The organism is Ruegeria sp. YKSF070 (assembly GCF_059612725.1).
Genome location: NZ_JBXWRD010000034.1, coordinates 1 through 51,545, shown reverse-complemented (window position 1 = coordinate 51,545; position 51,545 = coordinate 1). Strand labels below are relative to the sequence as shown.

At 65.7% G+C, this 51,545-nt stretch carries 35 protein-coding genes; 7 read left to right on the top strand and 28 right to left on the bottom strand.

Annotation, left to right across the window (positions count from 1 at the left end; genetic code table 11):
• From AC2FL1_RS16195 to AC2FL1_RS16155, 9 genes are all read right to left on the bottom strand, one after another.
• Positions 1 to 1,069 (bottom strand): alpha-hydroxy acid oxidase (locus AC2FL1_RS16195; RefSeq protein WP_496877656.1); only part of this gene is annotated, 1,069 nt, incomplete at its 3' end.
• Positions 1,070 to 1,109: 40 nt separating this feature from the next.
• A complete protein-coding gene (locus tag AC2FL1_RS16190; protein ID WP_011046353.1) occupies positions 1,110 to 1,514 on the bottom strand; it encodes a universal stress protein in 405 nt (134 codons plus the stop codon).
• 3 nt (positions 1,515 to 1,517) lie between these two features.
• Positions 1,518 to 2,516, bottom strand: coding sequence for a zinc-dependent alcohol dehydrogenase (locus AC2FL1_RS16185; protein ID WP_496877655.1), 999 nt, complete (start codon positions 2,514 to 2,516; stop codon positions 1,518 to 1,520).
• Positions 2,513 to 3,274: an SDR family NAD(P)-dependent oxidoreductase gene (locus AC2FL1_RS16180; protein ID WP_496829469.1), complete on the bottom strand. Its 762-nt coding sequence runs from the start codon at positions 3,272 to 3,274 to the stop codon at positions 2,513 to 2,515. Before AC2FL1_RS16180 ends, AC2FL1_RS16185 begins: the two co-directional genes overlap by 4 nt.
• Positions 3,267 to 4,574, bottom strand: coding sequence for a histidinol dehydrogenase (gene hisD / locus AC2FL1_RS16175; RefSeq protein WP_496877654.1), 1,308 nt, complete (start codon positions 4,572 to 4,574; stop codon positions 3,267 to 3,269). Before hisD ends, AC2FL1_RS16180 begins: the two co-directional genes overlap by 8 nt.
• Before the next feature lie 12 nt (positions 4,575 to 4,586).
• Complete coding sequence (locus AC2FL1_RS16170) at positions 4,587 to 5,915, bottom strand: TRAP transporter large permease (protein WP_496829472.1); 1,329 nt, start codon at positions 5,913 to 5,915, stop codon at positions 4,587 to 4,589.
• Between the two features lie 10 nt (positions 5,916 to 5,925).
• Positions 5,926 to 6,468, bottom strand: coding sequence for a TRAP transporter small permease (locus tag AC2FL1_RS16165; RefSeq protein WP_496877653.1), 543 nt, complete (start codon positions 6,466 to 6,468; stop codon positions 5,926 to 5,928).
• A 79-nt stretch (positions 6,469 to 6,547) separates the two neighbouring features.
• On the bottom strand, positions 6,548 to 7,693 hold the full coding sequence (locus AC2FL1_RS16160) for a TRAP transporter substrate-binding protein (protein ID WP_234142823.1): 1,146 nt from the start codon (positions 7,691 to 7,693) through the stop codon (positions 6,548 to 6,550).
• A gap of 23 nt (positions 7,694 to 7,716) precedes the next feature.
• On the bottom strand, positions 7,717 to 7,905 hold the full coding sequence (locus tag AC2FL1_RS16155) for a hypothetical protein (protein WP_496829476.1): 189 nt from the start codon (positions 7,903 to 7,905) through the stop codon (positions 7,717 to 7,719).
• A 153-nt stretch (positions 7,906 to 8,058) separates the two neighbouring features.
• Between AC2FL1_RS16155 and AC2FL1_RS16150 the strand changes: the two genes are divergently transcribed.
• On the top strand, positions 8,059 to 9,087 hold the full coding sequence (locus tag AC2FL1_RS16150; RefSeq protein WP_496877652.1) for a LacI family DNA-binding transcriptional regulator: 1,029 nt from the start codon (positions 8,059 to 8,061) through the stop codon (positions 9,085 to 9,087).
• 9 nt (positions 9,088 to 9,096) lie between these two features.
• Here the strand turns inward: AC2FL1_RS16150 and AC2FL1_RS16145 are convergent, their stop codons facing one another.
• Positions 9,097 to 12,315 carry a reductive dehalogenase gene (locus AC2FL1_RS16145; protein WP_496877651.1) on the bottom strand — a complete coding sequence of 1,073 codons (3,219 nt, stop codon included), beginning with the start codon at positions 12,313 to 12,315 and terminating at the stop codon, positions 9,097 to 9,099.
• A gap of 75 nt (positions 12,316 to 12,390) precedes the next feature.
• On the opposite strand from AC2FL1_RS16145, the gene AC2FL1_RS16140 reads away from it, so the two are divergent.
• Positions 12,391 to 13,302: a LysR family transcriptional regulator gene (locus AC2FL1_RS16140; protein ID WP_496877650.1), complete on the top strand. Its 912-nt coding sequence runs from the start codon at positions 12,391 to 12,393 to the stop codon at positions 13,300 to 13,302.
• On the opposite strand, the gene AC2FL1_RS16135 is transcribed toward AC2FL1_RS16140, so the two are convergent.
• From AC2FL1_RS16135 to AC2FL1_RS16120, 4 genes are read right to left on the bottom strand one after another with little or no spacing between them, the layout of a single operon-like run.
• Positions 13,296 to 14,573 carry an NAD(P)/FAD-dependent oxidoreductase gene (locus AC2FL1_RS16135; RefSeq protein WP_496877649.1) on the bottom strand — a complete coding sequence of 426 codons (1,278 nt, stop codon included), beginning with the start codon at positions 14,571 to 14,573 and terminating at the stop codon, positions 13,296 to 13,298. The two genes, AC2FL1_RS16140 and AC2FL1_RS16135, sit on opposite strands and share 7 nt — an antisense overlap.
• A gap of 43 nt (positions 14,574 to 14,616) precedes the next feature.
• On the bottom strand, positions 14,617 to 15,654 hold the full coding sequence (locus AC2FL1_RS16130) for an ACP S-malonyltransferase (RefSeq protein ID WP_496877648.1): 1,038 nt from the start codon (positions 15,652 to 15,654) through the stop codon (positions 14,617 to 14,619).
• Positions 15,651 to 17,843: a dehydrogenase E1 component subunit alpha/beta gene (locus tag AC2FL1_RS16125; protein WP_496877647.1), complete on the bottom strand. Its 2,193-nt coding sequence runs from the start codon at positions 17,841 to 17,843 to the stop codon at positions 15,651 to 15,653. The genes AC2FL1_RS16130 and AC2FL1_RS16125 overlap by 4 nt, the downstream gene beginning before the upstream one ends.
• A gap of 39 nt (positions 17,844 to 17,882) precedes the next feature.
• Positions 17,883 to 19,046: a pyridoxal phosphate-dependent aminotransferase gene (locus tag AC2FL1_RS16120; RefSeq protein ID WP_496877646.1), complete on the bottom strand. Its 1,164-nt coding sequence runs from the start codon at positions 19,044 to 19,046 to the stop codon at positions 17,883 to 17,885.
• Between the two features lie 96 nt (positions 19,047 to 19,142).
• On the opposite strand from AC2FL1_RS16120, the gene AC2FL1_RS16115 reads away from it, so the two are divergent.
• Positions 19,143 to 20,024, top strand: coding sequence for a LysR substrate-binding domain-containing protein (locus AC2FL1_RS16115; RefSeq protein WP_496877657.1), 882 nt, complete (start codon positions 19,143 to 19,145; stop codon positions 20,022 to 20,024).
• A 182-nt stretch (positions 20,025 to 20,206) separates the two neighbouring features.
• On the opposite strand, the gene AC2FL1_RS16110 is transcribed toward AC2FL1_RS16115, so the two are convergent.
• The 6 genes from AC2FL1_RS16110 to AC2FL1_RS16085 form a co-directional block, all read right to left on the bottom strand.
• Positions 20,207 to 21,364 carry an acyl-CoA dehydrogenase family protein gene (locus tag AC2FL1_RS16110; protein ID WP_496877645.1) on the bottom strand — a complete coding sequence of 386 codons (1,158 nt, stop codon included), beginning with the start codon at positions 21,362 to 21,364 and terminating at the stop codon, positions 20,207 to 20,209.
• Between the two features lie 104 nt (positions 21,365 to 21,468).
• Entirely contained in the window at positions 21,469 to 22,260 is a 792-nt protein-coding gene (locus tag AC2FL1_RS16105) for a TIGR03084 family metal-binding protein (protein ID WP_496877644.1), read from the bottom strand.
• A gap of 2 nt (positions 22,261 to 22,262) precedes the next feature.
• Positions 22,263 to 23,393 (bottom strand): NAD(P)H-dependent flavin oxidoreductase, encoded by a 1,131-nt coding sequence (locus AC2FL1_RS16100; protein ID WP_496877643.1) that lies wholly within the window; start codon positions 23,391 to 23,393, stop codon positions 22,263 to 22,265.
• Positions 23,390 to 25,372 carry an acetyl/propionyl/methylcrotonyl-CoA carboxylase subunit alpha gene (locus AC2FL1_RS16095; RefSeq protein ID WP_496877642.1) on the bottom strand — a complete coding sequence of 661 codons (1,983 nt, stop codon included), beginning with the start codon at positions 25,370 to 25,372 and terminating at the stop codon, positions 23,390 to 23,392. Before AC2FL1_RS16095 ends, AC2FL1_RS16100 begins: the two co-directional genes overlap by 4 nt.
• A complete protein-coding gene (locus tag AC2FL1_RS16090) occupies positions 25,372 to 26,991 on the bottom strand; it encodes an acyl-CoA carboxylase subunit beta (RefSeq protein WP_496877641.1) in 1,620 nt (539 codons plus the stop codon). The genes AC2FL1_RS16095 and AC2FL1_RS16090 overlap by 1 nt, the downstream gene beginning before the upstream one ends.
• Before the next feature lie 12 nt (positions 26,992 to 27,003).
• Positions 27,004 to 28,767 carry an acyclic terpene utilization AtuA family protein gene (locus AC2FL1_RS16085; protein WP_496877640.1) on the bottom strand — a complete coding sequence of 588 codons (1,764 nt, stop codon included), beginning with the start codon at positions 28,765 to 28,767 and terminating at the stop codon, positions 27,004 to 27,006.
• 113 nt (positions 28,768 to 28,880) lie between these two features.
• Between AC2FL1_RS16085 and AC2FL1_RS16080 the strand changes: the two genes are divergently transcribed.
• Complete coding sequence (locus AC2FL1_RS16080) at positions 28,881 to 29,510, top strand: TetR/AcrR family transcriptional regulator (protein ID WP_496829502.1); 630 nt, start codon at positions 28,881 to 28,883, stop codon at positions 29,508 to 29,510.
• The gene (locus AC2FL1_RS16075; RefSeq protein ID WP_496877639.1) at positions 29,507 to 30,664 is read left to right on the top strand and encodes an acyl-CoA dehydrogenase family protein; all 1,158 of its coding nucleotides are present in this window, start codon (positions 29,507 to 29,509) and stop codon (positions 30,662 to 30,664) included. The genes AC2FL1_RS16080 and AC2FL1_RS16075 overlap by 4 nt, the downstream gene beginning before the upstream one ends.
• A gap of 95 nt (positions 30,665 to 30,759) precedes the next feature.
• On the opposite strand, the gene AC2FL1_RS16070 is transcribed toward AC2FL1_RS16075, so the two are convergent.
• Complete coding sequence (locus AC2FL1_RS16070; protein ID WP_496877638.1) at positions 30,760 to 33,708, bottom strand: cyclic nucleotide-binding domain-containing protein; 2,949 nt, start codon at positions 33,706 to 33,708, stop codon at positions 30,760 to 30,762.
• 262 nt (positions 33,709 to 33,970) lie between these two features.
• Between AC2FL1_RS16070 and AC2FL1_RS16065 the strand changes: the two genes are divergently transcribed.
• Positions 33,971 to 34,360, top strand: coding sequence for a DUF3307 domain-containing protein (locus AC2FL1_RS16065; protein WP_496877637.1), 390 nt, complete (start codon positions 33,971 to 33,973; stop codon positions 34,358 to 34,360).
• 89 nt (positions 34,361 to 34,449) lie between these two features.
• Here the strand turns inward: AC2FL1_RS16065 and AC2FL1_RS16060 are convergent, their stop codons facing one another.
• The 4 genes from AC2FL1_RS16060 to AC2FL1_RS16045 form a co-directional block, all read right to left on the bottom strand.
• Positions 34,450 to 36,165: an adenylate/guanylate cyclase domain-containing protein gene (locus tag AC2FL1_RS16060; RefSeq protein ID WP_496877636.1), complete on the bottom strand. Its 1,716-nt coding sequence runs from the start codon at positions 36,163 to 36,165 to the stop codon at positions 34,450 to 34,452.
• An 83-nt stretch (positions 36,166 to 36,248) separates the two neighbouring features.
• Positions 36,249 to 41,105, bottom strand: coding sequence for a PKD domain-containing protein (locus tag AC2FL1_RS16055; RefSeq protein WP_496877635.1), 4,857 nt, complete (start codon positions 41,103 to 41,105; stop codon positions 36,249 to 36,251).
• Between the two features lie 48 nt (positions 41,106 to 41,153).
• Positions 41,154 to 43,433 carry a FecR domain-containing protein gene (locus tag AC2FL1_RS16050; protein WP_496829513.1) on the bottom strand — a complete coding sequence of 760 codons (2,280 nt, stop codon included), beginning with the start codon at positions 43,431 to 43,433 and terminating at the stop codon, positions 41,154 to 41,156.
• A gap of 239 nt (positions 43,434 to 43,672) precedes the next feature.
• Positions 43,673 to 44,131, bottom strand: coding sequence for an Lrp/AsnC family transcriptional regulator (locus tag AC2FL1_RS16045; RefSeq protein WP_496877634.1), 459 nt, complete (start codon positions 44,129 to 44,131; stop codon positions 43,673 to 43,675).
• Positions 44,132 to 44,280: 149 nt separating this feature from the next.
• Between AC2FL1_RS16045 and AC2FL1_RS16040 the strand changes: the two genes are divergently transcribed.
• Complete coding sequence (locus tag AC2FL1_RS16040; protein WP_496877633.1) at positions 44,281 to 47,694, top strand: indolepyruvate ferredoxin oxidoreductase family protein; 3,414 nt, start codon at positions 44,281 to 44,283, stop codon at positions 47,692 to 47,694.
• A gap of 221 nt (positions 47,695 to 47,915) precedes the next feature.
• Here the strand turns inward: AC2FL1_RS16040 and AC2FL1_RS16035 are convergent, their stop codons facing one another.
• Genes AC2FL1_RS16035 through AC2FL1_RS16025 form a run of 3 tightly spaced genes read right to left on the bottom strand, consistent with a single transcriptional unit; the run spans position 47,916 to position 51,426 of the window.
• Positions 47,916 to 49,220, bottom strand: coding sequence for an NAD(P)/FAD-dependent oxidoreductase (locus tag AC2FL1_RS16035; protein ID WP_496877632.1), 1,305 nt, complete (start codon positions 49,218 to 49,220; stop codon positions 47,916 to 47,918).
• Positions 49,217 to 49,891: a TetR/AcrR family transcriptional regulator gene (locus AC2FL1_RS16030; protein ID WP_496877631.1), complete on the bottom strand. Its 675-nt coding sequence runs from the start codon at positions 49,889 to 49,891 to the stop codon at positions 49,217 to 49,219. The genes AC2FL1_RS16035 and AC2FL1_RS16030 overlap by 4 nt, the downstream gene beginning before the upstream one ends.
• An 11-nt stretch (positions 49,892 to 49,902) precedes the next feature.
• Complete coding sequence (locus AC2FL1_RS16025) at positions 49,903 to 51,426, bottom strand: trimethylamine methyltransferase family protein (RefSeq protein ID WP_496877630.1); 1,524 nt, start codon at positions 51,424 to 51,426, stop codon at positions 49,903 to 49,905.
• Between the last annotated feature and the right edge of the window lie 119 nt (positions 51,427 to 51,545).

Here is a 51,545-nt window from a genome sequence, read left to right as displayed (position 1 = left end):
GCTGCGCCAGTGTCAGACTGACCTCTTGCGCCAGCACGTCCCACAGCTGGTGCAGCCCCGCCTCGCCCCCTGCCGCCATGGCATAAAGGAGCGGGCGGCCAAGGAACACGAAATCGGCCCCCATCGCATAGGCCTTGACCACATCCTCGCCGCTGCGGATGCCACTGTCGTAGAACAGCGGATAGCTGGGGCCGACCGCCTGCCGGATCGCGGCCAGCGCCTCGATCGCCGGGGGTGCTGCGTCCAGCTGACGGCAGCCATGGCTCGATACCTGGATCGCATCGGCGCCCAGCGCCTTGAGGCGCAGCGCATCCCCGGGATGCAGCACGCCCTTGACCACCAGCTTGCCGGGCCAGGCGGCGCGCAGGCGCTCGAATGTCGTCCAATCGGCGGCGGCGCGACTCTCGGTACGGTCGAAAACATAATCCCGCCCGTCGAAATTGGCCATCTGCGGCCGCCCCCGGATCAGCGTGGACAGGGACCAGCGCGGATGCAGCGCGAAATCGACGAATTGCCGGGGGCCGATGCGGAACGGCATCTTGAACCCGTGCCGCAGCTCGCGCGGGCGGCGGCCCACCTCGGGCACATCGACGGTCAGCACCAGCGTGCCGTAGCCGGCCGCACGGGCGCGTTCGACCAGTTTCATGGTGCCGCTGCCATCGCCGCTGAAATAGAGCTGGAACCAGGCCATGCCGCCCGAGATCTTGAGCAGGGTCTCCATGTCGGTCGAAGCCACGGTCGAGACGCCATGCGGCACCCGGTCCCGCGCCGCCAGCCGCGCCAGCATCAGATCGGCGCCGGGGGCGGACAGGTTGCACATGCCCATCGGGCTGATGCCAAAGGGGCGCACCGCCAGCTTGTCGAACAGCTGCACCCGCAGCTCGCGTCGGCTGACGTTGCGCAGCACCCGGGGCGTCAGGCGGATGTCCTGAATGGCCCGACGCGCCAGCATCGCGCCATGCTCCTCGCCGGCCGCGCCGTCGATATAGTCGAACACCATCCAGGGCAGGCGTTTGCGCGCCAGCCTGCGGGCGTCCTCGCTGGAATGAATGCCGGTCTGGCGCAGCATGATCTGAGCTCACTTTGTGGGGCGTCGGGCGGTACCCGCCCTAGCGCAGCACCATCACCGTGCAAGGTGCGTGGCGGACAACACGGGCGGCGGTGGTGCCCAGGAAATAGTCGCTGAGGCCGGGCCGGTGCGATCCCACGATGATCAGGTCGATGCCCATATCGGTGGCGTATTCGGTCAGCGCGCGGCTGGAATGACCGCTGAGCAACACCGGTTCGACCCCCGGCGCATCGGCCACGCGGGCGCGCAACCGCGCCTCAGCATCGGCGCGGGCCTTGGCCACCAGATCGGCGTCCAGATAGGCGCGGACCGCCGGGTTGGGCGGCTCGATCACGTGGACGGCGCGGATGCTGGCGCCCTCGGCGGCCAGCGCGCGGGCGGTTTCCAGCGCCCGCTCGCTGATCCCGTGTTCCAGCGACAGGGCAACAAGGATGCGGTGATACATGGCCTAACTCCTTTCCGGTTCGGTGTCGGGAACCAGCAGGACCTTTGGTGCAGCCACCCGACCCGCGCGGATATCGGCAAAGGCCTCGGCGCCCTGTTCCAGAGGGCGCGACTCGGTCCAGTCGAGCGGGCCGAGACGGCCGTCAAAGATCGCCTGCGCGGTCTGGCGGAAATCCTCGGCGGTATAGGTATAGGTCCCAATAAAGGTGATCTCTTGCAGGGTCATCCGCCGGATATCGAGGCCACCGGTATCCTCGCCCAGGCCGATATGGCCGATCACACCGCCGGGGCGGACATGGGCCGAGGCAGCGGCGCGGGTGGCGGCATAGCCCACCCCGTCGATCACCAGATCGTATTGCGACCCCTCTGGCGCAGCGTCGACCGCATGTTGGCCGCAACGGTCGCTCAGATAGGCGCGGCGGGCGGAGTTCGGTTCGACCACCGTCACCTGCGTCACGCCCTGCGCTGCAAGGCACAAAGCGGCGCCCAGCCCGATGGCCCCGCCACCCAGAACCAGCGCCGTGTCGCGCGCACCGGATAGCGCGGCCAGTGACAGGCGCACCGTGTGCCAGCCGCAGGCGATGGGTTCGGCCAGTGCCGCCTTGGCCAGCGGGACGGGGTCGGGAACGGTCACCAGATTGCCCTCGGGCATCGCCACATATTCGGCAAAGCCGCCCTCGCGCGGGGGCATCGAGATGATCTGGCGGGCGGGGCACAGGTTGTCGCGTCCCGTGCGGCAAGCCGGGCAGTCGCCGCAGGTGACCAGCGGGTTCACGGTGACCCGCTCACCATCGCGCGGGCCACCTACGATCACACCGGCCACCTCGTGCCCCAGGATGAGCGGCGCCGGACGGCGCGCGTCATGGCCCAGATAGGCATGCATGTCCGAGCCGCAGATACCCACCTGCGCAATGCGGATCAGCTGTTCGCCCGGCCCCGCCACCGGGTCGGGCATCTCGCGCAGCGCAAGCGCTTCGGGGCCCGTGTAAACCAGCGCCTTCATTTCGCGGTATATCCTCCATCCACCATCAACACCTGACCGGTGACATAGGCCGAGGCCTCGGAGCAAAGGAACAACAGCGGCCCATCCAGGTCCTCGGGTTCACCATTGCGGCCGAGACAAGTCTGCGCGGCGTTACGCGCCGCGCGCTCGGGGTCGGCAAAGACAGGCGCCGTCAGCTCGGTACGGAAAAAACCCGGCCCCAGCGCGTTGGCGGTGATCCCATGCGGAGACCAGGCCTCGGCCATGGCGCGGGTCATCTGCGCCACGCCGCCCTTCGACGCGCCATAGGCGATGCCGCCGGGAAAGGCGCGGGTCGTCTGGAGCGAAGCGAAATTGACGATCCGGCCCCAACCGCGTGCCTTCATCCCCGAGACCAGATACTGGCTGAGGAAAAAGGGCACCGACAGGTTCAGGGTCAGGGTGATGTCCCACCCCTCGGGCGTGACCTCATCGGCGGTTTGCCGGGTGTTGATACCGGCGGCGTGGATCAGAATGTCGGGCGGGCCAAAGGGCGCTGCGACCTGCTGCGCCAGCCCCTCCAACCCGTCGCGGTCCGACAGGTCATAGGGAAGGGCATGGGTTTCGCCCCCCGCCTCGGCTTGCCATTCGGCCAGCGCGTCGGCGCGGCGGGCCACGCCCACCACCCGCGCGCCGGCCTGCGCCAGCACCGTCGCCGCGCGTCGGCCAAGGCCGGAACTGGCGCCGGTGACACAGGCCACCCGGCCCCGCACCGAGAAGAGATAGCCAGAGTCAGCCATTGGCGGTCAGGTCAAAGGTCTCGTCGGGAAAATATTTGGCCAACCGCACATCGGCGGCGCGGGCATGGCCCTCCATCCCCTCCAGCCGGGCGATGCGCGCAGTGGCCTCGGCAACGGGTTTATAGCCCTCGCGGGTGCCGCGCTGCCAGGTGACGATCTTCATGTATTTGTGCACGCTGAGCCCGCCGGTATAGCTGGCGGCGCCACTTGTCGGTAGCACATGGTTTGTGCCCGCCGCCTTGTCGCCATAGCTGACGGTGCTTTCCTCGCCCAGAAACAGCGATCCATAACAGCTGAGCCGGTCGAGCCACCAATCCAGATCCTCGGCCATCACCGTCAGGTGCTCGGGCGCATAGCGGTCCGAGGTGGCGGCCATCTCCTCGCGGTCAGCGCACAGGATCACCTCGGCATAGTCGCGCCATGCGGCGGCGGCATTGTCGCGGTTCACCTCGGGCAGGTCGGCGATATAGGCCGGGATCATCTCGATCACCTTTTCCGCCAGCGCGCGATCATCGGTCACCAGCCAGACCGGCGAGTTGTAGCCATGCTCGGCCTGGCTCACAAGATCGGTGGTCACGATATGCGGATCAGCGGTCTTGTCGGCCAGGATCAGGCTGTCGGTTGGGCCCGCAATCATGTCGATGCCGACGCGCCCGAACAGCATGCGCTTGGCCTCGGCCACGAACTGGTTGCCGGGGCCGACCAGGATTTTCGCCTTGGGCAGACCAAACAGTCCAAAGGCCATGGACGCCACGCCCTGCACACCGCCGATTGCCATGATCGTATCGGCGCCACAGATATGGGCGGCATAGACGATGGCAGGCGCCACGCCGACACCGGGACGCGGCGGCGAGCAGGCCATGATATGTTTGCAGCCCGCCACCTTGGCCGTGGTCACCGTCATGATCGCACTGGCGATATGGCTATAGCGCCCGCCGGGCACATAGCAGCCCGCCGCATCCACCGGGATCGCCTTTTGCCCGGTGATCACGCCCGGCACCACCTCAAGCTCGACATCGGTCAGCGTCGCCTTCTGCGTCTCGGCAAAGCGGCGCACATTGTCATGGGCAAAGCGGATATCGGCCTTGAGCTTTTCCGGCACCAGCGCGCAGGCGGCCTCGATCTCTGCGGGCGACAGGATGATGCTGCCCTCGTAGCGGTCGAACTTGGCGGCATAATCCAGCGCGACCTGATCGCCGCCCGCCTCGATATCGGCGAGGATCGCGCGCACCGTCTCTTGCACATCCGAGGCATCGGATTTCGAGGTGAGCGAAGCTTTCTTGAGGTATTCGATGGTCATACCGGGGGCGTCCTATTTGTAGATATCGGGCAAGAGGGTGGTGGAGATGGCGGGCAGATAGGCGATGAGCAGCACCACCAGCAGCATGAACAGAACAAAGGGCACGGCGCGGGCGGCGATCTTGAGGATCGACTCGCCGGTGATGCCGGAGACCACGAAAAGGTTCAGCCCCAGCGGCGGCGTGATGAAGCCCACACCCAGCGCGGTGATCATCATGATGCAGAACTGGATCTCGTTCATGCCGATATTGTCGGCCAGCGGCTTCAGGATCGGGGCAAGGATCACGATATTGGGCGTCGTCTCCATGACGCAGCCCGCCGCGATCAGGATGCCGATCATGAGCAGGATCAACAGCCAGGGTTCGTCGGTCATGCCGGTGACGGCGGCGACAAATCCCTGCGGCACACCCATGATCGCCAGCGCCTCGGCCAGGGGGGCGGAAAAGGCGATGATCGGCAGGATCACCCCGTTCACCTTGGCCGAACTGACCAGCATCGCCGGGAAGTCGGACAGCGACAGGGTACGCAGGATGAAGCCCATCAGGATGGTGACGACAACAGCGGTGGCGCCCGCCTCGGTCGGCGTCAGCCGGCCCGAGAAGATGCCGTAAAAGATGATGCCCGGCACGATAAAGGCATACCAGCCCGATTTCAGCGCCCGGCCCAGATTGCCCAGGTATTCGGAGGCCGAGATATTGCCGCCGCCCTCCCAGCCGTTGATGCGGTTCATCACCACATTGGTGACTAGGATCGAGATCAGGATGCACAGGCCCGGAATGAGCGCGGCCAGAAACAAGGTCGAGGCCGAGATACCCAGTACGAGGCCGATGATGATATAGGCGATCGAAGGCGGAATCAGGATGCCGGTACAGGCCCCTGCCGCCACCAGCGCGCAGGCATAGGGCCGGGGATAGCCCGACTCGACCAGCCGGTCGATGGTCATCCGGCCCACGGCGGCTGCCCCCGCAGCATCCGAACCCGAGATGGCCGCAAACATGCCGCAGACCAGCACCGTGGCCGAGCCGAACCCGCCCTTGGCGAATTGCGTCAGCGCCTCGGCCACGTCCAGGAACTTGCGGGAAAGCCCTGTGCGCACCAGCACGTCGCCGGTCAGGATGAACAGCGGCACCGCTGTCAGGGCAAAGGCGTCTATACCGGTGAACAGGCTCTCGCCAACCGCGCTCAGCGGCATGTCCCCCGACATGATCAACATGGTGATCGCCGCCGCCCCGATGGCGGCCCAGACCGGCACCGCCAACGCGATGAGGCCCACGAACATGATCACCGGCAGGTAGAAATCCCAGCCCAGTTCAACCGTCTGGTTGAGGGTGTTCCAAAGCATGACCGTCCCCTCAATCGAACAGTTTGTCGCCCTCGTAGACGGGCGTGCCGTCACGAAGGCTGCGCAGATCGCGCAGGAAGGATTGCACCAGTCGCAGGATCATCAGCGAAAAGCCCACCGGCACCGCCATCAGGAACCACACCATCGAGATGCGCAGGCCGTGACTGACCGAACCGAACTTGGCCGAGACCAGCACCGTCTCGAACGACCAGTAAAGCGCGATCACCGCCACCACGAACATCACCAGATCGCCAAAGATATAGAGCAGCGCCTTGGCCCGGCGGCCCAGGTAATGCATCAGCACGTCGATACGGATATGGCCGCGCTCTTTCACCGCCGAGGCGGCGCCGATCCAGGCGAGATAGATGAAGGAATAGCGCACGATCTCCTCTCCCCAGATCGAGGAATAGGCGAAGATCTCGCGCCGCAGCACCTCGACGGCCATGGTGACGACAAGCATCACGTAGAAGACCAGCAGCGCCCAGCGCTCGGCATTCCGGTTCAGGGCATTCAGGATAAGGCTCACGCGTCCCTCCCTCCGGGCGAGGGGCATCCGTTGCCGGAGGCCCGGTTGATGGCGTCATGCGGGTAAGGAAAGGGCCGGCGCCGTCCCAGGCGCCGGCCGGTGCCGATCAGGCGTCGTGCACGTAGTAGCGGCCCATGGTGCCGGCGGCCTCTTCGAGGCGGGCAAAGGCGTCCATCGACCCGGCCAGTTCGGTCTTGAAGCTGTCCCATTCCGAGCGCTGATAGCCGCCGGTCGCCTGCCATTCGGCCAGCTGGTCGGCGGACAGCGAATGGAACTCGACCCCGGATTTGGTCAGTTCCGACATCGCATAGGCGCGTGCCGCGGGCACCTTGGCCAGGTTCTGCTGCGAGGTGACCTCGCCCGCGAACATGATGCCTTCCTGCACGTCTGCCGGAAGCCCGTTGAACCATTCCAGGTTCATCGAGAATACCTGGCTGTCGGGCACCGCCTGGGTAAAGGTCACATGGCTCAGGATATCCTTGAACCCAAAGACGTAAAGCGCGCCGACCGACGGGTCGAGCGCATCGGCCACACCCTGCTTGATCGCCGAGGGCGTCTCGCCCCAGGCCACCGGCGTCGGGTTGGCGCCGACCATCCGGTAATACTGTTGCAGCATCTTCGAGCCGGGCACGCGGAACTTTACGCCTGCCAGATCGCCCGGCGTGATCACCGCGTTGCCACCCTTGCGCACGGCCACGACGCGCGGGTCGATCACGATGTAGAACAGCGCCTTGAAGCCCGCGGCCTCGACCTTGGGATGCACTTCGGACTTCCAGGCATCTGACGACACGAGGTTGGTGAACCGCTGGTTCGAACCACAGAAATACGGCATGTTGATCAGGTCAACGGCGCTTGCAAAGGGGGCAAAATTCGACAGCGAGTGCTGCGCCGCCTGGATGGTGCCGCCCTGCACCTTTTGCACCAGCGCGCCACCGGCGCCCAGCTGGCCGCCCGGCGCCAGTTTCACATAGACCTTGCCGTTGGTGGCGTTCTGGATGTTCTCCTTGAGGTCCAGCTGCATGATCGGATAGCTGCGCGACGCGCCCAGCACATAGGCCGTCGCCACCGTCATCACATGCGATGCGGCGGCTTCACGTTCCTTCTCTTCCTTGGCGGTCTGCGCTGCGGCCTCGGTCGACCACAGGGTCCCTGCCGCACCGGCCACCATGGCGGCGGTAAAGCTGCCGCTGCCGGCCAGTTTCAGAAAGTTGCGGCGTGTCGCGGACGCAAGTCCGGTCCGGTCGTCTTTCATGTATTTCCTCCCATTTGGACAGATCAGGGCCGCTGGTTTGTCTTTCTCTTCGCTGCGGCTTCCCGTTGCAGAATGGCCACCACAAACGCGATTGCGGTGGCGAACAGAACCAGCATTTCACCAACATCCCCCAGCATCGGCCCGACCCCGACAGAGCCAAGTCCCACATTCAGGGCAAACAGGGCAAAGAGTGCGGCCGAGATCAAAAGCATCGGGTCCTCCGGATGGGCAAAAACACGATTCGCCTCCGCAATGTAAGCGCTTACATTTGACGATGCAAGCGCTTACACGCTATGCTGTCCTCGGCGACTGGGGTATCGGAGCATACTGCCCGCCTCTTTCAACCAAACACGGACCTGCACGTCATGACCGCGCCGAGCACACAGCCCACCCCGACCCTGGCCGATGTGGCCCGGCGGGCAGGTGTGTCGACGGCGACGGTCTCGCGCTGTCTGAACACGCCCGACCGGGTTATCGAAGAGACCCGCAACCGGGTGCTGGAGGCGGTGCGAGAGCTTGGCTATTCGCCCAATTTCGGCGCCCGCGCCCTGGCCGCGAAACGCACCAACACGATCGGCGCCGTGATCCCGACCATGGAAAACGCGATCTTTGCCCGCGGTCTGCAGGCCTTTCAGGAGGAACTGCGGCTCAAGGGGATCACGCTGCTGGTGGCCTCCTCCTCGTATCGCGCCGATCTGGAAGAAGAGCAGATCCGCACCCTGGTGGCGCGCGGCGCCGACGGGTTGTTCCTGATCGGCGCCCATCGCGATCCGGCGCTTTACGACTTTCTCAACCGGCGGGGCATCCCGACACTGGCTGCCTGGGTGCATGACCCGGACGCGCCGGTTCCCACGATCGGTTTCGACAATCACGCCGCAATGCTGGACCTGGCCCGCGAGGTCATCGCACGCGGCCACCGCCGGATCGGCGTGATCAGTGCCGAACAGGCCAGCAACGACCGCGCCCGCGCCCGGGTGGCCGCGATCCGCGCCGCCATGGCCGAGGCGGGGCTCGGCGCCGATACGCTCAGCCTGGTGGAAACCGCCTATGGCATCGACGAGGGGGCTGCCGCCTTCGACATCCTGATGCAGCGCACGCCCCGTCCCAGCGTGGTGATGTGCGGCAACGATGTGCTGGCGGTGGGTGCCATGGGTCGGGCCAAGGCAACGGGCTATGACGTGCCCGGCGATGTCTCGATCACCGGGTTCGACGATATCGAACTGGCCAAGGTATGCAGCCCGGGCCTGACCACGGTGCATGTACCGCATCGCCAGATGGGCACCCAAGCCGCACAGGCGCTGGTCGCAATGGTGGCCGAAGGCGCGCCGGGCAAAGGGCAACGGCTGGACACCTATGTGGTAATGCGCGGTTCGCTGGCGCCGCCGCGCGTCTAGGCCGCAAGGTCAGAGGTCGATTTCGACCACCCCACCCGGCTCTGCCGCGCGGGACTGGCACAGGATAATCGCACCCTCGCGCTGTTTCCCGGACAGCACGAAATCGCGATGTTCGACCCCGCCCGCAATCAGCCCGCATTTGCAGACGCCGCAGATCCCGTCCGAGCATTTGACGTCGATATGGATCCCGTTCTCGTTCAACACCTGCGCGGCATCCTTGTCCGCGGGCACCGCGATTTCGCGCCTTGTCCGGGCGAGTTTCAGGGTGAAGGGGTGGTTTTCATACGCAGGCTGTTCGGGAACCGAGAAATACTCCAGATGCCGGGCCTCTTCCGGGAAACCCTGCCGTTCGGCCGCCTGCATCACCCCATCCATATAGCGATCGGGACCGCAGGTATAAACGTGCCAGCCGGGCCGATACCCCGCCAGAACCGCATCCAGATTGGCGCGCGATCCCTCGTCCGAGACATGCAGATGCACGCGACCGGCCCAGGGCATGGCGCCGAGGTCCTCCAGATATCCCGCGCTGGTGCGACTGGGGATCGAATAATGCAGCTCGAAATCGGCCCCCAGCGCGTGCAACCGGTGCGCAAAGGCGATCATCGGCGTGATGCCGATGCCACCGCCCATCAGGAATGTGCGCGTCGCACTCTCCTCCAGTTCGAAATGGTTGATCGGTTTCGAGATGAACACCCGCCGACCCGGGGCAAAGATGCGATGCATCAGCCTTGAACCGCCCCGCCCCTCGTCCTCGCGCAGCACCCCGATCTGATAGATGCTGCGGTCCTCCGGGTCGCCCGACATCGAGTATTGCCGCAGGAATTCCGGCGCGACCAGAACGTCCAGATGCGCGCCTGCCGTCCACTCGGGAAGCGGCGCGCCATCGGGCGCCGAAAACTCGTATTTGGTGATCTCGCCCGTCATCTTCTCGGCCCGCGTCACCTCGACCCGGATCACCGGGGCGCTGTTCGCATCGGGCACGGTATAGCGATGCACCATCGACCGGTCGCCAGACGCCAGCCGCGCCCGGTATTCTTCGGCGCCGATCATCGCCTGATAGGCCGCGATCCCCGCCTCGCGGTCCATCGGAAACGGATAGGGCCAGGGGTGCGGCGCCAGCGGCGCGGGATAGACGGCCAGCGTCTGATCCTCGTATTTCAGGTCCAGATCCCGTTGCAGACCACGCCGGTTCACCGGCCCGGCGGTCGGGCGATAGGCGCCGTCGGGCTGCAACTCGATATCCCACCACCATTTCTTGACCTCGTTCAGCCCGCCATGGCCCAGCGCATCGTCCAGCCGCGCCAGGGCCGGGGCCGCCGCCGGAACCGTCATCGCCGCCCAGCGAAAGGGGCGTTCGGCGAACAACCCTTCCAGGTTCCACGGGCAGGTCTTCATGCAGCGCCCGCACATGGCGCCGCCCTGCGTGGTGATGCGATAGGTGGCGCATTTCTGGCTGTCGGATTTCCAGATCTCGTAGCCGTTGAACATCCGCTTGGGCCCGGCGGTGATCGCCCCCGAGGGGCATTCGCGTGCACATTTGTTGCAGGCCTCGCAGAACCGTTGCAGGCCGAAATCGATCGGCTTGTCGTGGCTCATCGGCATGTCGGTGGTCACCGCCCCCGATTTCAGGCGCGGCCCCAGGAACGGGTTCAGGATCACCTCGCCGATGCGGCTGACCTCGCCCAGGCCCGACAGCAGCAGCAGGGGCGGTTGCAATACCTCGCCATCCATCACGGTGTGGGCCTTGGCCTTGTAACCCAGGTTGCGGATCTGCTGCGCGATCACCCCCCCCAGCAGCGAGAAGCGCAGGTAAGCGCGCATGGATTGCGCCACCGCGATCCAGTCGTCACCGCTCGACCCTTCCATCGTCTCATAGCCCTGATCGACGATCATGCTGATCGCCTGATCATGCGGCGGGGTGATCGCTTCGCCGGTGGCGTCATGGCTGTACCACGCCCAGGTCGGGCAGCGGCTGAGGCCGACGGCGTCGATGCCCAGGAAGTAGCTCGCCGCCTTGAGGTTGGCGGCATTGCGGCGTGGGTCGATCGGCCGGGGCACATCCGCGCGGTCGCCATCCTGAAGCAGCACAAACGCCCCCAGCGCCCGCCGCTGGGCAAAGCTGGGCGCCGCCTTGCGCACGTAGTGACCGCCCTTGGCGCCCTCTTGCAGGGCCTTGCCCATATCGCCGAACTGGGCGCGGGCGAACATGTCGGCGCGCTTGGGCACACGGGCCACATTGGCTTCGTCTATGTAGGTGGTCGGCGTCTCGACCCGGTTCAGCCGCTCGAACGGGTGTGCCCCGTCCACATAGCGCCGCCGGGCATAGGGGTCGCGGTTCAGCGCGCTTTTGGCGAAGCCCTTGCCCAGCCACCAGGCCGGGCCCTGGGTGGCGGCCCAGGACTGCGCGGCCAGCGGCGCCAGCGGGCGGTCATGGGTCAGTTCCATCTCGGTGGTGACCGCGGCCAGTCCGAAACGGCGGCCCAGCCAGGGCGCGGCTAGGTGACCGCCCTCAAGCGTGACCACCCCTGCCGCCAGCGCCAGCCGCCCCAGATCGACATCGCTCGACATGGCCGTATGCGCTCGCGCGTCATAGCCCAAAAGGCGGATGTAATTGGCGATCACAACCGCGTTCTCGCTGGCGAGCAGACAGGCACGATGGTCTTGCGCGTCTCTTATCCACTCTGTTCCCGGCTCGTCCGCCTCGGGGTCGCGGTGATGTTCGTAGAGAAAGACAAGGGCGTGCCGGTGTCCATCGATCGGGCGTGGCGACGCCTCCATGCTCTCCTTGAGGTCGGCCATGATTACGTCAATACCCGAGGCCAGCGTCTTGGTCTGCCGGGTTCGCAGCGCCTCGGCCAGCCGATCGATATCAGGGTTGCGTCGGGGTGCCGGCAACAGCGCCTCGGCCGGCAATGGTCCGCAGCCAATCATCGAAGCGTCGTTGAAATAGCCAAACGCTTTCAGGTGGTTGGCGCGCTCCTGCGGATCGGCGGGGATCTCGGCGCGGGCCGGGTTGACCAGCCCGTCGCGGATCGCATCCAGCATCGCCTGAAACTCGCCCATCGCGTTGACGATGCTCTCGGGCCGCTCGGGCCGGTGAAAGCTGAGCGTGGGCATGTCGGGAACGCCAGCCAGATCCGCCACGCCGTCGCGCCGGGCCAGCCGCTCCAGAGGATAGGGACCCATATGCACGGGCCGGTCCCGGTCCGAGAAAAAGCGAATACCCATCCTGCGCCTCCTGACTGCCCTTTTGGCGTAGCGCGGAATGGACAGCAAAACCATTCATGTTTAGTCATAAATTACATGAGCAAATTCGATTTCACCGATCTCGACGGCAAGGTGCTGCGCTGCTTTCTTGTCATCCTCGAGGAAAGCTCGGTCTCGCGCGCCGCCGACCGGCTGGGGGTGACCCAATCGGCGGTCAGCCATACGCTAGCCAAGCTGCGCGCGGTGCTGGGCGATCCGCTGTTCGTGCGCTCGGGCCAGGGGTTGACGCCTACCGAACGGGCGCTGTCGCTACGCGAACCGGTGCAGCGGGTGCTGGATGGGATCAAATCGCTGACCGATGCCCGCCCCTTTGACCCGCTGGGCGAAGAGATGCATTTCGACATCGCCGCCAACGACCTGCAACGCGAGCTGATCTTTCCCGAACTGCTGCAACGCGCCCGCGCCGAAGGGGTACGGCTGAGACTTGGCTTCGTCCCCTCGGGCGTGCCCGATCCGGCCCTGTTGCGCAGCGACCGCTGCCAGTTGGTGCTGACGCCGCTGCCGCCGGACGGGCCCGACATCTATCAGCGGCACCTGTTCACCAGCCCGTTGCAGATCTACTATGACGCCAGTCATCGCAACCCGCCCGACAGCTGGCAGAGCTATTGTGCCGCCGAACATGTCGAGGTGCGGTTCAGCGACGGGCGCAGCGCCAATGTGGTGATGCGCGGCGTGGATCAAAGCCAGATACGCCCGCCCACGGTGGTGTTACCACATTTCGGCGCCATCCCCGCCTTTGTCAAAGGCAGTGACCTGATCTCGACCGATACCGCGCTGATGAAACTGGGGCCGCTGGCGACACTGGATTGCGCGCCGCTGCCCTTTGCCTGCGATCCGGTGTCGATCTACATGGTCTGGCACGAACGCTCGACCGCAGATCCGGCGCATCGCTGGCTGCGCGCCCGGGTCGAGGCTATTGCCGCCCGGCTGCAACGCAGTGCTCAGTAACCGCCGCGCGCCCGGATCAGATGCATCAGCGTGGCGCCGGTCTCGACATAGGCCTGTTGCAGGGCGGTCCAGCGCTCGGCATGGCGGTCGATGGCGGGGATCGGCAGATTGGTCTCGTCTCCGCTCAGCAGCGCCTCGGCCATGGCCTTGCCGAACAGGGTGCCCGGCCCGATGCCGCGCCCGGAATAGCCATGCGCCGCCAGCGCGCTTGGGCCGGGGCGGGTGATCTTGGGGATGTGATCGCCGGTCATCGCGATGCGCCCATGCCAACCTGTGACCAGCGGCTCCCCCGACAAGGCGGGATAGAGCTGCGCCAGCTTGCGCCGCACCCAGGCCCGGTGGATGCCGCTGGCCAGATGGTCCAGCGCCCCCATGCCGCCGATGATCATCCGCCCCGCCCGGTCCAGCCGGAACGAGGTCATGATCAGCCCGGTATCCCAGCACCCTTCGCCCCCCGGCAGGATGGCGGCCCGGATCTTCTCCGGCAGCGGATCGGTGGCATATTGGAAATAATGCACCGGAACATGGGCGGGCCTTCGGTCGGCAAGCCCCCGGTGATAGGCGTTGGTGGCCTGGATCAGGCTGCGCGCGCGGATGCTGCCGCCGGGGGTGCGCACCTGCCAGACCCCGTCCTTGTGGTCCACCTCCAGCGCCGGGCTTTGCCCGTGCAGCCGCGCGCCTGCCGCCTGCGCGGCGCGGGCCAGCCCGCAGGCATAGGCCAGCGGCTGGATGGTGCCCGCGCGCGGATCGAAAAGCGCGCCGTGAAAGGCGCCGGACCCGGTGCGGCGGGCTGTCTCCTCGGCCGAGAGCAGTTCGACAGGCGCCCCGCTGGCGGTCAGTTGGACATGGCGGCGTTTCAGATCGGCGAGGCCCGAGGGGGAATGCGCGCAATGCAGCGTGCCGCTCCGCACCGGCTCGCAGGCGATGCCGTGCCGGTCGATCAGATCGAACACCATTCCCGGCGCCCCGGCCAGCAGCGTGATCAGCCGGTCGCCCGCCGCGTCGCCCAGATGGGCGCGGATATCGTCAGGCGGCAACCACAGGCCCGCATTGGCCAGCCCCACATTGCGGCCCGATCCGCCATGGCCCGGCGCCTCGGCCTCGACCAGGCGCACATCGGCGCCTTGCTCCGCAGCGTGGAGCGCCGCCGACAAGCCGGTGAAACCGCCGCCGATTACCACCAGATCGGCGGTCACATCCCCCGCCAGCGGCGGCGTGGTGACCTGTTCGGCAGAGGTCAGATGCCAGAGATTGCGGGTTTTGTCCGACATGACCAGGTCTCGTCTGCAAGAGGGATATCTATGTCTTAGGCGCTCAGGCGGCGGTGACAAGCCCGCGTTGATCCTCGCGCCCCATCGCCATCAGCAGGGGCGCCTCGGCTTGCCGCGCCTGAAACGTCGCCTTGTCGCTCATGCCGCGCCAATCGGCCAGGACCAGCGATTGCGCCACTGCGCCGCCCAGCGTGGCGCCGGGGCCGGTGACGATAAAGAGGTCAGGGGCAAACTCGCGCGCGGCGGTCTGCACGGCGCGGGTGAAATCATAGGGTTCGCTCACCTGATGGCCCAGCGTATAGTCCCATAGCGCCGCAGTGTCGGTGGCGCCCGGCCACCAGATCTTGCCGCGCCCGTCGATCATCGGGTGGGTGGGTTGAGTGAACAGGTCGGCGCCCAGACGTTGCCGCCCCTCGGCGGCAACCGGCGCCTGCAAGCGGGTGTGAAAGGCGGCGTGATTGGCCAGCCGCAACGGGAAGCGTTCCTGCGCTACTGGCTGCGCCGCCTCGAAGGCTGACAGACCGGCCTCATTACCCGCGAGTACCAGCATGCCCCCCAGGTCAATGGACAGCGCCAAGTCATGCCCCGGCATCGAGTCGATCAGGGCCACATCCGCCAACAGCGCCGCCTTGCGCGCGGGATCGTCCGCCCAATCCTCGCCAGTGAAAGGATAAACCAACTGCCCGCCGATCAACCGTTCCTGCATCAGCGTGCCCATGGTGTTGACCACGCGAAAGCCATTCTCAGGGCTCAGCGCCCCGGCGGCGGCCAGCGCGATATACCAGCCCATCGAATTGCCGGTGACAGCCACCACCTCGATATCCTCGGCCAGCGCCTGCGCATCGGCCAGCGAGGCGGCATAGATCAGCGGCGAGGCCACATCGCCGCGCGAGTATTTGCCGACCGTATAACGCTCGGCCCCGTCCAGCGCGGTCACCGTCTCTTGCCCGGCCTCGGCGCGGATGGCGTCAAAGGCGCGAAACATGTCCATCCGGGCGCCGTGGTGGCGATGCAGATAGCCTAGTTCAGGCTTGTTATAGGTGCCCCGGCCGGGGCAGATCACGACAGCGGTACGGGTCATTTTACAGCTCCGGTCAGGGACAGCGCGGCGGCGACGATGCCGTCCCTGGACGGCAGCGGGGCGGCATAGGCCGGGCCGGTGGCAATGAAGCAATCCTCGGCCACCACGCGGGCGGTTGAGGTGGCGCGACTTTCTTCGCAGAAGAAAGTCATCAGCGCCTCGGATTGGCTGCCGGTGCGGCGGCATTCGTCGACGATCAGCACGTGTTTGCACGCGCGCGTAGCCGCGCGCAGCGCCTCGATGGGCAGCGGCGCCAGCCAACGCAGGTCGATGATCCTTGCCTTGACCCCCGCCGCCTCAATCTCGGGCAGCGCTTGTTGCGACAGGTAATGACCATTGCCATAGGTGACGATGGCCAGGTCGGTGCCGTCCCCATGCACCCCGACCTCTCCCAACGCGATACGCTGGTCAGGCGAGGGATACGTGGTCATCCAGCCCCCATCCTGCGCCCCGTGCAGATCGCGCATCGGATAGAGCGCGATGGGCTCAAGGAACACCACCACCCGCTGCTCCTCGCGCGCCAGGCGCACACATTCGCGCAGCATCTGTGCCGCATCTTCCCCCGTCGAGGGGCAGGCGATGATCACGCCGGGAATGTCGCGCAGCACCGCCAGCGAGTTGTCATTGTGGAAATGCCCGCCGAATCCTTTCTGGTATCCCAGCCCCGCGATGCGCAGCACCATCGGGTTGGTGAACTGCCCGTTCGAGAAAAACGGCAGAGTGGCCGCCTCGCCCCGGATCTGATCCTCAGCATTGTGCAGATAAGCCAGGAACTGGATCTCGGGGATCGGCAGGAACCCGTTATGCCCCATGCCGATGGCCAGCCCCAGGATGGATTGCTCGTCCAGAAGCGTGTCGATCATCCGGTCGGGGCCGAACCGTTGCTGCAATTTCTGGGTCACGCCATAGACGCCCCCCTTGCGGCCCACATCCTCGCCCATGCAGACGATTTCGCCATGTTCCAGCATCAGATCGGTCAGCGCCCAGTTGATCAGGCGGCTCATCGGCTGCGGCTCATCCATGGCGCGCATGTCACCGCCAAAGGTGGCGGCCCGCGCCTCGGCGCTGGGTCCGTTCGTCGGTTTGCAGTCCCGTTTCGGCGGGATCAGGCTGGCCGCCACCTCAGCCGCACTGGCAAGGTGCGGGCGGGTCGCGGCGTCGGCCGCGATGCGGTCGGTGCGGGCGCAGGTCTGTTCATAGATCGCCAGCGCCTCCTCCGGTGTCAGCGCGCCGTCCTCGGCGAGCAGCCGCACGCTGTGCAGCAGCGGGTCCATGGCCTCTTCCGCCTCGACCTCGGCGCGGGTCAGATAGGTGGTCGGCACATCCGCCCCCGCATGGCCATAAAGCCGCACGGTTTTGAGATGCAGGAACGCAGGCTTGCGCCGGGTACGGACATACTCGGCGGCCTCTTGCGCCACGACATAGGTCTCGTAGATATCCAGCCCGTTGGCCTGGAAATAGCGGATACCGGGCCGATGCTCCATCGAAGCCTGGATCCAGCCCTTGGGCGTCTTGGTCGAGATACCGATCCCGTTATCCTCGCAGACAAAGAGCAGCGGCAGCGGGATCGACTGCACGCTGGTCCAGCCCGCCGTGTTGATCGCGCCCTGCGCCGTGGAATGGTTGGCCGATGCATCCCCGAAGGAACACATGGCAATTCCGTCCTCGGGCAGCATGCGGTGTTCCGGCGGATGCCGCCGCGCCGCGCCCAAGCTATAGGCCGCGCCCACCGCCTTGGGCAGGTGGCTGGCGATGGTCGAGGTCTGCGGCGGGATCATCAGCGCCCTTGATCCCAGCACCTTGTGCCGCCCACCCGAGGTGGGATCTTCCTTCGAACAGGCAAAGCTGAGCAGCATGTCCCAGGCGATCTGCTCACCCGGCACCTGTTCGGCCCGCGCGATCTGAAACGCCGCATCGCGGTAATGCAGAAAGGCGATGTCGGTCGGGCGAAGGGCCTGCGCCACCGCCGCCATCCCCTCGTGCCCGGACGAGCCGATGGTATAGAACCCCTGCCCCGCTTTCTGCATCGCCCGGCTGGTCCGATCGAGCGCGCGGCTGAGCACCTGCGAGCGGAACAGTGACACCGCCTGCGCCTGCGACAGGCCCGGGCGCGGCGGTGCGCCCCGCGGCAGGTCACCCGCAGCCACGCGGCTGAGGAAGTTCTCATGTACGATCTGGGCGCGGTCCATGGCTCGGCCTTCTGTTATGCTTGGGGGCGATCCCCCTGGTTACAACGCTGCGACGGTGCGGGCGATACGGGCAAGCCCCTCTTCCAGACTCTGCCTCGCATAAGCGAAGGAGAGGCGCAAATGCCCCGGCATGCCAAAGGCCCGCCCCGGCACCAGCGCCACCCCGGCCGTGTCGAGCAAATGGTGGCAGAATTCATGATCAACCGGCATCCGCGCTGGTGTCTTGGGGAACACATAGAACGCGCCGTCCGGCAGCGCACACTCAAGCCCCGCCGCGTTCAACCCGGCAACCACCAGATCGCGCCGCGCCAGCATCTCGGCCCGGCGCTCGGCCAGCAGATCCTGTGGCCCGGTCAGCGCTGCCAGCGCCGCCGCCTGTGAGATGGAACAGGCGCCCGAGGTGATCTGCCCCTGCACCGCCACCATCGCCTTGATCAGCGGCGCCGGGCCGATACCCCAGCCGATCCGCCATCCGGTCATCGAATAGGCCTTGGACACCCCGTTCACGATCAGGGTGCGATTGGCCAGCTCCGGCACCGCCTGCACAAAGGGGGTGAAGGGCACATAGGACAAATGTTGGTAAATTTCGTCCGAGATCACCCAGACATGCGGGTGACGCTCCAGCACCGCGCCCAGCGCCTGCAATTCGGCCTCAGAATAGATCGCGCCGGTGGGGTTCGATGGCGTATTGAGCAACAGCCAGCGGGTGCGCTGGGTGATCGCAGCCTCCAGCTGTGCGGGCGTCAGCTTGAACCCCTGCGCGCCGGGACAGTCCAGCACCACCGGCACGCCGCCCGCCAACCGCACCATATCGGCATAGCTGGTCCAGAAGGGCGCGGTCGTGATCACCTCGTCGCCCGGGTCGAGCGTGGCAAGGAAAACACCCGCCAGCACCTGCTTGGCCCCCGTCGAAACGATCACATTGGCAGGCTCCACCCCGGCCTCGGCGGCAATCGCCGCGCGCAGCGCCGGGGTACCGGCGGTCGCCGGATAGCGGGTCTGCCCCGCCAGCGCCGCCCGATGCGCCGCCTTGATCACATGGGCTGGCGTCGGGAAATCCGGCTCTCCCGTGCTGAGCGCGACGATATCGGCGCCAGCAGCCCGCAACTGCGCCGCACGTTCCGAGATCTGCACGATCTCGGACAGCTCGATCCCGTTAAGACGCCCTGCGCGCCGAAAACCGGTATCGCTGGATATGTTCATCACCTTCCCCAATTTCAGGAGTTTCCCGCATTAGATCGCGCTGGATCATGCAAAAATCCAGTGATATTCCGGTCAAAAGGTATGAGGAAAAATCAAGTGATTGCCCCCCGCCGCTTTCTCCCCTCGATCTCCTCCCTACTTGCGCTGGAGGCCGTCGACCGGCTGGGCAGCGCCTCGGCCGCCGCCGAAGAACTGGCCCTGACCCAAAGCGCGATCAGCCGGCAGCTGAAAACGATGGAAGAGCAGTTGGGCGTCGAGCTGGTCCAACGCGACCGGGTACGGCTGCACCTGACTCCGGCGGCTCAGGAGTATGTCCAGACTGCGCGCGCGGCATTGACCCAGCTGGCACAGGCCTCTCTCAAGCTCAAGGCAAATCCTACCGGCGGCACGCTCAGCCTGTCGATCCTGCCCGCATTTGGCATGCACTGGCTGGCGCCCCGATTACAGGACTTCGCCCGACGCCACCCGGAGGTATCGGTCAATCTCAGCACCCGGCTAATACCCTTCGACTTTGCCAGCGAACCCTTCGATGCCGCCATTCATTTCGGTCGACGCGACTGGGCCGGGGTCGACTATCTCAAGATCATGCGTGAGGAGGTGTTGCCAGTTTGCGCCCCCGAGTTGCGGCAGAAGACGAGCGACCCCACCTGGCTGCGCAGCGCGCCGCTCCTGCATCTCGATACCCGACCGGATGCCTGGGAACGCTGGTTCGCGGTCCATGACCTTGCGGCGCCGGGGCTGCGCGGCATGCTGTTCGACCAGTTCTCGACCATGATCCCGGCAGTTGCAAACGGTCTGGGCGTGGCGCTGCTGCCCAGCTATCTGGTCACGGATGATCTGGCCCGGGGCCGGCTTGTCGCGGCCTGTGACGGGCCCGCCGTAAGCCTGGGGAGCTATTATCTTGTCTGGCCAAAGGAGCGCATGATCGCGCCGCCGCTCGCCTCGTTCCGGGCCTGGCTGCAAGAGGCATTTGCATAAAAGCAGGGGCGCTGCCCCTCTTGCCCTGCGGGCAATTCACCCCGGAGTATTTCCGACCAGAAAGAAGTGCAAATCCGGCTCTGGTTTCTTTCTGGTTACAAATACTCCAGGGAGTTTGAGGGACAGCGTCCCTCATCAAAGAATCGAGCGCGCCGCAGGCGCACGATTTGGTCGCGCCCTGTTCAGACGTCCATCGAGCGGGCGATGAGTTCCTTCATCACCTCGTTGGTGCCGCCATAGATCATCTGCACCCGTGCATCCGCGTAGAGCCGCGCGATCGGGTATTCCATCATGAACCCGTAGCCGCCGAAGAGTTGCAGGCATTCATGCATGATCTCATTCTGCACCTCGGACCCGTAATATTTCACCATCGAGGCCGTGGTGGCGTCGAGCTGCCCGGCCTCCAGCCGCGCGATGCAATCGTTGACAAAGCTGCGCAGCACCTCGGCCTTGGTCTTGCATTCCGCCAGCTTGAAACGGGTGTTCTGGAAATCCATCACCCGCTGGCCGAATGCCTTGCGCTCCTGAACGTATTTCACCGTCTCGGCGAGGGCAAAGTCGATGGCGCCCAGCGCCATGATGCCGATGGTCAACCGTTCCCAAGGCAGCTGTTTCATCAGCTGGTAGAACCCATGCCCTTCTTCGGGGCCGATCAGGTTGGTCATCGGCACCTTGACGTCTTCGAAGAACAGTTCGGCCGTATCGTTGGCCTTCATCCCCAATTTCTTGAGGTTGCGGCCCCGGCGGAACCCTTCGGCGCCCTCGGTTTCGAGTGCGATCAGTGACACGCCCTTGGAACCCAACGTCTTGTCGGTCTTGGCCACCACGATAATCAGATCGGCGGTCTGGCCGTTGGTGATGAAGATCTTGGAACCGTTGATCCGATAGGAATTGCCGTCCTTCTCGGCGGTGGTGCGCACCGCCTGCAGGTCCGATCCGGTGCCCGGTTCGGTCATCGCGATGGCGCCCACCATCTCGCCCGAGGCAAGTTTCGGCAGCCATTTGGCCTTTTGCTCCTCGCTGCCATAGGCGGTGATGTAATGGGTGACGATCGACTGGATGCCATAGCCCCAGCCCGCATCCCCGCGCGAGGTCTGTTCATAGATGGTGACCGCGTCAAAGCCCATGCCGCCGCCGACGCCGCCGAATTCCTCTGGAATGGCGCCCGCCATCAGCCCGGTCTCGCCTGCCTTGCGCCAGAAATCGCGGTCAACGACACCATTGTCGACCCAGGCTTCGATGTTGGGAACCAGTTCGTCATCAAGGAACCGGCCCGCCGCTTCGGCGAACATGCGGTGTTCGTCGGTGACCCAGGCGGCGGTGCTGCTGAAAAGGGACATGTCATTCTCCAATTTGAGTTTGCGCCAAAATTACGCGCGCACCCGATTCCCGCCAATCCGGGTGACGCGGCGTTTCGGCAGCGCTACGCTACGTCCTTTTCCACTCAGCCCGCGATGCGGTGGCGCGCGCCCTTGGCGGGCGGAGTTTCAGGCCCGCCCGCGAAACATTGCGCGATGGCCATCCACTCGGTGGCGACCGGGCCTTCGACCACCAGCGAGGTGTCGGCGATGTTGCGGGTCTGGGCCACCACTTGCGCGAATTCGACCGCCGGGCCGGCGATCCGGTTCGCGCCCGGTTCGCCGAATTCCCACAGCGCGCCCGAGGGGGCGGTCAGCTCCAGCCGGGGCATCACCTCGGGCTGCGGGCGGCCATGCACCTTGAACGACCAGCCGAAGGTATTCACCCCCAGCACCACGATGTTCTTGATCCTGTCGGTCTCGGTCCGGGTGGCGCCAAGGCAGTCGAACACTTCCTGCCCATGGGCCCAGGTCTCCATCTGCCGCGCGGTGATGGACGAGCGTGCCGACATCTCGGGACCGACCCATTGCAGCCGCTGCTTGGGGTCAAGCCCCGCCCAGCGTTCCGCCATATCCGTGTATTGCGCGGCCCAGGCGGCGCGCAGATCGGCGCCCCGCTCGGTGATCATCGCGTTTTCGGTGGCGCGAAAGCCGTTGCACCCGATGCCCGCCAGGGTCTCGGCGGCGCGGGCCTGAAAGGCAGCCGGGTCTGTCAGCGACAGATCCGCCATCCGGTTCCAGAAATGCAGGTGCACCAGCACGTCGTTCAGGGTCCAGCCCTTGAACTGGGTGGGGCGGTCCCAATCGGCGCCGCTCACCCCGTCCAGTACCGCGTCCAGCGCCCGGCATTCGGCCAGAAAATCGCCTGCCTGTTCCATTCCTAATCCTCCAGTGTCGCCATCAGCCGCTCGGTCGCGGCGAGGTAGTCGCGTTTGAATTCCTGCACCACCTCGGCAGCCGAGGTGGTCTGGGTCATCAGCCCGACCCCCTGCCCGACCCAATAGGTGGCCAGGTCGGCGGCGCCCGCATGGCCGCGCTGGGCCAGCGCCTCGATCCGGGCCAGCGCCGGTTCGGCCACCAGCGATTGCAGCGGCATCGGCAGCGGTGCGGGGCCTTCGGCCTCCCACGCATCGGTCCAGGCCGATTTCAGCTGGCGCGAGGTCTTGCCCGTGCGCGAGCGCGACCGCACCGTATCCGAGGATGAGGCCGCCAGCATCTTGTCCTTGACCACCTGGCTCGGTTCGCCCTCGGCGGTGGTCAGCCAGACCGAGCCGCACCAGGCACCCGCCGCGCCCATGGCCATCGCCGCCGCCATCTGTCGGCCGGTCACGATACCGCCTGCCGCCAGAACCGGCGTGTCGCCCGCGACCGAGACCACCTCGGGCACCAGCACCATGGTCGAGACCTCGCCGCAATGGCCTCCCGCTTCGCCCCCGGCGGCGACCAGAATGTCGACCCCCGCGGCGACTTGCCGCTGGGCATGCTGTTTCGATCCCACCAGCGCTGCCACCGGAACTCCCGCCGCACGGGCGCGATCCAGCATGATCTGCGGCGGCGTGCCCAGCGCGTTGGCAATCAGCCGGATCGGAAAGGAAAAGGCGACATCCAGCATCGCCTGCGCCCCCGCACTATCGAGATTGCGCGAGATATGCAGCAGCGCGCGGCGGCGCTCCTCCAGATCGTCCGCACCAACACCCGCCCGCTCCAACACCTGTTCGGCAAAGGCCAGGTGCTCGGCGGGCAGCCCCGCCAGCAGCTGATCATCGTTCGGCCCGCTGCCCCCCTGCCGCTGGATCGAGGTCGGCACGATCAGGTCCACACCATAGGGCTTGCCGCCACAATGGGCGTCGATCCATTCCAGCTCGGTCCTGAGCTGTTCGGGCGTATAGAGCACGGCACCGAACACGCCCATGCCGCCCGCCCGGCTGACGGCGGCCACCACGTTGCGGCAATGGCTGAAGGCAAAGAGCGGAAACTCGATCCCCAGTTTGCGGCACAGGTCGGAATTCATGCGCTCTCTTCCTCTTCGATCTCGAACATCACATCGCCGGCTGCCAGTTGCGCACCCGGCGCCACATATTGCCGGGCCACCCGACCCGCGAGCGGGGCAGTGATCTGGTGCTGCATCTTCATCGCCTCAAGCACCGCAAGTATTTGGCCCTTGACGACATCGGCCCCTTTGGTCACCGAAACGGACTGTAGCAGACCGGGCATCGGCGCGGTGACGCGGCCACCGCCCAGCGCCTCGGCATCGGGGGCGCCGGGACGCTGACGGCGCAGGCTCAATCGTTGCGCGCCAGATGCCATGTGCACCGTGTCACCCGACACATGCGAAAGCAGGTCATGGGTTTCACCACCCAGCCGCGCCCGCAGCCCATCTTCGCGCTGGTACAGCGCGATTTCGAACTGCGAGTCCGCAACGCCGATCCGCCAGCCGCCCGGAACCGCGCCCGCGGTGCAGTCAAAGACCTGCCCGCCGGTCTCGACCCGCAGGCTGCGCGGCAGAACCGGAGCGCTGGACCAGCCCAGAAGCTCGGGCGGGATCGGCCCGGCAGCCGCCAGCGCCGTGTCGCGGTCATGCTGCATCAGCACCGCCACCATCAGCGCCACCGCAAGCGGATCGGGCGCGCCCGGGCCATAGCCCTCGGGATAGCTGCGCGCCAACAGGCCGGTGGTGGCCAGGCCCTCAGCAAACTCGGGCAGTGCCAGCAGATCGGCCAGAAAGGCGCTGTTGGTCGCGGTGCCCAGCAGCACCGTATCGGTCACCGCGCGCGCAAGCCGGGCCAGAGCCACCGCGCGACTGGGGCCATGGGCGATGATCTTGGCCAGCATCGGGTCGTAATGGGGCGCGATCTGCTGCCCCTGAGCGATGCCCGCGTCGACGCGCAGGCCCGCCCCGTCCGCCGGGCGCCAGCGCAGCACAGGCCCGATGGCGGGCAGAAAGCCCGCCGCCGGATCCTCGGCATAAAGCCGGACCTCGATTGCGTGGCCGTCGATGCGCAGATCGTCCTGCGTCAGCGGCAGCGGGTCGCCCTGCGCCACTTGCAATTGCAGCGCCACCAGATCGAGGCCCGTGACCATCTCGGTCACCGGATGTTCGACCTGAAGCCGGGTGTTCATCTCGAGGAAATAGAAGCCGCCCGACGCGTCCAGCAGAAACTCGACCGTGCCGGCGCCGCGATAGTCCACCGCGCGGGCGGCGGCCACGGCTGCGGCGCCCATCGCATCGCGCAACTCAGGTGTCATCACCGGACAGGGCGCCTCTTCGATCACCTTCTGGTGCCGGCGCTGGACCGAGCAGTCCCGCTCGCCCAGATGGATCACCGCGCCATGGGCATCGCCAAAGACCTGAAACTCCACATGACGCGGCTCGACGATAGCGCGTTCCAGGATCAGCTCGTCCGAGCAGAAGGCGCCCAGCGCCTCGGCCCGGGCGCGGGCCAGCGCCTCGCTCAGGCCCCCCGGCCCCTCTACCAGCCGCATACCGCGCCCGCCCCCCCCGGCGGCGGCCTTGACCATCAGCGGATAGCCTATCTGTTCGGCCTCGCGCGTCAGCGTGGTATCGGATTGATCGTCCCCCTGATAGCCCGGCACGCAGGGCACCCCCGCGGCCAGCATCAGCCGCTTGGCCTCAGCCTTGTTGCCCATCGCCTCGATCGCCGCCGCGTCCGGCCCGACAAAGACCAGCCCCACCGCAGCGACAGCGCGGGCAAACCCGGCGTTTTCAGACAGGAAACCATAGCCGGGATGGATGGCCCCGGCGCCGCTTTGCCGGGCGGCATCAAGGATACGGTCGGCATTCAGATAGCTGTCGCCGACCGGGCCTTCGCCGATCCAGACAGCATGATCGGCCAGCGCCACATGCGGCGCACCGGCATCGGCGGTGGTGTAGACCGCCACAGCACGCAGCCCCATCTCGCGGGCGGTGCGGATGATCCGCACCGCGATTTCGCCCCGGTTGGCGATCAGCAGAGTGTCAAATCGCATCATCAGAACCTCGCCACCCCGTAAGAGCCGGGCTTGACCCGGCGTGCCCGCGCCTCGCGGCAGGTGAGCAGGCAGAAGCCCAGCACCCGCCGGGTGTCGCGCGGGTCGATCACCCCGTGATCCAGACAGCGCCCCGAGGTATAGAACGCATCGGACTGGCGGTCGAAATGCGCCGCGATCATCGCCGATTGCTTGGCCAGCCGCGCCTCGTCGAGGTCCTGTCCCTTGCGGGCGGCACCGGCGCGGGCGACCATCGCCATGGTGCCCGCCGCCTGCTCGCCCCCCATCACGCCTGTGGTGGCGTTGGGCCAGGCAAAAAGGAAATCGGGCTCGTAGGCATAACCGGACATGCCGTAATTGCCCGCCCCAAAGCTGGCGCCGACATAAAGCGTTATGCGCGGCACGTCGACCGACGTCACCGCTTGGATCATCTTGGCGCCATGCTTGATCATGCCGGCCTGCTCATAGGCGGTGCCGACCATATAACCGGTGGTGTTGTTGAGAAAGATCAGCGGCGTGTCGGATTGCCCGCAGAGCTGGATGAACTGCGCCGCCTTGGTGGCGCCATCGGGGTCGATGGGGCCGTTGTTGCCGATGATGCCCACCGCGATCCCGTGGATCGCCGCCTGCAGGCAGACGGTCGACACACCATAGCGCGGTTTGAAATCCTGGAAGACCCCGCCATCCACCACCCGCGCCGCCAGTTCGCGCATGTCATAGGGCACCCGGTAATCGACCGGCACCAGCCCGGCCAGATCCTCGGGGTCGAGCGGCGGCGCGATCTCGGCGGGCACGGGCCGTACGGGCAATGCCTTGTTCCAGTCAAGCGCGGCAACCACCTGACGCGCGATCTCGATCCCGTGGGCGTCATCCTCGGCCAGGTATTCCACCAGACCGCTGGTCTGGGCATGCATCTCGGACCCGCCCAGATCGCGGTCATTGGCGCGCTCGCCGGTGGCGGCATGCACCAGTGCCGCCCCCGCCAGCGCCGCCATGCCGTTCTTGCGCACGCCCACCACGTAGTCGGCCAGACCAGGCATATAGGCGCCCCCTGCGGTCGAGGGGCCATGCAGCACCGCGATATTGGGGATGCCCGCCGCCGACAGCCGCGCGAGGTTGCGAAACAGCTTGCCGCCATGGGCCCACAGCTCGACCCGGTATTCCATCAGATTGGCGCCCGCGCTTTCGACCAGATGCAGGAAGGGGAGCCGCTGTTTCAGCGCCACCTCCTGCGCGCTGAGAAAGGCGGCGGCGGTCATCTCGGTCATGGCACCGGCCTTGATGCCGCTGTCATCGACCACGACCATGCAGCGCACGCCCGACACAAAGCCGATACCGATGATGACCGAGGCCCCGGGAACAGAGGTTTCGGGATCGGCGCTGTCAACCATGTATCCCGCGAGGCTGTGCAGTTGCACAAAAGGCAGACCCGGGTCCAGCAGCCGCGCCAACCGGTCGCGCGGGGTGATCTGGCCGCGCGCCTCCATCCGGGCGCGCCGCTCCTCGCTGAGCGCCATGGGCCGCGCCTCGAGCGCGCGGAGCTGATCCACCAGCGCCAGCATATCGGTGCGGTTGCGCCGATAGCTGTCGCTGTCCTTATCGAGCTGGCTGATAAAACGCATGGTCCCTCCGCCCTAATCCGTTGTGATCAACCCGACCGGAACGGGCACCGGCAGGGACAGAAGCTCTTGGGCAAAGGCCTTGCCCTGCGCGTCGTTTCTGAGGCTGGCCACCCCGCCACCGCCCAGCGCCCCTGTCAGCACGATATTCATGGCATGACAGCCCGGCAGATAGAAACGTTGGATTTGGGCGGGAGATTTTTCGTCGAAAAATCTCATCACCGCTTGGGGCGAGAGGGCCGCCCAGATATAGGGCATGTAATCCGGGTGCCGGGCCAGCACGCCGATATTGGCGCTGTCGCCCTTGTCGCCGGAGCGCGCCCAGGCCAGCGCTTCAAGCGGCCGCGCCTCCAACTCAAAATCCATATCCGGCGGTGGCGGACAGGGGGCAGGTGTCACCTCAATCTCGCGCAGCGGCTGGTCGGGCGCGTCAACGGACAGGTCGGCCCCGTCCAGAACCACACTGGCGCGCACCGCATCAGCCGGGATCAGGCAGGAAAACAGCGCCACAACCGGCGAGGGCCGGGGCCGCCCCGCGCCAGTGAAAAAGTGCAACCCCGGCGGAGTCGCCAAGGCCGCGCCCACCAGTTCCTTGAGGAACAGCCCCACCGCGCGCGCATCGTCATGGCGCACCGCCGCCTTGAACGCGATCTCTTCGGGCGCATCCGGGGTCGGGCGCCCGCCAAAGGCCTCGAACGAGACCTCGCGATAGTCTGGCGTGCCCAGCGCTGCCAGCCGCGCCTTTGCCCGGTCAAGCCCGGCCCGGGCAAAGGCCTGCGCCTTGGCCCGTGCGTCGCGCCCGGTCATCTGGAACACCATGCCGCCGCGATAGCCATCGAACCAGGTGACCGAGACCTTGAGCCGCCCGGTCGGCGCCTGCCCGCGCGCACCGCTGACCCGCACCCGGTCCAGCCCCGCCTGCTCCAGCCTCACGCCCGAGAAATCGCAGACCACATCGGGCAACAGGTAGGCGCGTGGATCGCCGATCTCATACAGCATCTGTTCGCCCACCGTGGCCGGGGTCACCAGCCCGCTACTGCCCTCGGGCTTGGTCAGGACAAAACTGCCATCGGCGGCGACCTCGGCGATGGGATAGCCGATCCGCGCTAGATCGCCTGCAGCCTCCCAATCGGTGAAATTGCCCCCGGTCGCCTGTGGGCCACATTCCAGCAGATGCCCGGCCAGCGACCCCTCCGCCAGCCGGTCATGATCGGTCAGGTCCCAGCCAAAGTGGTGCACACAGGCCGCCAGTGTCAGGGCGCTGTCGGCACAGCGCCCGGTCAGCACGATATCCGCCCCTGCCCGCAACGCCGCCACCACAGGCGCCGCGCCTAGATATGCGTTCATCGAGGCGATCCGCTCAGGCGGTGGCATGGCGGCGCCGGTGAACATCTCGGTACACCTGGCAAACTCCGAGGCGCGCGCCAGCAGGTCATCGCCAGTGACCACCGCCACCCGCAGCGACAAGCCTGCCGCCGCGATCCGCTCTCTCAGTGCCTCTGCGCAGGCCTCGGGGTTCACACCGCCGGCATTCGACAACACCCGTACACCTTGCTTGGCAATGGCCTTCAGGTTCGGCCCCATCGCCTCGGTCACGAAATCGGTGGCATAGCCCTGATCCGCGTCCTTCAGCCGCGCGCGGGCCATGATCGACATGGTGATCTCGGCCAGGTAGTCATAGACCAGCACATCGACCCCGGCCGCAAGAAGCTGTGCCGTCGCATGCGGCGCCTCACCCCAGAAACCGCAGGCCCCGCCGATCCTCAACGCTGCTGTCACGCGACGTTCTCTCCCATGGCTCCCGGCAGCCACTTTACAGACCGCCCGTTCTGTTTTTAAGCTGCCTCCCGAGGCCCCCGCGGTCAATCGAAATAAGTGTGACGTGACGGCAGATGCCCGAGACCCTGAAACAGACCCAACAAGACCGGCGATCCAGATCGACCCAGGCCAAGGTAATCCGGGCCACCATCACTTGTCTGGACAGGCTGGGCTATGCCGAGACCACCTTTGCCCGCATTCAGGAACGGGCGGGCGTGTCGCGCGGTGCGATCACCCATCACTTTCCCACCCGGCAGGCGCTGGTCGCGGCCACCGCGATGGAATTGCTGGCGCGCGCGCTCGACCCGGTCGAACGCCGCGCCGCGCAGGCCGCCAGCCCCGAACCGGTGCGCGATCTGATCACCCGGGCCTGGGGCCAGGTGGTGAACGCCGCCGGGGGCCGCGCCATGGTCGAGATACTGGTGGCCTGCCGCACCGATGCCGAGCTTTATCGCCTGCTCGAAACCCGCCTGCATGACTGGGACCGGCAAAGCCGCGCCTCGGTCGCGCGCGCCTATGTCGGGGCGGATCAGGCGCCGGACGATGCCGAACTCTTGTGGAGCATGACACGCAACTTCCTGCGCGGTCTGGTCCTGCACGAACGTTTCGTCACCGACCCCGCCTATCTGGCGCGGATGGTGGACCGGTTCGCCGGGATGATGGAAAGCCAGTTGACCCCCCTGCCCGCAAAGGACGCGCCATGACCTGCCCCTCCCCCTTCATGACGCCCGAGCGTCAGGCCTTTCGCGACACGCTTGCCGCGTTTTTCGCCACCGAGGTCACCCCGCATGTGGAGGAGTGGGAGGCCGCGCAGGCCGTGCCTTGGGAACTACACCAGAAACTGGGCGAACTGGGCGTGTTCGGTTTTGGTATCCCCGAGGAATATGGCGGGCTGGGCTTCGACGATGCGTTCATGCGCTGCGACTACGCCGAACTGGCCTTCGGCTGCGGCGCCTCGGGAGTGGCCGCGGCGGTCGGCGGTCGGATGATCTCGCTGGGCCCGATGGTCCGGTTCGCTCCCGAAGCATTCCGGCAAACCGTCCTGCCCCGGATCGTCAGGGGCGAGATGAACTCGGCGCTCGCGATCACCGAACCGGGGGGTGGCTCGGACGTGGCCAATCTGAACACGCGGGCGGAGCGGGCGGCGGGTGGCTGGGTGCTGAACGGTGCCAAGGCCTATATCACCGGGGGGATGGACGCGCAGTGGTTCGTCGTTGGCGCCCGCACCGGCGGGCCGGGCCTGGCGGGCATCTCGCTGTTCCTGATCGAGGCGGATACGCCCGGATTTTCGCGCACCCCGCTGGGCGGCAAGATGGGCTGGCATTGTTCGACGCAGGCCATGCTGCATTTCGACGATTGCCACGTGCCCGAGGAGGCGCTGATCGGCCCCGAAAACAAGGGCTTCCTGGCGATCATGAACAATTTCAACCACGAACGGCTGGCGATGGTGGCCGGTAGCCTCGGCATGATGCGGGTCTGCTATCGTTCCGCGCTTGACTGGGCGCGTGAGCGTCGGACCTTTGGCAAGCGGTTGATCGAGCATCAGGTGATCGCTCATAAATTCGCCGAAATCTCGGCACGGATCGATATGACCGAGGCCTATCTGGAACGGATTTGCTGGGCGATGAACCAGGGGCTGATGCCTGCGGCCGAGATCGCCAAGGCCAAGGTGCAGGCGACCAAGGCGCTGGAATTCGTGGCCTCGGAAGGGATGCAGATCTTCGGCGGCGCCGGGTATCTGACCGGAAACCCGGTCGAGCGGGTCTGGCGCGAGGTCAAGGTGATGGCGATCGGCGGTGGTTCGGAAGAAATCCTGCGCGATCTTGCGGTTCGTCAAATGGGCCTTGCCGGTCAGTAGGGGCACGGAATTTTGCAAAAATTCCGTTCTGGAAAACGAAGTTTTCCAAGCCGTTTTCCGAGCCGGAAAACGGCCCCTGCCGCATGGGCACCGTGTCAGTTCGACACGTAGCCCGCCACCACCTGCAACAGTTTGAACGCGGTCGCGGCATCGTTTTCTACCACTGCCAGGAACTCTTCCTCCCCGATGCGCAGACAGGTGATATCCGTTGCGGCAACCATGCTCAGCGCGCGCGGTTCCTTGCGGATCAGACCCAGCTCGCCCACCAGTCGTCCCGGCCCGACGGTCACGATCAGCTGATCCTCCTGCCCGTCGCGCGGCAGGTATAGCCCGGCCTCGCCTTCGATGATCATATAGGCACCATCGGTGGGCTGGTCGTCCTTCAGGAACACCACCTCGCCCGCCTTGGCCGAGTACCAGCGCGCGCCAAAGGCAAGCAGCCGCAACTGCCGCCGGTCGAGACCGGAAAACAGCGGCGTTTGTTCCAGCGTGCGGACCTTTCTGCTGAGATCGGCCGAGGCGACGCTGTCCTCTTCTTCCTGCTTTTTCGGCACTTCTTCGGTCACGATCCGGCCTTGCTGGACCTCGACATAAAAGTCGAAAACGTCCGGATTTTCGAACGCATCGTTAAGATAGATCAGTGTCGTCTCGGGCAGCAACGCGCGCAGATTGCGATACACCGCAATCTGTGTCTGCATGTCATAGCTGGCCAGCGCCCGGTCGAGAAGCAGGATATCGGGTCTCTTGATCGTTGCACGGGTAAAGGCCAGCGGCTCCGCGAAGATCGCTGGCACGTTCTGTCCACCCAGCGTGACCGGCAGATCATAGATAAGCTGGATCACCTGCGGCCGCACGCCGTGTTCGTCCAACACCTCGGTGATCAGCTTTCGCAACTCGTCCGAACGCGCACCGCCAACCTCGCTCACCTTGCCGAACAAAGCGTTTTCCAGCACGTTCAGACCAGGTGCAAAGGCGTCGGGGTCGAGCGGGGCAAAAACATCGTCCAGACTGCGCATCAACTCGGTCGAATGGCTCTTGCGCAGTTCCAGAATGCGCGCCTTGATCTCATCGGAGAAGGCCGGGCCGATCTGGTCTGCCGAGATCCGGAATGGCACCGCGAGCAGGCTGGCCAGTTGCGCATCCTCCAGCGCCCGAGCGCCGTCGTCGCGGGTCTTCTCGACCAGTTCCAATGCGGTCTCGTAGGTGCGCACATCCAGGTTCAGCTTGCGGAACAGCGGGTGGTCGGTGCCGTCCAGCCCGAAGATCTGACGCAACATGTCGATGACGTCCTGCGTCAAACGCACCAACGGTTCGTCCAGCCCGATCTCACGAATCTGGGCCAAGAAATCGGTCTGACCGGCCAGAACCTCAGGGGTGAACGGAGCGCGTGGCGTGGCGAAGAGAAGGTTTTCCGCCACCGGCAGTGCCGGGTTGTATTGGTCTGGATCAAAGAAATGCGCCTGCCCGGCAAGGCCCGAGCGCTCTGCCGCCTCCTGAATGACCGGCCGTAACGCCACCAGCCGCGCCGCCAGTTCGGGGTGATCGGCCTCGGCAAAGACCTGCTCGGCACCGCGACGGTAGAGCGCCGCACCTGAACCCAGCCCCTCGACCAGCTTCAGCCACCAGTCCCTCAGCGCACGGGCATCATCGAAGCCAGCGAGGCCAGGCTCCAGCCAGTCGCTGTGATAGGGATCGGCGCTGTTGCCTGCACGCAAGGTTTCGGCGTGAAAGCCCGGCTCGCCGCTGTCACCCTGAGGGCGCACCCGGACCGGCATCGTCACGTTTTCCCCGAACGTGCCCTGGAACAGCACCGGGCGCGAGGTTGCATGGCCGATCCTTGAGGCCACCACCATCTGGTGCAGATCCGACAGTCCGACCTCGCCGATCCGTACCTGTCCGCTGGCGGGCAATACCTCGCGGGTGAGCAGTTCCGAAAGCGCCCGGCGATCTTCTTCGCTGCTGGCGGCGATACCGATCACCTTGCCGCCCGGCAGTGTCAGGTCAAGATCGTCCAGCACCAGATTGCCATCGGCATCGCGAACCGAAACCTTGTCGAGCACGATATCGCCAGTCAGGCGCGGACGCTCTTCGGGGAAGCCGGTGAACTTGTCCTCGTCGATCATACCCGGCGGCGCGAACCGATCCAGGATCACCTCCCAGCGCAGCGACATGTCCTGGGTCTGGTTGTAATAGGTCAGCAGTTCCTTCCAGGGGCTGGACAGATCCTTGTAGGCCGCCAATGCAGCCACCAACGCGCCCAGTGACACGCTGCCCTGCAAGACCAGATAGCCGCCGATCGAATAGAACAGGAACGGCGTCAGCTGTCCGATGAAGTTGTTCACGAACTTCATGAAGAACTTCTTTTGGTAGATATCGAAGCGGATGCTGAACAGCCGCCCCAGCTGATAGCTGATCATCGACATCCGCCAGGGCCAGCCGGCATTTGATCGCAACGTCGCCGCGCCGGCCGCGTTTTCGCCGATCTGCGCGGCGAGAACGCGCACCTCCTGGATGCGCTTCTTGTTGAGCAGGTTGATCTGGCGCTGCATGCGCGGGATCAGCCAGGCCTGAAGCGGGATCAGGGCTACGGCGGCCAGTCCGAACCAGGGGCTTTGCAGGAACAGGAAGGACAGGATGGTGATCATCTGCCCGGCCTGCAGCACCGGCTGGCTGATCGCATCTCCCATCAACCCGCCCATCGGCTCGCTTTCGGCGGTGATCATCGACACCAACTCGCCCTGACTGACGCGCTCGAAATAGGGCTGTGGAAACCGCAGCGCCCGAGTGATCAGCAGATAGCGGAACCGGCGCAGCATCCGCTCGGACATCACGCCTTTCATCGTGTTGATCCGCATCTTCATCAGCCCATGCGCGAGCACGGCAACCAGGAAGGCGGTGCACAGGATACCCAGATAGGTTACCTGATCGAAGGAGAAGCCCCAGACCTCGATGGTGGAACTGGCGGCGCCGATGGCGTCGTTGATGATGCGTTTGGGCAACTCCAGCGTAAGATAGAGCAGCGGGAACAGGGTCGATGTCACCATCAACAGGATCAGTTGATCGCGCCTGGAATACTTCCAGATGAAACGGAACAAAGTGCGTTCTATGACTCCGACCCCCAAATCGGCCTTAAACAAATCGGTCGCCACCCGAAGCCCGCGACCCGAACCAAGGCTATCGCGGCCCGATATGGGCTGGCAATCGCATTTACGTCCGGTCAATCGGCTTTCTGTGTGAACGAGTTCATTTTGCAGCCCGCTCCTACTGCGCTAAGGTAATATCGGGAACGCGGATGGAGGAGTGTTCTTGCCTGTGACTATCGGCTCGCTGCTGTTGGTGCTTGGCCTCTTTCAGGTCAAGCACATGTTTGCGGACTTCTTTCTGCAAACTCCCCGGATGTTGTCCGGGCGGTGCGAGTATTGGCATATGGGCCGGGCCCAGCATGCCGGGGTCCATGCGATAGGTTCGGTCTTGCTTTTTCTTGTTGTGGGCGCGCCGGTGGTGTTTGCCCTGGCGATTGCCGCGCTGGAATGGGTGGTGCATTTCAACATCGACTACGGCAAGGCCAGCTATTCGGACCGGAAGGCGCTGCACCCCAATCAGGCCAAATACTGGCATGCGATGGGGTTCGACCAGTTCCTGCATCAACTGACCTATCTGGCCATGGCATTGGCCTGGGTCGAATTCGCCCATTGAAGCGAAGAGACGTTTTCCGACACGGAAAACGGAACGGAAAATCACAGATTTTCCGGGTCGGAAATCCCTGATTTCCGACGGATCAGCGCCTAGCCTGCCTTGCGGAGCGCAGCAAAAGCGGGCACTGGCGCCGCATAGCCCTTGAGTACGATGGGCTCGAGCGGTTCATAGATGATATTCTCCAGAACCGCCGCATCGCGGGTCTCTCGGTCGATCAGCACCTGATCGGCCGCCGCCTTGGAACACAAACGCGCCGACAGGTTCACGGTCGATCCCAGTACGGTGAAATCCATCCGGTCGCGCGCGCCCATCGCCCCCATCACAACCTCTCCCGAGGCGACGCCGATCCCCACATGCAATCCATGCTCGGGGTTTTCCTCCAGCAGCCGGGCCATGGCCTCGGTGATGTCGACAGCGCAGGCCACGGCCCGCGCTTCCATCCCTTCGCCCTCGAACACCGCCACCAGCGCGTCACCGACGAACTTGTCCACGTCACCCTTGTAATGCTCGACAATATCCGTCTGCGCGTCAAAATAGCTGTTGAGCACCTCGATCACCGTCTCCGGCGGCACCCGTTCCGAAAACTCGGTATAGCCGCGAATATCGGTAAAGATCACCGAGACCCGCCGCCGCTGCCCACCGCGCGCCATGCCGGTGCGCTCGGCGCTCTGGATCGCGGACATTGTGCTGTGCGAGACGAATTTCATCAGTTCCACCCGCTCGCCCAGATGCGCGATCATCCGATTGAACCGCCCCGCCAGGTCACCAATCTCGTCACGTGAACGAACATCCTCGACCCGGGCCGAGAAATCGCCCTCGCCGACCTGTTGCGCCACCTGCCCGATTCTCAGGATCGGCCGGGTCAGCTGCCGCGCGAACAGCAGCGCCGCCGCTGCGGCAACCGCAAAACCCACCAGACCCACCGTCAGGATTTGCCGGGTGATCGCATTGACCACCGCATAGGCATTGTCCTCGCTCAACTCGGTGATCACCGCCCAGGGAAACCAATCGGGAAAGGCATAGGCCCCAAGCATCGCGGTCCCATCCGGGCGCACATAGGGTTCCAACGCATCCGCCCGCGCCCCCGCCACGATCAGCGGCAGGGTCGAGGCCACGATGCGGCGCTGGTCCAGCAACTCCTGAGTGCCGGTCAGGACACGGCGCCCCGCCTGGTCGACCACGGTGATCTCGCCGCGCTGGGCAAAGGGGTGCCGCCGCACCATGTCGCTCAGCAGCGCAAGGTCGATCCGGGCCGCCATGGTCACCTGCCGCCCGGCGATGCGCGTTTCCAGCGGCAGCGCCAACGTCGCCAGCCAATCGCCGGTCTCCTCAAGCCGGGTGATCACCGGGCGGCCATATTGCCCGGTGCCCGCGATCGCCTTGATCAGCTCGGACGAGGTTGCCAGCACCTCGACCGGGTTCAGCCCGGCCTGGCTCAACCGGGTGGCAAACCCCTCGTTAGTGACGATGATCGGCAGGTCCGAGCCTTCGATCGACAGTTGCAACGCCACCACCTGGCTGAGTTCCTGCAACCCCAGCGTTAGCAGCGAGATCTTCTGCGGCACACCCAGATCGCCGCTGTCGACCCCGTTGCGGATCACCGTCAGCGGCGTCAGCCAGCGGCCCTGAAAGGTATTGTCGAAGGTTGCGCGCAACTCGGCGGCGACCGTGGTCAAATCCTCGTTGGCGGCACTCTTCAACTCATCTCGGCTGAGTTGGGTCAGGTTCTGACCAACCAGCGCCAGCGGGCCGACGGCAAGCAGGACGGCAAAGACGAAGAATTTGAGGCGAAGGGGGAATCTCATGGCCAGAACGTAATACAAAACCTGTTAACCGTCGCGAGGAATCCGCACCCCGCCCAAGGCCATGGCCTCGGGCGGGGAGTGCCTTATTCGCGTGCGACGGCAGTCACGGTTGCGGTATCGCGCCCGATGCCGCAGACCAGCCCGGTGCTGTCCTGCGCCCGAACGGTCACGGTATAGCTGCCGGGATTGGCGAAGCGGTGACGCGTCACCGCGCCTGTCGCTTCGGTCCCGTCACCAAACGACCAGCTCAGCCGCAGCCCGTGGCCATCGGGATCGCTGGCCGCACCGGCATCGAACCGCACCACGTCATGGGCACCGCCCACGGGTACGGTCAGGTCAGGCCCGGCATCGACCTGCGGCGTGCCGTTGACGAGGATGCGGGCGCTGTCCGTGCCGACATCGCACCCCTCGGCACCGCTGTCATCGCGTACGCTCAGCTGCACCGTCAGATCGGCGGGCGCATCGAACGCCCGCTCGACCCGCGCCCCTTCCAGCGTGACACCATCCGAGAAGGTCCAGAGCCAGCTGGTCAGCAGACCATCCACATCGCCCGAGCCACCGGCGTCGAACACCACCACCTCGCCCGGACAGACCACCTGGTCAGGCCCGGCCAGCGCGGTGGGTTGGGCATTTACGCGGACATAGACCTCTTCCGTACGGCGGCTGCCGGGCAGGTCGCGGCCATCGTCCAGCATCACCCGCACCGGCATCAGGCCGGGGCGGTCGAAGCCGTGCTCGGTTTCTGCCCCCGCAGCCACGGTCCCGTCGCCGAATTCCCAGCCAACAGCGGTTTCACCGCCCGGTGTCACCGCCCAGGGCAGGTTCACGCCGGGACAGACCGCGCCGCGCGCGGTCAGGCCCGCCACGGGCGAGGGTGCCACCTCGATCTGCTGGCGACGGGTGATCTGGCTGTTGGCAACGCCCGCATCGTCTGTGACGGTCAGGCTCACCTCGTAGCTGCCCGGCGCCTCGTAGCGGTGCACCGCCTGAACTCCTTCGGCCCCGCCGCCATCGCCGAACGCCCAGGCGAAGCGGGCAATTGCCCCATCGCTGTCCGAGGATCCACCCGCGTCAAAGCGCACCGACTGACCGACCGAAACCCGCTGGGGCGCGTCGATCACCGGTTCGGGCGCGGCGTTGACGATGATCCGGCGCTGCACCTCCAACTCGCTACAGGCCTCGGTGCCGCCGCTCAGACGGCTGCGCAGCGTCACCAGGTAATCGCCCGGCTCGGCAAAGACATGTTCGATGTCACGACCCTCATAGGTGCTGCCGTCCGAGATCGACCAGTTGAAGCCCTCAGGTGTAGCCCCGCCCAGCTTGTCCAGCCCGGCCGAGAAACTGGCCGGCATCCCGGCGGCGGCGCGGCCCTGACCCAACACCTTCAACTCGGGCGCGGCAATCACCGTCACCTCGCTCACATCGGTGTCGAGCGGGCTGCATGCGCCGCGCGCGTCACCGGTGATGGTCAGGGTCACCGAATAAGTGCCTGGCGTGCGGAAGATATGCTGCGGCGTCGCCCCGCTGCCGCTGCCACCATCGCCAAAGGTCCAGGCAAAGGCATTGACCGCGCCATCCGCATCTGTCGAGCCCGAGCCATCGAACCGCACCTGCGCATTGGAACAGACCGTCATGTCGGGACCCGCGTCGGCGATCGGCCCTTCGCGCACCAGCGCGGCGATCCGGTCGACGGCAGTGCCGTGTTCGGTGCCGGTGCCGTTGCGCACCTTGAGCGTCACCGGATAGACGCCGGGCAGTTCATAGGTCTTGGTCGGGTTGATCAGGTCCGAACCGGACCCGTCGCCGAAATCCCATTCATACGCCAGCAGCCCGCCATCGGGATCGGCGCTGGCGGAGGCGTCGAACAGGATCGGTTCACCCGAACAGACATCGCGATTGCCCCCGGCATCGGCCACCGGCCGCGCCTGGATGGTGACGGCAGTGGCGTCGATGGCGCGCGCATTGGACAGGCCGGTGCCATCATCCACCCTCAGCGTGATCGGATAGATGCCGGCGCGCGGGAACACATGGGTAACCGTCTCACCATAGACCGGGAGTGAACCATCGCCGAAATCCCAGCGGTGGATCAGCGGGTCGCCATCGCCATCCTTCGAGCCGGAGCCGTCAAAGGTGACATGCAGCTGGTCGGTGACCACCGGCGCGCCGGCTTCGGCCACAGGCGGATGGTTGACACGGATCGTCACATCATCGGCGGCGGTGGCGTTCAGCACGCCGCTGTCATCGGCGACGACCAGTTGCGCGCTCCAGACACCCGGCGCGTCGAAGGCGCGCTCGACCCGTTGCGCCTCAAGCGGAGCGCCCAGATCCTCGAATTCCCAGCGAAAAGAGGTGAGCCGCCCGTCCGGGTCAAAGCTCTGACCCGCGTCGAACACAACCGTATCACCCGGCGCGATCAGCAGGTCGCGCCCGGCCACGGCCACAGGGGCGGCGTTGACGGTGATCAGCACCTCGGCCTCGTCCTCGGCGGCGCCGCCGGCGAAGTTGTCGACCACGGTCAGCCGGATGCGGTGCAGGCCCGGCTCGTCCAGCACATGGCTGACACGCTGACCCTGTTTCACCTGCCCGCCCGGGAAGGTCCACACATAGTCCGAGATCGCGCCATCGGGATCGACCGATGCACCACCCGAGAGCAGGAACTCCTCGCCCGGGGCCACCACTTGCGGTGGGCCGGCATCGGCGATGGGCGCGGTGTTGATCGTGAGCCACATGGTGTCGCGATCGGTATTGAGCGGCGCGCCGCTGTCATCGCGCACCGTCAACGCCACCTCGTAACGACCGGGGCGCAGATAGGCATGGCTGACGCTCTGGCCGCTGGCGGTCGCGCCATCACCGAAATCCCACTGCCAGTCGGCGACCCGACCGTCGGGATCGACCGAACCGCCGCCGTCAAAGCGCACCTCAGTCGCGGTCACGTATTGGTCGGGACCCGCATCCGCCACCGGCGCGGCATCGACCCGCACGATCCGGGTGATGGATTGCAACGCCGAGGCAGTGCCGCTGTCATCCTCGACCGTCAGGGTGACCGAGAACTCTCCGGCGCGGGTCCAAGCATAGCTGGCCACCGGCCCCTCGCCCATGGCGCCATCGCCGAAGTCCCAGATATAGCTGAGGATCTGCCCATCCGCATCGGTCGAGGCCGAGGCGTCGAGCACCGCAACCTCGGACACCGAGACAGGCCGCTCGGGGATGGTGAACCGCGGCTCGGGCGGGGCGTTCACCTCGACCCGGGCGCCATCGGTGGCGATCTTGTTCACCACGCCGCTGTCATCGGTGACGGTCAGCAGCACCTGATAGCTGCCCGACTGTTCATAGCGGTGGGTCACCGTCTCGCCGCTCAGCACGGTGCCGTCGCCCATGCTCCAGCGGTAATCAAGGATGACGCCATCCACATCGTAGCTGGCCGCACCCGACAGGGTCACCGCCTGGCCGACAATCGCGCTCTGATCGGTGCCCGCCTCCGCCACGGGGGCAAAGTTCACCACGACCCGGCGCACGGCGGTGCCGAAGTTGCAGGGATGCACCGCATCGTCCTGCACCCGCAGAACGGCGCGATACTGGCCCGGCTGGTCATAGACATGCTGGGCGCGCGGGCCCTGGGCAGCACCGCCATCGCCAAAGGTCCAACGATAGCCGGTGATCGGGCTGTCCGAGGGTTGCGAAGCGGAGCCGTCAAATTCCACAACCTGACCCGGCGCCACGACGATGTCGCTGCCCGGCACCGCAGCAGGGGCATTGCGTACATGGACCGGAACCTCGATCCGGTCGCCGCGGCCCGGGCGGCTGCCCGGCTCCAACAGGCTGAGCCGCGCGGTATAGCGACCCGGCTCGGAATAGCGGTGCGCGACCACCGGATCCGTGGAGCGGTTGCCATCGCCGAACTCCCACAGGTAGGAGAGCGGGGTGCGCCCTGTCGAGCCACTGGCGTCAAAGGCGACCGAGCGGCAATCGGCCAGCGGCTGGCCGGTGCCCCGCGCCACCGGACGCGGTGGCACGACGGCGCGATAGGGCGGCATGGTCAGGGGCTGCGGATTGCCCTCGGCGTCGAACACCGCAAGCGTCACGTCATTTGGGGTCTCGAACCCGCCAAGCAGACTGATCGCCAGATTGGTCTCGTCGGTAGTGACCTCATCCGAAGTCCAGAAATCCTGTCCCGAGATGCGCAGGCCCAGATCGCGATAATCGGTAATCAGGGCCAGTTGACCATTGGCGCCATCAAAGCTCTGTACCGTGAGCGGGCCGGGCGCGGTCTTGGTGAAATCCACCCGGGTCGCGGGCTTGCCCGCCGACCAGCGCACGGTGGGCCGATAGGAAAACATCTCCAGGCCCTCGGGGACCCGGTCGCGGTCGCGCGCCAGGCTGACACCCAGCGAATAGCCATTGCCGTCATTGCCCCGGCTGCCCTGCACGTCGATGCGAAAATAGGCGCGGTCGCCCACGATCTCGCCCTGGCGGGCCCGCACTGCGGCCAGCGAGACCCAGCGCCCGTCGGTCGACCGGTCGCTGCCCCAGACCTGCTCGCGGATCAGCTTGCCGGGTTGGGTGACGGGGTCGTAGGGTATCAGGCGCGGCTCGCGGGCGCCGTCCGCCACCGGCTCGGGCCGGTCGGCCTCGCTATAGGCGCCAGCTCCACCGAACAGGCGGAACGTGGTTTCGGAATCGGCCGGTCCGCCATAGGTGAAATCACCATCACCGCCGGTTTCGGGGTCGAAGACACGCACATAGACCCGGTCCGAAAGATCGGCAGGCACGGAAAAGAACACCTGTTCGCGCCGGTCGGTATCGCCTTCGCGGCTGGGCGCCTGCGGACCATAGACCACCAGCAGACCCTCGTCCGCGACGGTCTGCGCGCCGGTTCCGGAGCCGATTGCCAACAGGGCCACAGCCAGCGTCACCGCTGTCCAGTTCCGTGCCAAACCCATATTCCGTCCCTCCATAGCCGATCCGGCGCCCCCAAACCGGCTGTTCACTCATTCAAACGCAGCGTTGCCCGCGTAATCCTCGATCATCAGTTCCACCAGTTCGAGCTCCCCTGCCTGTGGCGGCAGCGAGACCCGGCAGATTCCGCTTGTGCTGTCGCAACGCAGAAAGCCTTCGACTTCTTCCGCGCCGATCCTGATCAGGAAAGGAGCCGCCTGCCGAAGGCCCGACGCGTCGCTTGCGAGGGCCTCGATCACGATCGGCCCGGCGTCTCCCTGCGGCCGGTCCAGCACCACCGAGGTGATTTCGGGCGGGTCGATATCCAGCAGGGTTTCCAGCCGCTTGGCCGTGACGTTTCCGACCGCATCGGTCGCCACCAGGTCAAAGGTGTTGATCCCCGGCGACAGGGTGACCGACAGGTCGAACCGGCCCTCGCTCAGCGGCAGGTCCGAGCCATTCAGCTCCAGCCTTACGGCGTCTCCGGCCAGCCCCGAGAGGACCAGCGACGCCTCTGCGGTGGCTCGCGGCGGCGGTAGGTCCAGTGTCAGTTCGGGTGCCAGCTCGTCGCGCAGCGCGTCAAAGTCCAGCGCACCCTCGACCGATCCGTCGGGCGCCAGCACCTCAACCCGGAAACGGCGCGGCGCCGCATCCACCGGTACGGTGAAGCTGATCGCGCCGCCCGGCGCTACCTCTGTCCGCAAAACCGCTGTCCCGGCCTCGTCGCGTACCACAACGGGCGCGCCCGGTTCGGCGGTGCTGTTGGCGGTGACAGAAAGCTGCTCCGAGCGCGTGGCCAGCGCCTCGTCCACGCGCGGCATGCCCTCAGACAGGGAAATCTCGATCGCCGCCGCCGGGCGATAGATCACGTTCTGGTCCCGGCGGCTGATGTTTCCGGCGGGATCGGTGGCCAGCACGCTGATCGTGTTGCGCCCCGGCACCAGCGCCACCCGGGTGACAAAACTGCCATCCTCACCCTGTTCCAGCGCCGCCCCGTTCAGGGTCAGCGCCGCGTCCAGTTCGGTGGCGCCCAGGACCTCGATCTCGGATGTGGTCACGATACTGTCGGGCGCGGGTGACAGCAGCGTCAGGAAGGGCGGCGTGTCATCCAGCCGGATGGTGAATTCCTGCGCCGTGCTCCAGGCGCCGGGCAGGCCCAAGCGGTCAAGCGCGGCGACCCGCCAGTGATAGCGCGCAGGCGGCAGTTCCACCTGCAACCCGGTGTCGCGGATGCCCCATTCGGACACCTGCATCTGATTGAAGCCGGGATCGGCGGCAACCTCAAGCCAATAGGCCTCCGCACCCTCGAACGCGTCCCAGGCCAGATCGGCGGTACGGGTATAAAGGATCTCGCCCAGCGCCGGAGCGCTGAGCCGGGGGCTGCTGAGCACGGTGACACGCTGCGCGCCCGCCCCGGTGATCACCACGCCCTCGCCCTGGCCCACGTCGATCTTGCGGCCGTTTTCCTCGATTTCCAGTCCGGGCTGGTCGTAGTTCACGAACCGCGCGCCGGTGGGATCGTTCTTGATCCAGAAATCGGCCGAATTGGTGGTCGTCTCAATGCCAGGCACCTCGATTTCGAACGTGGTCTTTTCCGACAACTGATTGAGCAACGCATAGAAATCGCCTTCGGCAAGGCTGACCTTGGTCACCTCGCCCCCTGTCAGCGGGTCCGAGCGCATCCGCTGGATGGTGGCGTTGGAATTGGGGTTGAGCCGAAGACGGCTGAGATCGCGAAAAGTGATTTGGGTGGTGCTGGCCGTCAAGGTTCGCACCCGTTCGAATTCGACCAGGATATCGTTCAATTGCCGGTCCGACCAGCTGGGTTCGACCGGAGCGCGCCCCTCGACATTGCCCTGCACATCCGAGACCACAGCCTCGGCCGAACGGTCGCGCTGGGTCAGCGAGATGTCGAGCGCCTCGTGCGCGATATCGGTGGCAACCCCGGCGAACCCGACAACTTGACGCCATTCGCCGATTTCGCGCTTCTGCACCGCCTCGTCGCGGTTGCGAATTGCCTCGCCGATCTGCACCGGGGCAAAGATACGGGCGCCTTCGGCGTTGGCTTTCTGGATCGCCGTCAGCGATGAAACCAGCGCGGCATCGGCGGCAAAGACCTGTTGCACCGGCAGGCGCAGAACGGTTCCGGGCCGGAGGGCCGCAGGTGAGGAAATGTTGTTCAGAGCAAGGATCGCGGGCCAGAGATCGGGATCACGCAGGTATTGACCGACGACGCCGCGGATCGTGTCGTCCGGACCCAGGGTAATCTCCTGCATCGGCGCGTCCAGCGGATCGGTCTCTGCCAGCGCCGAACCGAAGAAATATGTGGTCATGAGCAGCACACCGGCACATGCCGAGCGGACACACAAAAACAATCGGGCCTTCACCATGACAGCCTCCGCCCCCCCAACGGGTGTCGCTTACACGACATAATTAATTATTGTCGCGCCCAAGCCAGGTACCCCTCAAGAAAAATCAATGATCTGGCCAGGTTCGGGTTCTAAAACGCGTTAATCATAATCCAATTTTGAATATTTCCCAAATCTGTTCTCGTACCGGAAACACCGCGCGGTCAGATCGTGACGGGCCGGTTGCGTTTGATCGTGCGCAGAACAACATTGGTTTGTGCGCTGGCCACCGCTGGCAAACGGAAAAGGAAACGTTCCAGAAAGACATTGTAGGCCGCCAGATCCGGACAAAGCACGCGCAGGTGATAATCCGCCTGCCCGGTGGTGGCATAACATTCCTGTACCTCCGGCGCGGTTTCGATAGCACGGATAAAGGCGACGATCCCGTCCGGGTCGTGGCGGGTCAGATGCACATGCACGATGGCCTCGAAATCGAGGCCCATGGCGCCCGGATCAACCACCGCGCCATAGCGAGTTATCACCCCCCCTTCTTCGAGCGCGCGCACCCGTCGCCATAGAGCCGAGGCCGACATACCCACCGCCTCGGCCAAGTCGGCGTTCGAGATGCGGCTGTCCTGCTGCAACAACATGAGGATTCGGTGGTCGCGATCGTCCAGCTGCATCTTAACGGTTAGCCCTGTCAAATTTTTATAGATTTCTGGATAAACATCCCGAAGATACCTGGCAATGCCGGAGTTTCTGGCACGGATTTCCAATCTGTCCGGATTATCCTTCCGCGCGAACCCTCTGCCACCGCGATCAGGAAGCCCAGATGACCCACCCCGCCCCCGCCCTGCGCAGCTATGCGCTGGAGGACCGCTACAACCAGACCACCGGCCGCGTGTTCCTGACCGGTACCCAGGCGCTGGTGCGGATCATGATGGATCAGGCCCGCCGCGACCGCGCCGCCGGGCTGAACACCGCAGGCTTCGTCTCAGGTTATCGCGGCTCGCCGCTGGGCGGGCTGGACCTGGAGATGTGGCGGGCCAAGGCACGGCTGGAGCAGGACCGCATCACCTTCATGCCCGCCGTGAACGAGGACCTGGGCGCCACCGCCGTTCTTGGCGCGCAGCAGGCGGTGCTGGACCCCGATTGCCAGCACGAGGGCATCTTTTCGATGTGGTACGGCAAGGGGCCGGGGGTTGATCGTTCGGGCGATGCGCTGAAACACGGCAACGCCTATGGTAGCGCGCCCAAGGGCGGCGTGCTGGTGGTGGCGGGCGACGATCACGGCTGTGTCTCCAGCTCGATGCCGCACCAGTCGGACGTCGCCTTCATGGCCTGGTTCATGCCGACGCTGAACCCCGCCTCGGTCGAGGAATATCTGGAATACGGCGAATACGGTCTGGCGCTGTCGCGCTTTTCGGGCACCTGGGTCGGGTTCAAGGCGATCAGCGAAACGGTGGAAAGCGGCCGCTCGGTCGAGCTGCGCCCGGATCGTCAGTTCACCCTGCCACAGATCGACCTGCCCGCCGGTGGCCTGCACGTCCGCCGCGCCGACCTGCCCAGCCCCGAGATCGAGATCCGCATCCAGGCCAAGCTGCGCGCCGTGCGTGCCTTTGCCGAGGAAAACCCGATCGACCGGCGCATCTATGACCTGCCCAACGCGCGCTTTGGCTTTGTCACCACCGGCAAGGGGCATCTGGACCTGATGGAGGCGCTGCGGCTCCTGGGTCTGGACGAAGCCAAGTGCCGCGCGCTTGGCATCGACATCTACAAGGTCGGCATGGTCTGGCCGCTGGCCCGCCGCAACGCCCTGCGCTTTGTGCGCGGCAAGCAAGAGGTGCTGGTCGTCGAGGAAAAGCGCGGCATCATCGAGAGCCAATTCAAGGAGTATTTCTATGACTGGCCCGGTGACAAGCCACACCGGATGGTCGGCAAATACGACGAACAGGGCGAACCGCTGATCCCATGGACCGGCGAGTTGAGCCCGCTGATGCTGGCCCCCGTAGTGGCCGCGCGTCTGGATGCGTTTTTTCCCGACGAAAACCTGCCCGCCCGAGCACGCGCGCTGACCGAAACGCCGCCGCCCGTGATCGCGGTGCCCGGCGCCACCCGCACCCCCTATTTCTGCTCGGGCTGCCCACATAACACATCGACCAAGGTGCCCGAAGGCTCGCGCGCCAACAGCGGCATCGGCTGTCATGTCATGGCCAGCTGGATGAACCGCGACACCGACGGATACGCCCAGATGGGCGGCGAGGGCGTGCCGCATGTGGTTGCGTCCAAGTTCAACGGCGGCAAGCATATCTTCCAGAACCTGGGCGAAGGCACCTGGTATCACTCCGGGTCTCTCGCCATCCGGCAGGCGGTCGCGGCCGGCACCAATATCACCTACAAGATCCTCTATAACGACGCGGTGGCGATGACCGGCGGCCAGCCGGTCGACGGGCCGGTCAGCGTCTCGGGCATCGCCCAGACATGCCGCGCCGAGGGCGTCGAACGCATTGCGCTGGTCTCGGACGACATCGAAAAATTCGCGCGCGCCGATTTCCCCGCTGGCACCACGTTCCACGACAGGGCCGAGCTGATGCCGGTGCAAAAGGAGTTGCGCGAGATCAAGGGCGTCACCGTTCTGATCTATGAGCAGACCTGCGCCACCGAGAAACGCCGCCGCCGCAAGCGCGGTAAGATCGAGGACCCGGCCCGGTTCGCCTGGATCAACGATCTGGTCTGCGAGGGCTGCGGCGACTGCTCGGTTGCCTCCAACTGCCTGAGCGTCGAGCCGCGCGAAACCCCGCTCGGGCGCAAGCGCAAGATCAACCTCAGTTCGTGCAACAAGGACTTCTCCTGCCTGAACGGGTTCTGCCCCAGCTTCGTCACCGTCGAGGGCGCCACCCGGCGCAAGCGCGCGGTCAAACTGGATCTCGAGCAGCTGGAAAGCGGACTGCCCGAACCTCAGCTGCCCGCGCTGTCGGATCCCTTTGACCTGCTGGTCACCGGGGTCGGCGGTACTGGCGTCGTCACCGTAGGCGCGCTGATCACCATGGCCGCCCATCTCGAGGGGCTGGGGGCCTCGGTCCTGGACTTCACCGGGTTCGCGCAGAAATTTGGCACCGTGCTCAGCTATATCCGCCTTGGCGCCCGCCCGGACGTGCTGCACCAGGTGCGTATCGACACAGGTGGCGCCGATGCGGTGATCGGTTGTGACATGGTGGTCAGTTCCGCGCCCAAAGCCTCCGGTCACTACCGCAACGGCACAAAGGTGGTGCTGAACCGGGCCGAGATGCCCACCGGCGATCTGGTGCTGCATCGCGACGCGCAGTTGAAAATCGACACGCGCGAGGCCGCCATCCGCGCCGTGGTCGGCACCGAGAACGTCAGCGGTTTCGACGCCAACCAGACCGCCGAACAGCTGCTGGGCGACGCGGTCTTCGCCAATGTGATGATGCTGGGCTATGCCTGGCAACAGGGGCTGGTGCCAGTGAGCCGCAGCGCGCTGGCGCAAGCGATCCTGCTCAACGGCGTGGCGGTGGAGAAGAACCGCCTTGCCTTTGCCGCTGGCCGGGCCCTGGCCGCCGATCCCGCGCGGCTCGCAGGAGAAAGCACCACCCCGAAGGGAGAGGAAACCCTCGACCAGATGCTCGCCCGCAGGGCCGACTTTCTGACTGACTACCAGAATGCCGCCTATGCGGCGCGGTTCACCAACCGCATCGCCGCACTGCGCCAAGCCCTACCGGAGGCCTCCGAGGCGCTGATCGCCGAGGCCGCCCGCAACCTCTTCCGCTTCATGGCCTGCAAGGACGAATACGAAGTCGCCCGACTGATGGCCACGGACCACTTTCAGAAGGACCTGCAAGAGCAGTTCGAGGGTGACTTCAAACTCACCTACCACCTCGCCCCGCCCCTGCTGGCACATGGAAAGGACGCGCGCGGCAGGCCGTTGAAACGAGGCTTCGGCCCTTGGTTGCGCCCGGTTCTCAGCCTGCTCGCCCGCGCCAAACCGCTGCGCGGCACGGCACTCAACCCGTTCGGCTACCATTCCGAGGCGCGTCTGCACCGTGAAACGCTTGCCTGGTATCTCTCCCTGCTCGACCGGATGCAGCGGGAATGCACGAAAGATAACGAGGCCAATTGGCAGGTCATCCTGACCCTGGCAGGCGAGATTCGCGGTTATGGCCCGGTTCGGGTTGAAGCGGTCAGACGCGTACAAACAGACATAGCCAGCCGCCTCGATCAGGCCTGATCCTCTACACCTGCATTTGCCGCGACCGCGGATTGAGCATTTGTGACCAGAAAGAAGCAACACCGTTCCCGCTTCTTTCTGGTCGTAAATACTCCCGCCGGAGGCATCTGCCCTCTCATCCCCACCGAACCAGCGCGGGATCATCACCTCTCCCCGCGCGCCGAGGAGGAGGAACGACGACGAGACATCGTCTTGCGCCGCAGGCGCGCCGGTTTGCAGCGCTATCCCAGGACCGAGAAGCTGCTCTCCTGGTTGACCGGTCGCTTGCGTGAGTAGAAACCCACGTCGATCCGGCGCCCGATATACGGCAGTTCGAACTGGAGCGGCGCGATGTCGTGGTCGCCGCCCTCCTCGCAATAACTCACCAGCGCGGCCATCATCTTGCCCGCGATCGGGGCGTTCTTGTACTGGTTGCCGCTGGTACCGCAGGCCATGTAGAACCCCGGCAGCGACGACTTGTCGTAGATAGGGATCCAATCGGTCGAGGCATCGTAAAGATCTACCACGCCCCGCATCCGCGAGGGAATGCCCAGGCTGGGCACCCGCTGGGCATAGCGCATCGCCTGTGTGGTCCACTGATCGGTGAAGTTGCGGTCATAATCCAGATCGTCCGCGCACCATTGATGCGGGTCGCAGGCGGGGTCCTCTGACCCGATCAGGATGTGATTGCCCTGTTCCGGCCGACAATAGCAGGCGATATCGCTGTCCGAGACGATAGTACCCTGCGTCTCGAAATCGAACCCTTCGGGCGCGGGCAGATGCACCACCTCCTGCCGCAGCGGGCGGGTCTGGATGGTCATGTCACCAGTCACCCCCGCCATGCGGTTGACAATGGCCGAGCCCGGCCCCGCCACGTTGATCACGACCGGGGCGTGGATTTCCTCGCCCGTCGACAATCGCACCCCGGCCACCCGTCCGCCCGATTGCAGGATCTCCGCCACCTCGGAACGGTTACGCACCGCCGCCCCATGCAGACGCGCCGCATCCATCAGGTTCTGCGCACTCAGCGCAGGATCGGTGACATAGCCGCCATTGGGCCAGAACACCGCGCCGCCCATTTGCCCGCCATTGGGTTTGCCGAACTCCGGATCATCCAAGCGCCGGGCAGGCGCATAGCTGTCCATCGCATAGATCGGCAGACGGTCCTGCACCTCTTCGGCGCTCCATTCCTCGAACGGGATGCCCAGTTCGGCCGAACAGCGGATATGCTTGACCATCTGATCATTGGCCTCGGTCTTCATCACCAGGCAGCCGGTCTGGCGGAAACGGGCCAGATCTGCCCCCACGGGCAGACCCAGATAGTCGGCCCAATCGCGCCAATAGTGATAGCCCTCCCAGGCAAGGGCCGTGCCCTCGAAGGTGGAATAATGCATGCGGATGATGGCACAGGATCCGGCTGTCGAGCCGTGGCCAACCTGCGCATTGCGATCCAGCGACAGGGTCTTCCAGCCTGCCTTGGCCATCTCGAATGCGATCGCAGCGCCGATCACGCCTGTGCCGATGATGATTGCGTCGGGGCTGTTCATGGTCGTCGTCCCTCCCAGAAACTGCGAGCGAATGCACTGAAGGCGGCGACCTCTTCGTCACGGGCCTGCACGCCGGTAAAGACAAACAGATAGTGCCGCACAAAGGACAGCCGCTGGTCGATCGGCTCGTTCATCTGCGCCAGGTCATAGCCAATCTGCATGTAATAAAGGACGCGGGCGCGGGTCTCGGCCTCGATCTGGCTGTAACCATAGCGCAGGAACATGGCTGTCAGAGCCTCGAGCCGCCGACTGTCGGACAGGTCCAGCAACCGGCGCACCTTGCCCGACCGACGTGCCCAGTCGCGCACCGCGAAATCCAGCGCGGTGTCGAACAGCGCCGGATCGACGACACAGTGAAACAGGTTGCAGACAGCCCCGGTGATGGTCTGGGCCGGCAACTCGGTCTGCGCAATCAGGCCGGCGGTATTGGTGGCCTGCCATTTCGCCAGCAGCGCGTCCAGCAGATCCTGGCGCGACTTGAAATACCAGTAGAACGACGAGCGCGAGACCGCCATCCGCTCGGCCAGGTTCAGGACCTTGACCTGCTCGACCCCGTCCGAGACCAGCACATCCATCGCCACGTTCAGCCAGTCGTCACGCGTCACCTTGATGTTGCCCACCAGTGGCTCGGCGCTGGGATCGTCGCGATGCAGGATCGGTTTGCTGCCCATGGCGGGTCTCCTCAGCTTTCGGGCGGGGCGCCCCCTTCGGCGGTTCGACGCGCGATGAAGTCTTGCAGCGCCGCGACCCGGTCGGGGTCAATGGGCGGTGGTTCGAAGTTATCCACGATCCCGCGCCAGATGCCAGTGGCGCGATGATTGGCATCGACCGCCCCGCGTTCGGTCCAGGCGCCGAAATTCGACCAATCGCCCACCAGCGGCTCATAGAACTGGGTCTGATAGCGGGCCATCGTATGCGCGGCGCCAAAGAAATGGCCCATCGGCTGCACCTCGCGCAGCGCATCGAGCGCGATATCGGCATCGGTGGCGGGTGTGCCTGCGCACAATTCAGCCACCATTTGCAGCACTTCCAGATCGGTGATGATCTTTTCATAGGACACGGTCAGCCCTCCCTCGAGCCAGCCTGCGGCGTGGATCGTCACCGTGGCCCCGGCCAAGAGACAGCCCCAGAGGCCGAACTGTGTCTCGTTGGCGGCCTGGGCGTCGTTGATATTGGCGGCACTTCCCCCGGCGCAGCGCCAGGGCAGACCGATGCGCCGCGCCAGTTGCCCGGCCACCAGCGAGGCGGTGAAATGCTCGGGCGTGCCAAAGGCGGGCGCGCCCGATTTCATGTCCACATTGCTGGTGAAGGTGCCATAGCAGACCGGCGCGCCGGGCTGCGCCAACTGGCTGAGCGTGATGGCCGCCAACGCCTCGGCATGGCTGAGCGTCATGGCGCCCGCCACCGTCACCGGCGCCATCGCGCCCATCAGGGTAAAGGGGGTGACAATCGCCAACTGGCCATGGCGGGCAAAGTCGATCAGCCCCTGCGCCATCGGCAGGTCCAGCGTGCGTGGAGAATTAGTGTTGATGATCGTGTAACTCCACGGCTCGGAGCGGAACTCCGCATCCGACAGGCCTCGGAAATCGCGGATCATCTCAAACCCGTCCATCACCTGCGGCGTGCCGCGTGAATAGAGGAACGGCACCTTGTCGGACTGGGTCAGCTCGACCTCGGTCATTGCCATGTGTCGCAGATGCATCGGCACGTCCTGCGCCTCGACCAGCGGCGGGACCATGTGGAGGACATCGAAACTCTGTGTGATCTGTACCAGTTCGCGAAAATCGGCTAGGCTACCGGGACGGCGACCGCGCACAAGGTCGGTGGCATGCGGGCAACCGGCGCCGGGTTGAAACGCCATCCTTCCCAGTTCCAGCACCACGTCGCGGTCGGGCACGGCGCCGCGCATGTGGATGGATTTGGGAGCGCTGACCAGCGCCGCCTCGACAATCTCGCGCCCGATATGAACCATGTCGCCATCAATGCGGGCGCCACCCTGCCGGTAGAGATCTCGTGCGCCGGGATGCAGCACCATGATCCCCAGATCTTCAAGCACGCTCAGCGCCGCCTCGTGCAGCGCCTCGATCCGGTCGTCGGAAAAAGCCGCCATCGGCGGGAACGGGTTACGCAGGTTGCGGTAATCGACCTGGCGGGCCGGCGCCGGGGCGTCGGTCCGTGCCCGCCTGCCCCGCCGCCCGCCGCTCATCCGCGCATCGCCTTGCCGTCGGGATCATAGGGCGAGGGTGCGATCACCCGCGCCGGACGTTCCGCCCCCACCACATGCACCGTCAGCTCTGTGCCCGGCGTCGCGTTGTCGCGATTGAC

Bases quoted from the DNA above. Each gene is read 5' to 3' on its own strand.
- AC2FL1_RS16190 (WP_011046353.1), bottom strand. From the start codon at position 1,514: ATGTATCACCGCATCCTTGTTGCCCTGTCGCTGGAACACGGGATCAGC.
- AC2FL1_RS16185 (WP_496877655.1), bottom strand. From the start codon at position 2,516: ATGAAGGCGCTGGTTTACACGGGCCCCGAAGCGCTTGCGCTGCGCGAG.
- AC2FL1_RS16180 (WP_496829469.1), bottom strand. From the start codon at position 3,274: ATGGCTGACTCTGGCTATCTCTTCTCGGTGCGGGGCCGGGTGGCCTGT.
- hisD (WP_496877654.1), bottom strand. From the start codon at position 4,574: ATGACCATCGAATACCTCAAGAAAGCTTCGCTCACCTCGAAATCCGAT.
- AC2FL1_RS16170 (WP_496829472.1), bottom strand. From the start codon at position 5,915: ATGCTTTGGAACACCCTCAACCAGACGGTTGAACTGGGCTGGGATTTC.
- AC2FL1_RS16165 (WP_496877653.1), bottom strand. From the start codon at position 6,468: ATGCCCCTCGCCCGGAGGGAGGGACGCGTGAGCCTTATCCTGAATGCC.
- AC2FL1_RS16160 (WP_234142823.1), bottom strand. From the start codon at position 7,693: ATGAAAGACGACCGGACCGGACTTGCGTCCGCGACACGCCGCAACTTT.
- AC2FL1_RS16155 (WP_496829476.1), bottom strand. From the start codon at position 7,905: ATGCTTTTGATCTCGGCCGCACTCTTTGCCCTGTTTGCCCTGAATGTG.
- AC2FL1_RS16150 (WP_496877652.1), top strand. From the start codon at position 8,059: ATGACCGCGCCGAGCACACAGCCCACCCCGACCCTGGCCGATGTGGCC.
- AC2FL1_RS16145 (WP_496877651.1), bottom strand. From the start codon at position 12,315: ATGGGTATTCGCTTTTTCTCGGACCGGGACCGGCCCGTGCATATGGGT.
- AC2FL1_RS16140 (WP_496877650.1), top strand. From the start codon at position 12,391: ATGAGCAAATTCGATTTCACCGATCTCGACGGCAAGGTGCTGCGCTGC.
- AC2FL1_RS16135 (WP_496877649.1), bottom strand. From the start codon at position 14,573: ATGTCGGACAAAACCCGCAATCTCTGGCATCTGACCTCTGCCGAACAG.
- AC2FL1_RS16130 (WP_496877648.1), bottom strand. From the start codon at position 15,654: ATGACCCGTACCGCTGTCGTGATCTGCCCCGGCCGGGGCACCTATAAC.
- AC2FL1_RS16125 (WP_496877647.1), bottom strand. From the start codon at position 17,843: ATGGACCGCGCCCAGATCGTACATGAGAACTTCCTCAGCCGCGTGGCT.
- AC2FL1_RS16120 (WP_496877646.1), bottom strand. From the start codon at position 19,046: ATGAACATATCCAGCGATACCGGTTTTCGGCGCGCAGGGCGTCTTAAC.
- AC2FL1_RS16110 (WP_496877645.1), bottom strand. From the start codon at position 21,364: ATGTCCCTTTTCAGCAGCACCGCCGCCTGGGTCACCGACGAACACCGC.
- AC2FL1_RS16105 (WP_496877644.1), bottom strand. From the start codon at position 22,260: ATGGAACAGGCAGGCGATTTTCTGGCCGAATGCCGGGCGCTGGACGCG.
- AC2FL1_RS16100 (WP_496877643.1), bottom strand. From the start codon at position 23,393: ATGAATTCCGACCTGTGCCGCAAACTGGGGATCGAGTTTCCGCTCTTT.
- AC2FL1_RS16095 (WP_496877642.1), bottom strand. From the start codon at position 25,372: ATGATGCGATTTGACACTCTGCTGATCGCCAACCGGGGCGAAATCGCG.
- AC2FL1_RS16090 (WP_496877641.1), bottom strand. From the start codon at position 26,991: ATGCGTTTTATCAGCCAGCTCGATAAGGACAGCGACAGCTATCGGCGC.
- AC2FL1_RS16080 (WP_496829502.1), top strand. From the start codon at position 28,881: ATGCCCGAGACCCTGAAACAGACCCAACAAGACCGGCGATCCAGATCG.
- AC2FL1_RS16075 (WP_496877639.1), top strand. From the start codon at position 29,507: ATGACCTGCCCCTCCCCCTTCATGACGCCCGAGCGTCAGGCCTTTCGC.
- AC2FL1_RS16070 (WP_496877638.1), bottom strand. From the start codon at position 33,708: ATGGTGACATCGACCCTGTTCCCGCTGCTCTATCTTACGCTGGAGTTG.
- AC2FL1_RS16060 (WP_496877636.1), bottom strand. From the start codon at position 36,165: ATGAGATTCCCCCTTCGCCTCAAATTCTTCGTCTTTGCCGTCCTGCTT.
- AC2FL1_RS16055 (WP_496877635.1), bottom strand. From the start codon at position 41,105: ATGGGTTTGGCACGGAACTGGACAGCGGTGACGCTGGCTGTGGCCCTG.
- AC2FL1_RS16050 (WP_496829513.1), bottom strand. From the start codon at position 43,433: ATGACCACATATTTCTTCGGTTCGGCGCTGGCAGAGACCGATCCGCTG.
- AC2FL1_RS16045 (WP_496877634.1), bottom strand. From the start codon at position 44,131: ATGCAGCTGGACGATCGCGACCACCGAATCCTCATGTTGTTGCAGCAG.
- AC2FL1_RS16040 (WP_496877633.1), top strand. From the start codon at position 44,281: ATGACCCACCCCGCCCCCGCCCTGCGCAGCTATGCGCTGGAGGACCGC.
- AC2FL1_RS16035 (WP_496877632.1), bottom strand. From the start codon at position 49,220: ATGAACAGCCCCGACGCAATCATCATCGGCACAGGCGTGATCGGCGCT.
- AC2FL1_RS16030 (WP_496877631.1), bottom strand. From the start codon at position 49,891: ATGGGCAGCAAACCGATCCTGCATCGCGACGATCCCAGCGCCGAGCCA.
- AC2FL1_RS16025 (WP_496877630.1), bottom strand. From the start codon at position 51,426: ATGAGCGGCGGGCGGCGGGGCAGGCGGGCACGGACCGACGCCCCGGCG.